This is a genomic window from Microbacterium sp. zg.B48 (assembly GCF_024623505.1).
In the GTDB taxonomy this organism is placed as follows: domain Bacteria; phylum Actinomycetota; class Actinomycetes; order Actinomycetales; family Microbacteriaceae; genus Microbacterium.
The window spans coordinates 1-56,959 of sequence record NZ_JANJFE010000012.1; the positions used below are offsets into that span (position 1 = coordinate 1).

Consider the following 56,959-nt stretch of genomic DNA (forward strand, 5'->3'; position numbering starts at 1 on the left):
TGCCGCGGTGAGTGCCGTGACAGCACAGCGCACCCACCGCACCGCGACGCTCGGCGTCGAGATCGACGCCGAGCTTCTGTCGCTGGCGCTGACCCACCGCTCATGGGCGTACGAACACGGTCAGGGCCCGCACAACGAGCGACTGGAGTTCCTCGGAGATTCCGTGCTCGGCCAGGCTGTGACAGTGCGACTGTTCACCTCCCACCCCGAGCTGGACGAGGGAGCGCTGGCCAAACGCCGCGCGAGCGTGGTGTCCACGGTCGCCCTGGCTGAGGTCGCTCGCGGCATCGGACTCGGCGAGTACGTCCAACTCGGTCGCGGCGAGGAGCAGACCGGTGGTCGCAACAAGGACTCCATCCTGGCCGACACCATGGAAGCCGTGATCGGCGCCACCTACCTGTCGGCCGGTCCGGATGCCGCGACCGCTCTGGTCCTGCGCCTGATCGACCCGCTGCTGGATGACCCCGGCCGCGACGGTGCGTCGGTCGACCCCAAGACCACGCTCCAGGAGCTCGCCTCCCACCTCGGCGCGCCGCCGCCCGTATACGAGGTCACCTCGACCGGTCCCGACCACAGTCGGGTCTTCGCTGCCACCGTCCGGGTCGCCGAACATTCGGCGGCCGGTACGGGATCCAGCAAGAAGCAGGCCGAGATGGCCGCCGCGCTGATGGCATGGCGCGAACTCAGCGCCCGGGCCTGACCGGGATCGGGCGGCATGCCTGAGCTGCCTGAGGTCGAGGTCGTGCGCGCGGGGCTGGACCCCGCCGTCAGCGGCGCCACCGTGCGGGGCGTCACCGTCGTGGACGAGCGCGCGCTCACCCGGTATTCCGGCTCCGGCGCGCAGTTCGAAGCCGCCCTGACCGGGGCCGTCCTGCGCAGTGCCGCCCGTCGTGGCAAGTTCCTCTGGATGCCTCTGGACTCCGGCGACGACGGTGTTCCTGCCGCTGAGGCGCTGGTGGCGCATCTCGGCATGAGCGGGCAGCTCCTCCTGCGAGCGCCGGGGGCGCGGGCCGAGCGGCACGAGCGGGTGCGGCTGGACATCCAGCATCCGGACCACGGTGAGCTGGTCGTCGTGTTCGCCGACCAGCGCACGTTCGGTTCATTGACGCTGGATCCGCTGGTCCCGACGCCGGATGGCGCACCGGGTGGCCTCGGAACGAGCGAGCCGACGGTGCCCAGCCAGGTGGCCCACATCGCTCGCGACCCGCTGGACCCCGCGTTCGGCGACCGGGAGTTCCGAGTGGCGCTGACGCGCAAGGACTCGGCGATCAAACGCGTGCTGCTGGATCAGACGGTCCTCAGCGGGGTGGGCAACATCTACGCCGACGAGGCACTGTGGCGCTCCCGCATCCACCCGGAGACTCCCGCCCGCGCGCTCTCCACCCGGGCGGTGAACCGGCTCCTTGCCGACGTGCGCACCGTGCTGGAGCGCGCGCTGGCTGAGGGCGGGACGAGCTTCGATGCGCAGTACGTGAACGTCAACGGTCAGGCGGGGTATTTCGCGCACTCCCTGAACGCGTACGGACGCACCGGGCAGCCGTGTCCGCGCTGCGGCAGGCCGATCGTTCGGGTGTCGTTCATGAACCGTTCCAGCCACTACTGCCCGCACTGCCAGAAACCCCCGCGCCCGCTCGTCCGGGTCAGCTGAGCACCTTCTGCCACGCACCGGCGTAGGAGGCCGGCACGAAGCCGATCGCCTCGTTGATGTCCAGCATGTGCCGGTTCTCCTCGGCGTTGAACGTCGAGACCCGCGGTGATTCGGGGACCAGCTCACGCCACCGCAGCAGGTTCGCGCATTTGACGACGGTGCCGAGCCGGCGTCCGCGGTGGCCTTTCACGACCAGGGTGCCGTACTGCTGGGTGGCCCCGGTGCGGTCCTCGGCGATCACCAGCTCGTTGTAGGCCGCGATCGTGCCGGTCGGCACATGCTGCGCCGCCGCGACGGACACCGTCAGCCCCTGAGCCTTCAGCCGGGCATCACGGCGCTGCACGCGGTCAGCGTCCCAGTGCTGCTCCTCGATGACCAGGCCGCCGGTGGGCGCATCCGTGGACATCCGCGAGATCGCATAGGCGAACCCGCCGAGGTGCTCGGGCGGCGTCGGTGAGGTCCACATCAGCAGCCGGTAATCGCTCCCCGCGGCTGACTGCGCAGCCGCGAGCATCTCCTCGACGAGGTCGAAGTCGCCGTGCAGGTCGAACACGCTGTTGCGCTCGACCTGCTCGAGCGTGAACCCGCCGGCACGCAGCAGCGTCACCTGCGGGTCGTCGGCCGGGATCGATCCGTACCCGGTGGGCGAGGCGATGCGGGGTCCCGCTGCGTCGGGGCGGTGCAGCGTCCAGGTCTGAACGGTCCGGATGCCGCGGGCACGGGCCCGGTCCTCCACGACCTCCAGCAGCACCTGCTCGGCGCCTTCGCCGCGATGCTCGGGATCGACCATCAGGTCGAATTCGGCCGAGGTCACCTCGTCCTGGTTGGCGATCATGATCTTGATCACGCCGAGGATCCGTCCCTCCCGCTCGGCGACGTAGCCGATCTGGGTCCAGTCGGTCTGGTCCTGCCAGAAGCCGAAGACCTCGTCCGGGTCCTCGCGCAGGTAGTCGTGCCCGGCATCGGCCAGGCAGACCGCGTTGCCGATCCGGACCATCTCCAGGAAGGGGTCGGCGTCGGGACCATCGAGGCTTTCCGGAACGAGCAGCCGCGAGACGGTCGGGCGCGTCCGCTGCGTCAGATCGGTCATTCCAGCACCTTCTTCCAGGCGCCGTCGTAGGAGATCGGCACGAAGCCGATCGCCTCGTTGATGTCCAGCATGGGGCGGTTCTCCTCCGCGTTGTAGGTGATGACCCGAGGGGAGTCCGGCGCGACATCGCGCCAGGCGAGCAGGCCGGCGCACTTGACCAGGGTGCCCAGCTTGTGACCGCGGTGCTCCTTCAGCACCAGCGTGTCCTCCTGACTGGATGCCTGGGTGCGGTCTTTGCCGATGACCAGCTCGTTGAAGGCGCACAGCTCGCCTGTCGCGATGTGCTGTGCGGCCGTCACCTGCAGCGTCCGCCCCGCCGCGGTGTAGAGCGAGTCGTGCCGCGCGACGCGTCCGGCATCCCAGATCTCCTCATCGAATTCCAGAGCGGCGGCCGGGGCGTCGGTGATCATGCGGGATTTCATCCACCCGTAGCCGTCCACGAACTCCGGGGGAGTGGGCGCGAACCACCGCACCAGCCGATAGCCGGTCGAGGCCGCGGTGGCGACCGCGAGGAGCTGCTCGACCTTCTGGAAGGATCCGCGCAGATCGAACGCGCTGCAGCGTTCCACCTGTTCCAGGGTGTAGCCGTGACGGATGAAGAACCGGGCGATGTGGTCGCGGGGGATCGAACCGGAGCCGGTGGGCGGCTGCAACCGCGGGCCCGGTCCTTCGGGGTGCTCGGCCCAGGACTGCAGGACGGTGCGTCCGAAGCCGCGCGCGAACCGCTCGACGTGTGCGTAGGCGGCCGTGCCGATGCCGCGGCCCCAGACCTCACGGATCAGCTCGATGAGCCAGGACGCGTTGCGCGACCCCGCTTCGAGTGGGAAGTCCACGCCGACACGGCCGACCGGACGGCCGTCCGCCTCGACCAACCAGCTGCGCCGCTCCTGGTAGGGATCGGGCTGGTAATGGGGGAGCAGTTCGTCGGCGGCGATGAAGTGGTCGTCGTGGCCGGCGATCTCGCGGTAGATGCGGTTGCGCAGGGCCACCATCGAGATGAAGTCGGCGGCATCCGGTGCGTCGATCGTCGTGGGAATCGTCAGTGGAAGAAGTGCCACGTCGACGGGTGCGGTGATCATGGTCGGTCCGATCGGTAGCGGGTGATCAGGGGGCCGCCGCGAGCGGCCCCCTGATCAGGTCAGGTCCGTACGCTGCTCAGAGCGTGCGAACGGAAGGTGTCGTGAAGACGGCCGTCGCGGGACCGGGCATTCACGAGCCGGCGCGTGTGGTCACCGTGATCACGTGCGCTGTCGAGGCGGCGGGAGCTGCGCAGCAGCAGCCACAGACCGAGCCGCAGCTCGAGTCGGTCGGCGAGCGCCAGGCGCGCACCGTCCGTCGCCGAGGTGGGAAGCTGCCTGTCCGAGCCGAGAGACCGGACGGGCGCCAGTGTGTCGTTCATGGTGGTCTCTTTCGAGTGGAAGGGAAGGGTGGAGTGCCCGAGCGGGCGGTCGCGGGCGCGCGACAGGGGGAACGCTCATCGAGGAGCTGCCGGAACGGACCGCTGATACGCGGGCCGGGCGGACGGAGACGTCCAGAGGGCAGAGTCCTCCCCGCGGCGGTCAGCCGGCGGTGGGAGCAGTGGCGCCGAACGACGAGGTCACCGGAGCGATTCCGCAGAACGGGGAACGGCGAACCGGGGCGGAGCCTGGGTTCATCATGTGCATCATCGGTGACCTCCTTTCGCGTGTGGGACGCGAAGAGAGACGATAGCGCGGGCCAGCGGCCACGTCAAGGCGAATTCGCAGATTCGGCGGACGACGGGCGTGTCGCGACAGCGCATCGAGCGCCGGCGCACGGCCCCGGCTCCCGGCTCGCCTGCGCGGAATCACAGTGGTCCTCGGGTAGCGTGAACCCGTGAATCGACCGGGCCGGAGGACGTTTCCATGCACCTGAAGAGCTTGACGCTCAAAGGGTTCAAGTCGTTCGCCCAGCCGACCACCTTCGCTTTCGAACAGGGCGTGACCTGCATCGTCGGGCCGAACGGCTCCGGCAAGTCGAACGTCGTCGACGCCCTCGCGTGGGTGATGGGCGAGCAGGGTGCCAAGACGCTCCGCGGCGGAAAGATGGAGGACGTCATCTTCGCCGGCACGGCGACGCGAGGGCCGCTCGGCAGGGCCGAGGTCCAGCTGACGATCGACAACGGCGACGGTGCACTGCCGATCGATTACTCCGAGGTCACGATCAGCCGCACTCTGTTCCGCAACGGAGCCAGTGAGTACGCCATCAACGGGGGCGTCTGCCGGCTGCTGGATGTCCAGGAGCTGCTGAGCGACTCGGGCCTGGGCCGGGAGATGCACGTCATCGTCGGACAGGGCCGCCTCGACAACGTGCTGCAGGCATCCCCGGAAGAACGTCGCGGCTTCCTCGAAGAGGCCGCCGGCATCCTCAAACACCGCCGCCGCAAAGAGAAGACCCTCCGCAAGCTCGAGGCGATGCAGGCGAACCTGACCCGGCTCAGCGACCTGGCCGGCGAGCTGCGCCGGCAACTGAAACCGCTCGGCCGGCAGGCGGAGATCGCTCGCGAGGCCGCGACGATCGCCGCGGTCGTCCGCGACGCGCGAGCGCGGCTGCTCGCCGACGAGCTCGCCGGGCTCCGGTCGGAGCTGTCCGCCCATGCGCGCAGCGAGCAGGAGCGGCACACCGAGCGGCTGGTCCTGCAGGATCAGGCGGAGAGCCTGCGCACGCGCATCGCGGCGCTCGAGGAGCAGCAGCGCTCCGAAGGGGTGGACGAGGCGCGCAGCGTCGCTCACAGTCTGGAGCGCGTCCAGGAGCGGCTGCGCAGCCTCTACGCCCTGACCGGGCAGCGGCTGGCGCTTCTCGGAGAGGCCGCGGACGATCAGGGCCTGGAGCTGACCACCGTCTCGCAGGCCATGATCGACGACGTCCGGGCAGAGATCGAGGACATCGCGGGCGGGCTGGGCGATGCCCAGGATGCCGCGGTACAGGCATCCCGCGAGGTGGTGCGCTCGCGCGGCGAACTGGACGCGCTGGACGCGGACATCGCGGCCCAGAGTGCCTTGGTCTCGGAGCACGACATGCGACTGACCAAGCTGCGCGGTTCCGCCGAGGCCGCCGCCTCGGCGCTGACCGCGGTGCGCGCCGGAGTGGAACGGCAGCAGCGAGCGCTGGATGCCGCTCTGGCCCGCCGTGCCGAGGCGGAAGCGGAACTGGCCGGCGTGGATCCCGACCTGGTGCCGGAAGGCTCCGCCGCGGAGTACGCCACCGCGTACGAGCGGGCCCAGCGCGAGGCGACCGACGCGGAGGCCGCCGTCGGCCTGCTGCGCGAGCGACTGCACGCCGCCGAGCGGGAGAGCGAATCCCTCGCTGCCCAGACCACGGCCCTGGGGCGCGCCCTGGACGTGCGCAACGCGGCGGCGGAGCTCGTCGCGCGCGGCGGCGCGGGGATCCGGGGACTGCTCGGCGACTCCGTCAAGGTCACGCCCGGCTACGAGACGGCGATCGCCGCGGCGCTGGGCCCGTTGGCGGAGGGCGTGCTCGTGGACACCCGCGAAGACGCGTTCACGATCGCCCGCACCGTCCGCGGCGCAGACCTCGGCGTGGTGGACATCGCCATCGCCGACGCGGACTCCCCGTCGCCGGTCTTCCCGGCGGTGGCCGGCGTCGTTCCGGCGCGGGATGTGGTGACGGCACCCGACGGGGTGCTCGGCATCCTGTCCCACGTCGTCGTCGCGGACGACCTGGAGGCTGCCGCCGCAGCCCGGGATGCCCTCGCCGCGACAGATCTGGGCGCACCGGTCACGGTCGTGACGCGGGCCGGTGAGGTCTACACCGAGTACACCCTGCGGGCAGGTTCGGGACAGGGCCGCTCACGGCTCGAGCTGGCGGCCGAGCGCGATGCCGCCGCCGAACGCCTCAGCGAGATGGTGGTCGTGGCGGACTCCCTGCGCGAGGCCCTCGCTGACGACGTGCGAGGGCTGGAGGATTCCCGGCGGCGCACCAAGTCTGCCCTGGCCTCGCTCCGGGCGCACGATGCCGCTCTGGCGGCGCACGCGGAGAAGGTCAACCGCGCCACCGTCCGGCACGAGGCTGCGATCGCTGACTGCGACCGCCTCGCCGCCGGCCTCGCGCAGGCCGCGGCCGCCGTCGAGGAGGCCGAGCGTGCAGCGGACGCGGCCGAGGAGCATCTGATGCGCGCCCGTGAGGCACCACGACCGATACTGGATGCCTCCGCCCGCGAAGGCATGCTCGCCGAGCTCGAGGCCGCCCGGAACACGGAGATGCGCGCCCGTCTGGACGTCGAGACGCTCAAGGAGCGGGTGCGTGCGGGCGAAGCGCGGGTCGTGCAGTTGGAACGGCAGCGCGAGCGCGAGCGGGCGGCTGCCGCGGAGGCCGCGCGGCGTGCGGTCCTACGGCGCGCGCAGCGCGAGGTCGCCGCCGGTGTGGCGGCACAGCTGCCCGCGGTGCTGGATTCGGTCGACCGCTCCGTCAGCCAGGCACGCGTCCAGCTCGCATCCGCCGAGTCGGCGCGCACCGCGGTCACCGCCGAACTGGCCGAGCTGCGGCGCCAGGAGACCACGGTCCGCGATCGGCTGGCCGCTCTGACCGAGAGCGTGCACGGTCTGGAGCTGCAGATCCACGAGAAGCGCCTGCACGTCTCGAGCCTGCTGGAGCGCGTGGCCTCCGAGCTCGGCTTGGACGAGAACATTCTTCTTTCGGAATATGGTCCGGATCAGCCGGTTCCCGCCGATGCGCGGGTGCCGCCCCGGGAGGAGGCCGCGACTGGGCCGGACCCGGCATCGGTTCCGTTCGATCGTGCTCAGCAGCGCCGCCGGCTGCAGGATGCCGAGCGCAAGCTCGCACAGCTGGGGCGGGTGAACCCGCTCGCGCTGGAGGAGTACGCCGCTCTGGAACAGCGCCACAAGTTCCTGGTCGAGCAATTGGCGGACCTCGCGCAGACCCGCTCGGATCTGCTCACGATCATCGACGAGCTGGACGAGCGGATGCAGACGATCTTCCTCGCGGCGTTCGAGGACACGCGGGCCGCGTTCGGCGAGGTGTTCCCCATCCTGTTCCCCGGTGGCACCGGCAGCATCAGCCTGACCGACCCGGAGCATCCGCTGACCACGGGCATCGAGGTCTCGGTGCGCCCGGCGGGCAAGAAGATCGAGCGGCTGTCGCTGCTGTCCGGCGGGGAGCGGTCGTTGGCCGCCGTCGCGCTGCTCGTCGCGATCTTCATGGCCCGCCCCAGCCCGTTCTACATCCTCGACGAGGTCGAGGCCGCGCTGGACGACGCGAACCTCGGCCGGCTGCTGGGCGTGTTCGAGCGACTGCGCGAGAGCAGCCAGCTCATCGTGATCACGCACCAGAAGCGCACGATGGAGATCGCCGACGCGCTGTACGGGGTCTCCATGCGTCAGGACGGGGTGTCGGCGGTCGTCGGACAGCGCGTCGGCGACCGCGCCGCGAGCTGAGCCGACGCCGCACGACCGGATCCTTGAGCGCACCCGCCTGACGCGTGTCACATCGGCACCGCCCGCCCGGTCATACCTGGTGAGCGCCGGAGGTCGGCGCCACCGAACGGAGGACGACGGACATGGCGAAGATCGTTGTGATCGGCGGGACCGGGCTCATCGGGTCGAAGGTGGTGGCCCAGCTGGCAGAGCAGGGCCACGAGGCGGTCGCGGCGTCACCCAACACGGGGGTCGACACCATCAGCGGCGAGGGGCTGGCCGAAGCGCTGACCGCGGCGGATGTGGTCGTGGACGTGTCCAACTCGCCGTCGTTCGAGGAGAACGCGGTCCTGCGGTTCTTCACCACCTCGACCGGCAACCTGCTGGCCGCCGAGCGCGCCGCCGGCGTCGGTCACCACGTCGCGCTGACCATCGTCGGCACCAACCGTCCGCACGTCATCCCGTATTTCCGCGCCAAGGTCGCACAGGAGAAGTTGATCCGGGAATCGGGGATGCCCTACTCGCTCGTGCACGCGACGCAGTTCTTCGAATTCCTCCAGAGCATCGCCGACGTCTCGACGGACGGCGATACGGTGCGTCTTCCGGGTGCCCTGATCCAGCCGATCGCGGCCGAGGATGTCGCCACCGCGGTCGCGCGCACGGCGGCGGCCGAGCCGCTGAACGCGGACATCGAGATCGCCGGTCCCGAGGTGTTCGGTCTGGACGAGTTCATCCGCCGCGGACTGACGTTCCGCGGGGACCCGCGCACCGTCGTGCGCGACGACGACGCACAGTACTACGGCGCGAAGATCGACGAGCGGACGCTGCTGCCGGTCGAGAGCGCGCAGCTGTTCCAGACGCGCCTGGCGGACTGGCTCCGGGCCGACCCGCCCCGGTCCCGGTGAGCCGGGCTGGCACGGTTCGCGCGCCGCGGTGGGCGAGGTCCCCGGACCACCGCGGCGTGCTCGTAGGCTGTTCGCATGGCAGAGAAGTGGTCCCTCGGGGGCGCATTGCGCGGCATGTTCGTCCGTCCGACGATCGATGAGACGACGTGGGAAGACCTTGAGACGGCGCTGCTGACCGCGGATTTCGGTCCCGACATCACCGAGCGCATCGTGGCGGAGCTGCGCGGGAAGGTCGAGCGCTACCGCACGACCGACCCGCGCGACCTGCAGCGGATGCTCAAGGAGACGCTCGAAGAGCACTTCGCGAAGTTCGACACCACCCTGCGTCTGACCGAACGACCCGCCGTCGTGCTCGTGGTGGGGGTGAACGGCGTCGGGAAGACCACGACGATCGGGAAGTTCGCGAAGTTCCTGCAGCGATACGGCCGCAGCGTCGTCGTCGGTGCGGCCGACACCTTCCGCGCCGCGGCCGTGGACCAGCTGGCCACGTGGGCCGAGCGCGGGGGAGCGGCGATCGTGCGTCCGCAGCACGAGGGCCAGGATCCGGCCTCCGTCGCCTTCCAGACCGTCGAGTACGCCAAGCGCACCGGAACCGAGATCGTGCTCGTGGACACCGCGGGCCGGCTGCACACCAAGGGCGGGCTGATGGACGAGCTCGGCAAGATCCGTCGCGTCATCGAGAAGCAGGCGCCGATCAGCGAGGTGCTCCTGGTGCTGGATGCGACCACCGGGCAGAACGGTGTCCTGCAGGCCCAGGCGTTCCTGGAGCACGCCGGCGTCACCGGGCTTGTCCTGACGAAGCTGGACGGGTCGGCGCGGGGCGGATTCGTGCTCGCGGTGCAGGAGCGCACCGGCATCCCGGTGAAGCTGCTCGGCCAGGGCGAGGGGATCGGCGATCTGACCGGATTCACGCCGCACGTGTTCGCCGCTGCCCTCGTGGACTGACCCGGACGCCCGATATCGGCCGCGAACCTCACGGCTCGCCGCGGCGGGATAGCGCCGATGCCCGCGTGCTGGTTTCATGGGGATATGGCGATTGAGCACGATTACTTCGGACTCCTGGAGTCCGGCCCGGACGGGTCGATCTTCTGGTCCGAGAACGTCGATCTCGGGGATCAGACGGTGACCGTCGATCTCACCGCGCCCGACCAGGACGACGTGTCCGAGGCCGCCCTGGACGTCGCGGCGAGCCTGATCTCATCGATAGAGTCCATCGACCACACGGCGCGCAACGCGATGGTGTCCGAGCTTGATGACCGCACCAGTGAGGTGATCGAGTACATCCTCCATCAGCAGGAGACCCTCGGCGACGACCTCGAAGAGCTGCTGGTGGACATCTCCGGCGACACCCAGGTCGATGTGATCCGCTCCCTGCAGCTGATGAGCATGACGATCCTCGCCGACGAGCACGGCGGTGCGGATCCGTTCGCGGTGCTCGAATACGCACTGGACCCGGATGCCACCGACGACGTCATCCTGGTCAACTTGGACTCGGACGGCGCCGTTCTGTCGGTCACCAGCGCCGACTGAGGCGGCCCCGCCGCTGCCGTGGCGCGCGGCCTCACACCGCCTGGGCGAACGTCAGCCCCTCATCGGCGATGTCCCGCGCCAGGTGCGCCAGCTCCTGCGGAATGTCCCGCCCCTTCGAGATCATCGACTGCGCCCACAGCCGCCCCGCCCGATACGACGAGCGCACCAGCGGGCCGGCCAGGACGCCGAGGAAGCCGATGCGCTCGGCCTCCTGCTTGAACTGGACGAACTCCTGGGGCTTGACCCACCGGTCCACCGGCAGGTGACGCGGCGACGGGCGCAGATACTGCGTGATGGTGATGATGTCCGTGCCCGCATCGTGCAGGTCCTGCAGCGCCTGCACCACCTCGGTGGGCTCCTCACCCATCCCGAGGATCAGGTTCGACTTGGTGATGAGGCCGAAATCGCGGGCCTGCGTGAGCACGTCCAGCGAGCGCTCGTAGCGGAACGCCGGGCGGATGCGCTTGAAGATGCGCGGGACCGTCTCGACGTTGTGCGCGAACACCTCGGGCCGTGACTCGAACACGACGCGCAGCAGCTCGGGATCGCCGGAGAAGTCCGTGGCGAGGATCTCGACGCCGGTGCCCGGATTGTCGGCGTGGATGCGGCGCACCGTCTCGGCGTGCAGCCAGGCGCCCTCATCCGCAAGATCATCGCGCGCCACGCCGGTCACCGTGGCGTAGCGCAGCTGCATCTTCTGCACGCTCTCGGCGACCCGCCGCGGCTCGTCCCTGTCGTAATCGGCGGGCTTGCCGGTGTCGATCTGGCAGAAGTCGCAGCGGCGCGTGCACTGCGACCCGCCGATCAGGAAGGTCGCCTCCCGGTCCTCCCAGCACTCGTAGATGTTGGGGCAGCCGGCCTCCTGGCACACGGTGTGCAGACCCTCGTCCTTGACCAGGGAGTGCAGCGCGGTGTACTCGGGGCCCATCTTGGCCCGGGTCTTGATCCACTCCGGCTTCCGCTCGATCGGCGTCTGCGCGTTGCGCACCTCCAGCCGCAGCAGCTTCCGGCCGCCCGGCGCGGAGGCGGGAGCGGCGGCGCCGGCGCCGCCCGTCGCGCACCCGCTCATGCGAGCACCCCCGAGTACTCGGCAGCGAAGACCGCCGCGATCGAGTCCGCGATATCGGCCGGCGCGACGTCGCCGCCGACCACCTCGCTGACGGTGGTGACCCCGGCATCGGTGATGCCGCACGGGATGATGCCGCGGAATCCGGCAAGGGTGTTGTCGCAGTTGACCGCGAAGCCGTGCATCGTGATGCCCTTCTCCACACGCACCCCGATCGCCGCGATCTTGTCCTCGGACAGCGGTCGGCCCACCCACACCCCGCTGCGGCCTTCGACGCGGTATCCCGCGACACCGTGCAGGCGCAGCGCATCGATCAGCAGCCGCTCCAGCCGCCGGACGTGGGCGACGACGTCGATGGGCTCGGGCAGCCGCACGATCGGGTATCCGACGAGCTGTCCGGGTCCGTGCCAGGTGATCTTGCCGCCGCGGTCCACGTCGATGACCGGGGTCCCGTCGGTCGGCCGTTCGTGCGCCTGCGTGCGCCGGCCGGCGGTGAAGACGGCCTCGTGCTCGAGCAGCAGCAGCGTGTCGGGTCGGTCGCCGGAGACCACCTCGGCGTGGACGCGCCGCTGCAGCCCCCAGCCCTCGTGGTAGGGCACGTAGTGGGGGGCCAGGCCGGCGGTGATGACATCGAGCATGCGGATCCCTTCGCAGAGCGTTGTTACACTCGGTACAAATACTACGCGCAGGTAAACCGTACAGTGGGATGATGAACGCCGATTCGCGTACCGGCCGGCCGCGCGCCTCTTCGCGCGAGACCCTCGCCGAAGCCGCCTGCGAGCTCTTCCTCGAGCAGGGGTACGACGCGACATCGATCGCGGACATCGCGCAGCGGGCAGGTGTCAGCAGATCCAGCTTCTTCAACTACTTCGCCTCCAAGGGCGACATCCTCTGGTCCGGTCTGGACGAGCGCGTCGCGCAGCTGCAGGTGCGCCTCGCGGAGGATCAGACCGCCGACGCCGCGGCCGATGCGCGCGCGGCCACGGCTGCGATCGCCGCGGATTTCGCGCCGGACAGTCTTGCGCTGGCACTGGTCAACGCCGATGCCATGGGACTGGCCGACGAGCTGGAGCGCGAGGCGTCGCTGCGCCGGTCACGGATCGCCCGGACCGTGTCGGACCGGCTGCGGCGCTCCGGCGCGGACCGCCTGCACGCCGAGGTGCTCGGCGCCGCGTTCGGCGGTGCCGTGCTGGCGGCGCTGCACGCGTGGGCGGACGACGGAGCCGGGCGCACGCCCCTGCCCCGCATCCTCGCCGCGGCCCTGGATGCCGTCCGCGGCGTGACCGCGGGCGCGCCCGGCACGGTGCGACAACTGCGCGTCGTCGTCGAGGCCGCCGATTACGATTCCGCCCTGCGGTTCTACCGCGACGAGGTGGGGATGCCCGAGCGGGAGGCGTACCAGGGTGACGGTGATGCCCGGGTCGTCATCCTGGGTGCCGGTGAGGCGACCCTCGAGCTGGCCAACGCCGCTCAGGTGTCCCTGATCGATCGGGTCGAGACCGACGGTGGTTCCAGCGACCGGGTTCGCCTCGCGCTCGAGGTCGAGGACACCGCCGCGACGGTCGAGCGGCTGGTGCGGGCCGGGGCCCGGGTGGAGGCCTCCGCGCGGGAGACCCCGTGGCGATCCGTCAACGCGCGTCTGCGGGGCCCGGCCGACCTGCAGATCACGATCTTCCAGGAGCTCGGCGAAGATCGAACCGCCGGTCGCCTCGCGTAAACTCGAGGGACTATGGCAACCTTCGGCACGCTCTCAGATCGCCTCACCGACACCTTCCGGAACCTCCGCACGAAGGGCAAGCTGAGCCCCGCGGACGTGGACGGAACGGTCCGGGAGATCCGCCGCGCCCTGCTGGATGCGGACGTGGCCCTGCCCGTGGTGAAGGACTTCACCGCCAAGGTGCGCGAGCGGGCGCTGGGCGACGAGGTCAGCAAGGCGCTGAACCCGGCCCAGCAGGTCGTGCAGATCGTCAACGAGGAGCTCGTCGGGATCCTCGGTGGACAGCAGCGCCGACTGCAGTTCGCCAAGACGCCGCCGACGGTCATCATGCTCGCCGGGCTGCAGGGCTCGGGCAAGACCACGTTCGCCGGCAAGCTCGCCAAGATGCTGGAGAAGGAAGGCCACACTCCGCTGCTGATCGCCGCGGACCTGCAGCGTCCGAACGCGGTGAACCAGCTGCAGGTCGTCGCCGGCCAGGCCGGCGCGGCGATCTACGCACCCGAGCCGGGCAACGGCGTCGGCGATCCGGTCAAGGTCGCTCGCGACGGCGTCGAGGTGGCGCGGCGCCAACAGCACGACGTCGTGATCATCGACACCGCCGGACGACTCGGTGTGGACGCGGAGATGATGAAGCAGGCCTCCGACATCCGCAAGGCGACCGACCCGGACGAGGTGCTGTTCGTCATCGACGCGCTGACCGGTCAGGATGCGGTCAACACGGCCAAGGCGTTCCAGGCGGGTGTGGACTTCACCGGCGTGGTGCTTTCCAAGCTGGACGGCGACTCGCGCGGTGGTGCGGCGCTGTCCGTGGCATCCGTCACCGGACGCCCGATCATCTACGCGTCCACCGGCGAGGGACTGGACGACCTGGAGCCGTTCCACCCGGACCGCATGGCCTCGCGGATCCTCGACCTCGGCGACATCCTGACCCTCATCGAGCAGGCGCAGCAGGCCTTCGACGAGGAAGAGGCCATGAAGATGGCCGAGAAGCTGGCCACGGACAGCTTCACCCTCGAGGACTTCCTCGACCAGATGCAGCAGCTCAAGAAGATGGGCTCGATGAAGAAGATGCTGGGGATGCTCCCCGGCATGGGCAACATGAAGCAGCAGCTCGATGAGTTCGACGAGAAGGACCTCGGCCGCACCGAAGCCATCATCCGCTCGATGACGCCCATCGAACGCCGCAACCCCAAGGTGCTCAACGGGTCGCGCCGGCTGCGCATCGCCCGCGGCTCGGGCATGACCGTGACCGATGTCAACGCGCTGGTGAACCGGTTCGAGCAGGCGGCCAAGATGATGAAGACCGTCGCACGCGGCGGCACCCCGAACATCCCGGGCATGGGCCCCATCCCCGGCACCCGCCCGGGCGCGTCGGCCAAGCGCGGCAAGCAGCAGAAGGCGAAGGGTTCCCGGTCCGGAAACCCGGCCAAGCGCGCCGCCGAGAACGCCGGCATCGCGGCATCCACCCCCGCCGAGCCCACGGGTTCGGGATTCGGGCTGGGCGGGGCCCAGGGCGCCCCGAGCGAAGCCGAGCTGGCCGAACTGCAGAAGCTCCTCGGCCGCGGGTAGTCAGTCGTACCAGCGCGCGCCTGCGCGTGCCCTCACCGAGCCGCGGGCTCAGCGGCGCAGCGAGGCCAGGTGCTCGCGCAGCGTGGGACCGGCGCGGAACTCGCGGATCAGATGCTGCACGACCTCCCGCAGGTCTCCGTCTGCGGCATCCGCCACCAGAGCCTGGCGCGCGTAGCTGGCGCCCTGCGTCATGATCGCCTCCAGGCCGGTGAACTCCCGTGCGCATTTGAGCTCGACGGCGATGTCCTCCAGCTCCGCCATCGTCTCGCGCAGATGGTCGCGGACCGGACGCTGCGTCCCCGCGCTGTCCACGATGATCCGCGCATCCAGGCCGTAGCGCGCGGCGCGCCACTTGTTCTCGCGCACGAACCACGGCTGGATCGACGGCAACGCGCGTCCTTCGTCCAGCTCGCGCGAGAAGTGCTCGACCAGCACCTGCACCAGCGAGGCCACCGCCGCCAGTTCCGGAAGGGTCGACATGCCGTCGCACGCGCGCACCTCGATCGTCCCCCAGCGGGGAGCCGGGCGGATGTCCCAGCGCACCTCGGTCGCATCGGCGATGACGCCGGTGGTGACCATGTCGTGCAGGTAGGCCTCGAACTGCGCCCAGTCCTGCAGCGGCCAGGGCAGTCCCGCGGTGGGAAGCTGCTGGAAGACCAGGGACCGGTTCGACGCGTAGCCGGTGCGCTCGCCGGCCCAGAACGGGCTGGACGCGGACAGCGCCTGGAGGTGCGGCAGGTACACCGCGAGGGCGTTGATGATCGGGAAGACCTTGTTCACGTCCTCCACGCCGACGTGGACGTGGATGCCCCAGATCATCATGTTCCGCCCCCACCACTGGGTGCGCTCGATGAGCTTGTGGTACCGCGTCTTGTCGGTGACCTGCTGGTCGTACCACTGCGCGAACGGGTGACTCCCCGCGCACAGGAGCTCGACCTCCATGGGATTGGTCACGGTGCGGATCGCGGCGATCGCATCCGCGATGTCGTCCACCGCCGCGGCGACCGTGCTTCCGATTCCGCTGGTCACCTCGACCGTGTTGGTCAGCAGCTCCCCGGTCACCGTGTAGCGCTCCAGCGCCGTGCTCTCCTCGAGCGCGGCGATCAGCTCCGGCGCGCGGGGGACCAGGTCGCCGCTCTCACCGTCGGCCAGCATCAGCTCCCACTCCAGGCCCACCGACGAGCGGGAGGAGGTCGCGAAGGGCACCGTCATCCGCACAGTTTGACATGGGGATGCCGCGATGCCACGCATTCGCGAGGGCGGACGCCCCTGTTCGCGGGCGGGCCCGGGATGTGGAAGAATGGAGGGTCGGATCACCCGCTCGACCCTCTATCCAGCGCGGAGATCCTCCTTTAGAGCTTCCGCCGGGTGTGCACCCCACGCTCCGGGCGATCAGTTCGTTTCCTCTTTCACACAGTTCTGGAGAATCGTGGCTGTCAAGATCCGTCTCAAGCGCCTGGGCAAGATCCGTGCGCCGTATTACCGCATCGTCGTCGCCGACTCGCGCACCAAGCGCGATGGTCGTGTCATCGAAGAGATCGGCAAGTACCACCCCACCGAGGAGCCCTCGTTCATCGAGGTCGACTCAGACCGTGCGCAGTACTGGCTCAGCGTCGGCGCGCAGCCGACCGAGCAGGTCGCCGCGCTGCTGAAGCTGACCGGTGACTGGGGCAGGTTCAAGGGCGACGAGAACGCTGTCTCGACCGTGAAGGTCGCCGCGCCCAAGGTCCCGTTCGAGGTCGACTCCTCGAAGAAGGTCGTCATCAAGCCCAAGGCTGACAAGACGCCCGCCGCCGAGGCAGTCGCCGACGCCGCGACCGACGCAGAGTAATCGTGGTGCTCGCCGCCGCGCTCGAGCACGTCGTCAAGGGGATCGTGGATCACCCGGACGACGTGGCCATCCGCTCCTCGACGTCCCCTCGCGGGGACGTCCTCGAGGTGCACGTGCACCCCGACGATCGGGGCCGCGTGATCGGGCGCGGCGGACGCACGGCGAAAGCCCTGCGCACGCTGATCACTGCACTCGCAGACGGCCGGCGCGTTCGCGTCGACGTCGCGGACGACTGACGTGGCCGACTCCGACGACTCCACTCAGGCCCGTCCGCCCAAGGCGGCCAAGACCCAGCTGCGGGTCGGGCGCCTGGTCAAGGCGCACGGGCTCAAGGGCGCACTCAAGCTCGAGCTCTACACCGACGATCCCGAAGGCCGCTTCACGCCCGGTGCGACGTTCACCCTCCAGGTGCCCGAGTCATCCCCCTGGCATGGCAAGGTGCTCACCGTGCGTGAGTTCCGGTGGATGAACAGCCATGCCATCGCCTTCTTCGAGGGCGTCGATGACCGCGCCGGTGCGGAGGAACTGGTTCGAGCGATCCTCTGGATCGATCAGGATCCCGCCGACATCCCCACCGAAGACGACGCGTGGTACGACCATCAGCTCATCGGACTGGATGTGGTCCGCGACGGCGAGGTCGTGGGCCGCGTCGTCCGCATCGATCACTTCCCCGCGCAGGACCTGCTGACCGTCCGCGTCCGCGGCGATCAGGAAGTGCTCGTGCCGTTCGTCAAGGCCATCGTCCCCGAGGTCGACATCGCGGGCGGCCGCGTCCTCGTGACGCCCCCGCCCGGGCTGTTCGAGGACCTTCCCGGCGATGACGACGACGCGACACCGGCCGTCGCTTCCGAGTCCGGCTCCGCAGCCGCGCCGGCGGACGAGGACGACTCCGCGGGGGCGTGACGTGCGCATAGACGTCGTCTCGATCTTCCCGGCCTTCTTCGACGTCCTGGAGGTGTCCCTGCTGGGCAGGGCGCGGGGCAACGGCCTCCTGGACGTGCGCGTCCACGATCTGCGCGACTGGACGCACGACCGGCATCGCACCGTGGACGACACGCCCTACGGCGGCGGAGCCGGCATGGTCATGAAGCCCGAGCCGTGGGGCGAAGCGCTGGACGCGATCGCGGCGGAGGCGGCCACCGCCGCGCCCGACTCCCGTCCGGTGTTCGTCTTCCCCTCGCCGGCGGGCGAACTGTTCACCCAGGCGACGGCCCGCGAACTGGCCGGCCGCCCGCACCTGGTCTTCGGCTGCGGCCGCTACGAGGGGATCGACGAGCGGGTCTTCGCACACGCGGCCTCCCTCGGCGAGGTGCGTCTGCTCAGCCTGGGCGACTACGTCCTGAACGGCGGAGAGGTCGCCGCGATGGCGATGATCGAGGCGGTCGGCCGGCTCATCCCGGGGGTCGTCGGAAATCCCGCGAGCCTGGTCGAGGAATCCCACGAGGACGGCCTGCTCGAGTACCCGTCGTACACGAAACCGGCCTCCTGGCGCGGCTTGGACGTCCCGCCGGTGCTGCTCAGCGGCAACCACGGCGCGATCGCCGAGTGGCGCCGCCAGCAGCAGCTGGCCCGCACGCGGGAGCGCCGACCGGACCTCCTCTCCGCCGGGGAGTGACGCTCCGCCGGCCCGCGCGCAAGCCCCCCGTGCCGAAAATTCTCGAGCACTAATGTGGGAGTCCCCGCCGGTGCCGGATCCGCCTGTGCCGCAGGACGACGGAGACGATGTGCAGACCTGGCCCGGTTCGAGCTATCCGCTCGGCGCGACTTTCGACGGCAACGGCACCAACTTCGCGCTTTTCAGCGAGAGCGCCCAACGGGTCGAGCTGTGCCTGTTCGGTGAGCGCGGCAAGGAGACCCGCGTCGAGATGGTCGATGTCGACGCGTACGTCTGGCACGCGTACCTGCCGCAGGTGCGCCCCGGACAGCGCTACGGATATCGCGTGCATGGGGATTACGACCCGTCGACCGGCGCACGGTTCAACCCGAACAAGCTGCTTCTGGACCCCTACGCGAAGGCGGTGGAAGGCCAGGTCCAGTGGGGCCAGGCGGTCTTCGGCTACGACTTCGGAGACCCCGACTCGCGCAATGACGAGGACTCCGCGGCATCCATGATGAAGGCCGTGGTGGTCAACCCGTTCTTCGACTGGGCCGGAGACCGACTGCCGAAGACACCGTACGCCGAGACCTTCATCTACGAAGCGCACGTGAAGGGCCTCACCGAGCGGCATCCGGCCATCCCCGAGGAGATCCGCGGCACCTACAGTGCGATCGCGCATCCGGCGATCATCGAGCATCTCAAAAAGCTCGGGGTGACCGCCATCGAGCTCATGCCCGTGCACCAGTTCGTGGACGATTCCACGCTGCAGGAGAAGGGACTGTCGAACTACTGGGGCTACAACACGATCGCGTTCCTGGCCCCGCAGAACACCTACGCCGCCACCGGCGAGCAGGGCCAGCAGGTCGAGGAGTTCAAGGGCATGGTCCGCGCGCTGCACGCCGCCGGCATCGAGGTCATCCTGGACGTGGTGTACAACCACACCGCCGAGGGCAACCATCTGGGTCCGATGCTGTCGATGCGCGGCATCGACAACGCCGCGTACTACCGCCTCGAAGACGACGACAAGCGGTACTACACCGACTACACCGGCACCGGCAACAGCCTGAACGTGGGCAACCCGCACGCGCTGCAGCTGATCATGGACTCCCTGCGCTACTGGGTGCTCGAGATGCACGTCGACGGGTTCCGCTTCGACCTGGCCTCCACCCTGGCGCGGGAGTTTTACGACGTCGACAAGCTGGCGACCTTCTTCGAGCTCGTGCAGCAGGATCCCGTGGTCTCCCAAGTCAAGCTGATCGCCGAACCGTGGGATGTCGGGCCGGGCGGCTACCAGGTCGGCAACTTCCCTCCGCAATGGACCGAGTGGAACGGCCAGTACCGGGACACCGTGCGCGACTTCTGGCGCGGTGAGCCGCAGGCACTCGGCGAGTTCGCCTCGCGCCTGACCGGCTCCGCCGACCTCTACGAGCATTCCGGCCGCCGTCCGGTGGCATCGATCAACTTCGTCACCGCGCACGACGGCTTCACACTGCGCGACCTGGTCAGCTACGAGCACAAGCACAACGACGCCAACGGCGAAGACGGCAAAGACGGCGCCGACGACAACCGCTCGATGAACTTCGGCGTGGAAGGTCCCACCGACGATCCCGAGGTGAACACGATGCGCGCACGTCAGCAGCGCAACTTCATCGCGACGCTGCTGCTCTCGCAGGGCGTGCCCATGCTGCTGCACGGCGACGAGCTGGGCCGCACGCAGCAGGGCAACAACAACGGCTATGCGCAGGACAACGAGCTGACCTGGGTCGACTGGGACAACGTCGATCAGCCGCTGGTGGAGTTCACCGCGGCGCTCGCGCGACTGCGACGCGACCATCCCACCTTCCGTCGCCGTCGGTTCTTCAACGGCCGCCCGGTCAAAATGGAGCTGGGACAGGGGGTCCCCGACATCGCATGGCTGCGGCCGGACGGCAGCGTCATGCAGCCGGAGGATTGGGACTCCGGCTTCGGCCGCGCGGTAGGTGTGTTCTTGAACGGGCGCGGCATCCGCGAGCGTGATCGCCGCGGCGAACCGATCGTCGACAAGCACTTCATCATCCTGTTCAACGCCGGCGATGACAGCGTGGACTTCGACATTCCGGACACCGCATTCAGTCCCCGGTGGGACATCCTGGTCGACACCGCAGGGCAGCAGGCGGACAGCGAGCCGCTGAGCCCCGGATCGTCCGTGCGGCTGCCGCCCAAGGCGCTGATTGTCCTCCGCGAGCACGAACTGCCCGAGGTCGAGATCGATCACTCGGTTGCGGCATCGCTCGCGGCGCAGACCGACAACGCCACGATGCCCGGACACTCGCCCAAGGCGGAGTTGGAGCGCTAGATCGTGGCGTCGCATCCGAACTCGACATACCGCTTGCAGATCCGCCGGGACTTCGACCTGGATGCCGCGGCGGGGGTGACCGCCTACCTGAACGACCTCGGCGTGTCGTGGGCGTACCTCTCGCCGCTGCTGCGGGCGACGGAGGGCTCCGACCACGGCTACGACGTCGTCGACCCCTCGACGATCGACCCTGCCCGAGGCGGCCCGGCCGGACTGGAGCGGTTCGCCGCGGCCGCCCGAGCGGCCGGCCTGGGGATCCTCGTCGACATCGTCCCCAACCACATGGGCATCTCACGACCCGAGCAGAACCCGTGGTGGTGGGACGTGCTGATCCGGGGCCGCGACTCCCGCTACGCCGAGGCGTTCGATATCGACTGGGAGTACGGCGCCGGCCGGATCCGCGTGCCGATCCTGGGCGCGAGCCTGGACGAGGTGATCGCCGCGGGGGAGGTGGCCATCGAGCCCGGCGACGCGGTGGGCGGCGCGCACGGCGTCGCGCGGTTCTACGGTCAGCATGTCCTTCCGCTCGCGCCCGACTCGATTCCGTTCCCGGTCGTCGGAGCCGGCAGCGCCAGGCTGGATGACCCCGACGTGATGCGCCGGGTCCTGGCCGGGCAGCACTGGGAGGCGATGTTCTGGCGGCGTGAAGCGGGGGAGCTGAACTACCGGCGCTTCTTCGCGGTTACGACCCTCGCCGGAGTGCGTGTGGAGATCCCCTGGGTGTTCGACGAGAGCCACGCCGAAATCCTGCGGTGGGTGCGCGAGGGGCTGGCCGACGGCCTGCGCGTGGATCATCCGGACGGACTGCTCGATCCGGGCGGGTACCTGGAACGGCTGGCCGCCGCCACCGGCCACGCCTACGTGCTGGTGGAGAAGATCCTCGAGCACGGCGAGGAGCTGCCCGCCTGGTGGGAGACGGACGGCACGACCGGGTACGACGCACTCGCGCAGATCGACCGCGTGCTGATCGACCCTCGCGGGGAAGGACCCCTCGACGCCCTTGATGCGCGGTTGCGCGGCGGCGACACGCAGCGCTACCCGGACCTCATCCACGAGACGAAGCGGACGATCGCGGACACGATCCAGCGCGCGGAAGTCGCGCGGCTCGTACGCGACCTGTCGGACGCGCCGAGCGACCGGCCGACAGATCCGGCCGAGGCCGCAGACGCGATCGCCGAGCTGCTCGCGTGCTTCCCGGTGTACCGCTCATACCTGCCGGCCGGCCGGGAGCACCTGGACCAGGCGGCCGCGGAAGCGCGGGCCCGCCGCCCCGACCTGGCAGAGGCGATCGCCCGACTGGTGCCCGTTCTCGCTGACCCCTCCTCCGACGTCGCCCGCCGCTTCCAGCAGACCACCGGGCCGGTGATGGCCAAGGGCGTGGAGGACACCGCCTTCTACCGGTACACCCGGCTCGGCTCGCTCACCGAGGTGGGAGCCGACCCGTCGGTCTTCTCGCTGACCGTCGCCGACTTCCACCGTGCGCAGACGGCACGGCAGGCGTCTTGGCCGGCCGCGATGACGACGCTGTCCACACACGACACCAAGCGCGGCGAAGACGTCCGTGCCCGCCTGGACGTGCTCGCCGAGCTGCCGCAGCGCTGGCAGGACGTGCTGGTCGACCTCAGCGAGCGCGCCTCGACCGGTGACCGGCCCTTCGACAGCCTGCTCTACCAGGCGATCATCGGCTCCTGGCCCGCCTCGAGGGAGCGGCTGCACGCGTACGCCGAGAAGGCGGCACGGGAAGCGGCCGAATCGACGGGCTGGTGGGATCCGGACGCCGAGTTCGAAGCGCGCATGCACGCGGTCGTGGACGCCGCGTTCGACGACGCCGCGGTGAACGCCCTCATCGGCGGCTTGGTGGCCGAGATCACCCGAGCCGGGTGGTGCAACGGCCTCTCGGCGAAGCTGCTGCAGCTGACCGCGCCGGGCGTGCCCGACGTCTATCAGGGCTCGGAACTGTGGGAGACCTCGCTCGTGGATCCCGACAACCGGCGGCCCGTCGACTTCGCCGAGCGGGCTCGGCTGCTGACGGCGCTGGACGACGGGTTCGCGCGCGGCGATCTGCCGCCGGTGGACGCATCCGGACTCGCGAAGCTGCTCGTGACCTCACGCGCCCTGCGCCTGCGGCGGGACCGATCGGAGCTGTTCACCCGGTATACCCCCATGACCGTCGTGGGCGAGGCGTCCGACCACGCCATCGCGTTCGACCGCGGGGGTGCGCTGACGGTCGCCACACGGCTGCCCGTGGGCCTGCAGCGCCGCGGGGGATGGGGGCAGACTCTCCTGCTGCGGCATCCCGGTCCGGCGGTCGACGCGCTCACCGGTCGCCGCCACGAGGGCTCCCGCCTGCGGATGGCCGATGTGCTGGCCACCTACCCGGTGGCTCTGCTGGTCCCGGAGGGAGTGTCATGACCGTCCAGGTGTGGGCACCCCGCGCCGACCGCGTGCGCCTGCGCCGCCCCGGCACCGCCGATGTGGAGCTGGTGCCCGGCGCCGACGGGTGGTGGGCCGCAGCATCCGTCGTCCTGGCCGACGGGGACGAATACGGCTTCGTACTGGGGGACGGGGATCAGCTGCGACCGGATCCGCGCTCCCGCCGCCAGCCGCGCGGCGTGCACCAGGCGTCCGCGTGGTTCAGCGCCGATGCGTACCGATGGCAGGACGGGGCGTGGACCGGACGCCAGCTGGCCGGCTCGGTGATCTACGAGCTCCACGTGGGCACCTTCACCGCCGAGGGCACCCTCGACGCCGCCATCGGCCGCCTCGACGATTTGGTCGAGCTGGGTATCGGCTTCGTGGAGCTGCTGCCGGTCAACGCCTTCAACGGAACCCACAACTGGGGCTACGACGGGGTGCTCTGGTACGCGGTGCACGAGGGGTACGGCGGCCCGGCCGCGTACCAGCGCTTCGTGGACGCCTGCCACCAGCGCGGCCTGGGTGTCATCCAGGACGTCGTCTACAACCACCTCGGACCCAGCGGCAACTACCTGCCCGAGTACGGCCCGTACCTGCGCGATGCCGAGCGCAACACGTGGGGCTCCTCGGTGGATCTGGACCAGCCCGCCGTCCGCGACTTCATCGTGCAGAACGCCCTGATGTGGATGCGCGACTACCACGTGGACGGACTGCGCCTGGACGCCGTGCACGCACTGCGGGACACCTCGGGACGGCACATCCTCCAGGAGCTCGCCGAGCACACCGACGCGCTCAGCGCGCACCTGAACCGCCCGCTCACGCTGATCGCCGAATCCGACCTGAATGACGCGACCCTCATCAGCGCGCGTGAGGCGGGCGGCTACGGACTGACTGCGCAGTGGAGCGACGACTACCACCACGCCCTCCACGTCGCCGTGACGGGGGAGACCGGCGGGTACTACGCCGACTTCGCCCCACTGGCGGCATTGGCCAAAGCCGCCACCGCGGGGTTCTTCCACGACGGCAGCTGGTCCAGCTTCCGCGGCCGCCCGCACGGGCATCCGATCGACCCGCGCATCCCGACGTCGCGGCTGGTGACCTTCGCCCAGGACCACGACCAGATCGGCAACCGTGCCGCCGGCGACCGGCTCTCGCAGGCCCTCGACGAGGGCGGCCTGGCGATCGCCGCCGTGCTGGGCGTGCTGTCCCCGTTCACCCCCATGCTCTTCATGGGCGAGGAGTGGGCGGCATCCACCCCCTGGCAGTTCTTCACCTCGCACCCGGAACCGGAGCTGGGGCGGGCGACCGCGGAGGGGCGTATCGCCGAGTTCGCCGCCATGGGCTGGGACGCCTCGGTCGTCCCGGATCCGCAGGACCCGGAGACCTTCCGTCGCTCCACGCTGCGCTGGGAGGAGCGCACCGAGGGCGTGCACGCGCGCATCCTCGCCCTCTACCGCGACCTCATCGCGCTGCGCCGCGACGTCGCGGATCTGACGGATCCCTCCTTCGGCGCCGTGCACGCCGACGCGGACGAGCACGCACGCGTGTTCCGGCTGCAGCGCGGACAGACCCTGATCCTGGTGAACTTCTCGCAGACTCCGGTCACGGTGCCGCTTCCGCAGACCGCGGCCGTGCTGCTCACCACGGACGCCGGCTGCGGGCTGGACCGGAACGGCGCCGGCCTGCCGCCACGCGCCGCCATGGTCCTGTCGACCGCTCAGCGCTGACGCGGATGTGCCGTTGCGGCTTGTAGCCTGAGCGCATGCCGAGTCGATCCAGGACGTGGACCGTCGGAGGCGTGGGGCTGATCGCCTGCGGCGTGCTCGGGGTGCTGCTCGGCAGCTTCCCGTACCCGCCCGTCGGCGCCGCGCTCGGCATCGCCGGGGAGCTGATCTACGCGGCCGCGGTGCTGCTGTTCGCCGTGGGTCTCGCCCGGGAGGCGAGCGTCGTGGCACGGCGGCCGCTGGGGGTGTGCTCCATGGCCGTGGTCGCGCTCTGGCCCCTCGCGGCGCGGCTGGTCGCGCAGCTGCTGGCCACCCAGGAGCCGGAGGGCGGTCCCGCGTCGATGACCTTCGGCTACATCGCGCTCGTGGTTCCGGTCGGCGCCGGCCTGATCGCGGCCGTGCAGATCGCGCGTGCCGGCGTCGTCCCGTCGCCGTGGCGGTGGGCGCCGATGTGGGCGTTGGCGGCGCACGTGGCGGCGTTCGTGCTCGCGCAACTGCTCTTCCTCGGGCTCGGCCCCGCCGAGGTGCAGCTGTTCGCCGGAGTGCTCTCGATGCTCGGGATGGTCGCGTTCCTGCTGGGGACGCTCGGCCTGGGTGTGATCGCGCTCGTGTGCGCGGCGCGGCTGCGTCCGGACAGCGTCGCGGTGTTCAGCTCCGCCGACCGGCACCCACGGCAGCGCGGTGAGGGCGCCGACGGCGCCCGAACGCGCTGACCGTCGCCGAACGGATCATGGCGCAGGGGCGTCCGTGGGGAGCATCGGTCGTGGCCCCGGCTCGGCCCCTAAGATTCGGTGATGCCCTTCGCCCTCGCATTGACCATCGTCCTCGTCGCCCTGGCGGGCTTGCAAGCCGCATTGGTGCTGGGGGCGCCGTGGGGGCGCTTCGCCTGGGGCGGGCAGCATCGCGTGCTGCCCACACGACTGCGCGTGGGCAGCGCGATCTCGATCATCGTGTACGCGGTCATCGTCCTGCTGGCGTGGACGAAGGTGGGCGTGGTGCCGGCCATTCCCGCGATCATCGGCGACGTGGGCATGTGGATCGTGTTCGGCTACTTCTGCCTAGGGATCGTGATGAACGCGATCTCGCGCAGCACATCCGAGCGCAACGTCATGGTGCCGGTGACGATCGTGCTCACCGTGCTGAGCCTGCTCATCGCGCTGGGCTACGGCGCGATGGCGATGGCGATCTGAACCGGACCGCCGGATGCGGCGCTCAGCTGACGCCGAGCCAGGAGCGGTCGGTCAGCACGAGAGGGCCGTCCTCGGTGATCGCGATCGTGTGCTCGGAGTGCGAGCCGCGGGAGCCGTCCGCGCTGCGGAGCGTCCACCCGTCCGGATCGGTGACCAGTTCGTCGGTGGTCTCCAGCAGCCACGGCTCCAGGGCGACGACCAGACCGGCCCGCAGCGGATAGCCGCGCTTGGGCTTGCCGTCATTGGGGATGTGCGGGTCCCCGTGCATGATGCGCCCCACCCCGTGACCGCCGAAGTCCGTGTTGATCGAGTACCCGCCTGCGTGTGCGACCTCTGCGATCGCGTGCGAGATGTCGCCGATCCGGTGCCCCACCGTCGCAGCCCGGATCGCGGCATCCAATGCGCGCTCGGTGGTCTCGATGATGGCCAGATCCTCGTCGCGCGGGGTGCCGACGACGAAGGAGACGGCGGAATCGGCGACCCAGCCGTCGACGGATGCGGCGAAGTCCAGTGAGACCAGATCCCCGTCCTGAATGGCGTAGTCGTGCGGCAGCCCGTGCAGCACCGCGTCGTTGACCGAGGTGCAGATGACCTTGCCGAACGGGCTCGCGCCGAACGAGGGGTGGTAGTCGATGTAGCACGACACCGCGCCGGCACGCCGGATCAGATCGTGTGCGCGGCGGTCGAGGGCCAGCAGGTTGGTGCCCACCTTCGTCTCGTCGCGCAGCGTCGCGAGCACCTCGGCCACGAACCGGCCGGCCGGTCGCATCGCCTCGATCTCGGCGGGCGTGCGCAATTCGATCATCGGCTTCCTTCCGTCGGAACCATTCTGTCAGCGCTGCGGCCCGGTCGCCCCGACATGCTGTGAGGATGCCTCGTTCTGCACGCTCGCACTCTCGCCGTGCGGATGACCGGCGTAGCATCGGCGTATGTGGGTTCGGCGCGCGTTCTACGGCTGGTTGATCCCGGCCGCGTTCCTTCTTCCCCTGTGGCTGCTGGTCGGCTGGGGCGTGTTCAACGCCGGGGGCTGGGCGTTCTTGTGGGTGCTCTTCCTGGCGATTCCGTCGGTGTTCGTGGGCCAGCTGCTGTTGACGCTCCTGGTTCGAGCACGCGGGACGGTGCGCGCCGAACGCGCGGTGTCGTGGTGGGACGTGCTGGGCTTCACTCTCTGGCACGGGCTGACGATCGCTCTGGGCTTTTTCAACCAGGCATGGTGGGCGCCGGTGATGGTCCTGACGATCGCCGTCGGACTGGCGCTGTTCTGGCTGGAGCTGGCGCAGCTGTGGCGTGAGGCGAAGCCGTCGAACATCCTGCTGCGCACGACCGAGGGCATCGGGTTCATCCCGGCACAGACGCCGCGGCCCGCGCCGTCCGAGCGCGACGTCATCGTGATCACCGAGAAGCCGCCGCCCGTCTGAGGGCCGTTTTGGCCGGCCGCGGCATCCGTGGCAGAATAGACCGTTGTGTCCTGACAGGTTCTGCCTCAGGGGGACCGGCCGTCCCGGCGTAGCTCGGAGGCCTCGGACACGCCTCATCCTTCCCACCAGTACCCGCGGTCGACCTGTGGCGGCCGCAGAGAGCAAAGTCATGCAGATCCTCGACTCCGTCGATGCAGCCTCGCTGCGATCCGACATTCCCGCCTTCGGCGCTGGCGACACCGTCCGGGTGCACGTCAACATCACCGAGGGCAACCGCTCTCGTGTGCAGGTCTTCCAGGGCGTCGTCATCGGCCGACAGGGCGACGGCGTGCGCGAGACCTTCACGGTCCGCAAGATCAGCTTCCAGGTCGGCGTGGAGCGCACGTTCCCCGTGCACAGCCCGGTCATCGATCACATCGAGATCGTGACCCGCGGCGACGTCCGCCGCGCGAAGCTGTACTACCTGCGCAACCTGCGCGGCAAGAAGGCCAAGATCAAGGAGAAGCGCGACAACTGACGCGCCGTTCCGCACAACGCCCTGGGCCGCGGCCCGGGGCGTTGTCGTTTTTTCCGGCGCTGGAAACGCCCCCACGTCGCTGCGCGTGCCGCGGAGTGTGCGACCCTTGATGCAGCGGCTCGCCGACGTGCGGCACGCCCGAAGAAGGACCCTTATGACCACCGAGCAGACGGCGGCCGCCACTCCGACGCCCACCTCCCGCGCCGCGCAGCCGCAGCCCCGCGACCGACGGCGAGGGTGGCTCTCGTTCCTGCGGGACGTGCTGATCATCGTGCTCGTGGCGGTGCTCGTCTCGTTCCTGGTCAAGACCTTCCTGGTCCGCTCGTTCTACATCCCCTCCGGCTCCATGGAATCCACGCTCATGGTGAACGACCGGATCCTCGTCGATGAGATCACTCCCCGTTTCGGCGGCTACGGACGCGGCGACATCGTCGTGTTCCGCGACCCCGGCGGCTGGCTGCCGCCGCGTGCGGAGACCGAGCGTTCGTTCCTGCTGGAGGGCGTGGACTGGACGCTCTCCCTGGTCGGCCTCGCCGCTCCGGACAGCGACGACCATCTGGTCAAGCGGATCATCGGCATGCCAGGGGACCACGTCGTGTGCTGCAACGCGATCGGACAGGTCACGGTCAACGGCGTCCCCATCGACGAGACCGACTACGTGCAGCGGCCCACCCCGGACAGTCCCGCCTCCGGCGAGCCGTTCGATGTGACCGTTCCGGAGAACCGGCTCTGGGTCCTCGGCGACAACCGCTACTCGTCCAAGGACTCGCGATACAACCAGGACCAGCCCGGCGAGGGCTTCGTCCCGGTCGAGAACGTGGTCGGCAGGGCCTTCTTGACGACCTGGCCGTTCGACCGGTTCGGGATGCTGGACTTCCACCGCGACGTGTTCGGGGGCGTCCCCGAGGCCTCGGACGAGCCGGTCGAAGACCCCACCGATGCCCCCACCGATGCCCCGCCCGAAGCTCCTGCCGAGAACCCGCTGCCGTGACATGAGCCCGGTCGAGCCCCGTCTGACCCTCGAGCGTCGTCTGCTGCGAGAGCACGCGATCGTGATCGCGTGCGACGAGGTGGGCCGCGGAGCGCTGGCCGGCCCGGTCGCCGTCGGAGCGGTGGTGATCGACGCGCCCCGCTCCCGGAAGCGGGTCCCGCAGGGACTTCGGGACTCGAAGCTCGTCCCCGAGCACCGGCGCCCGGAGGTGGCCGCGCGCGCGGCGACCTGGGTGGCGGCCAGCGCGGTGGGCTGGGCGAGCTCCGTCGAGATCGACGAGATCGGCATCATCCGCGCGCTGGGCCTGGCCACGATGAGAGCCCTTGCCGACCTGCGCGTTCACGGTGTCGTGCCGGAAGAGGCGATCGTCGTCCTGGACGGCAACCACGACTACATCACACCGGCCGGCGGCACCGGGTTGAACATCCGCCCGGTGATCAAGGCCGATCGCGACTGCGCGAGTGCGGCGGCGGCATCCGTCATCGCCAAGGTGGCGCGCGACGCGCTGATGACGGAGCTGCACGACGAGCTGCCGGCCTACAGCTGGGCGCGCAACAAGGGGTACGCCAGTCCCGAGCACCGCTCGGCGATCAGGGAGCACGGCATCAGCCACCACCACCGCGCCTCATGGGCGCTGCTGGAGGAGCCGACACTGTTCTGAGGGCGTGCCTCACGTGTCCAGCGAAAGCTCCTCGGGCAGGTGGAAGTCGCGCCGGGAGAGCTCCTCGACGTTGACGTCCTTGAACGTGAGCACCCGAACCGACTTCACGAACCGATCGGCGCGGTAGATGTCCCAGACCCAGACGTCGGTCATGGTGATCTCGAAGTAGAAGTCGTGCTCCGTGTCGCGGCGCACCACATTGACCTCGTTGGCGAGGTAGAACCGGCGCTCGGTCTCGATCACGTACTGGAACTGCGAAACGACGTCCCGGTACTCGCGATACAGAGCGAGCTCCAGTTCGCGGTCATAGTCTTCGAAGACTTCGTCATCCATGGTGCTTCCCATCCTAGAGTCGAGGCGGCTCGATGCGGGCGCAGGTGGCGGTCGGTCGGCTCTCGGATTCGCTCCGCTCCTCCTCCCCAGGCCGCTCCCGCGGGACGTTGTCCCGCACCGAGCCTCACCGAGGTCTGGCCGGTCGGCGCCCGCGTCACGCTGGGTACATGGCAGCAAAGGATGTTCTGGGGCGTGCCGGCGAGGCACGCGCAGCGCAGTACCTGGAGACGTGCGGCTACACCGTGCTGGAGCGCAACTGGCGGAGCGCGGACGGCGAGATCGACCTGGTCGTCGCGCGTCCGGGCGAACTGGTCGTCGTGGAGGTGAAGACCCGCAGCGGCGACGGCTACGGGCATCCGTTCGAGGCGGTCGACGGCCGCAAGCAGCATCGCCTCTGGCGGCTCGCGGTGGCGTGGATCGCCGCCCATCCGGATCACGCGCAGGGGCGGCGGCTGCGCCTGGATGCGATCGCCGTCACCGGATCCGATCCGTGGACCGGCAGGCTCGAGCATCTGCAGGACCTCCGGTGACGACTGCCCGCACCTGGGCGGTCGCCTTGACCGGACTCGACGGAGCACTGGTCGAGGTGGAGGCGGACCTGTCCAATCAGACACCGGACTTCCGCATCATCGGCCTGCCGGATAAGGCGCTCGGCGAAGCGGTGCGGCGCGTGCACAACGCCAGCGCGAACTGCGGACTCGCCCTGCCGCGCCGGCGTCTGACCGTCAACCTGTCGCCGGCGAGTCTGCCCAAACACGGGTCCGCCTTCGACGTGGCGATCGCGATCGCCTCGCTCGCCACCGAAGAACGCATGGATGCCGCCTCCGTTGCGCGCACCGTGCACATCGGCGAGCTGGGGCTGGACGGACGCCTCCGACCTGTTCCGGGGGTGCTGCCCGCCGTGCTGACCGCCGCCCGCGAGGGCATCCGGCGCGTGGTCGTGCCGCACGCGAACGCGCCGGAAGCCTCGCTCGTGGACGGCATCGAAGTCATCGGCGCCGTCTCCCTCGCCGACGTGGCACGCTGGCACGGCGCCGAGGTCGAAGACCGTCAGCTCGAGCCGGTCCCCGCCCCAGTCGCCGTAGGCGAGCCGCGCCGTGCAGCGGAGCTTGCCGAGGTCATCGGTCAGCGTGAGGCGGTCGAAGCGCTGATCGCGGCCGCGGCCGGCGGCCATCACATGCTGATGAGCGGTCCGCCCGGGGCGGGCAAGACGATGCTGGCCAGCCGGCTCCCCGGCATCCTCCCCCCGCTCGATGACGCGGCGGCGCTCGAAGCGGCCGCGATCCGGTCGCTGTCCGGCGACGTCGTGGGAACCCTCGTGCGGCGCCCCCCTTTCGAGGCGCCGCACCACAGTGCGAGCATCGCCGCGCTGGTGGGGGGCGGGTCGCGGGTGGTGCGGCCTGGCGCGATCGCGCGCGCCACCCATGGGGTGCTGTTCTTGGACGAGGCGGGCGAATTCGCCCCCAGCGCACTCGACGCGCTGCGCCAGCCGCTGGAGACCGGGACCATAACGATCCATCGCGCCGGGATCGCGGCATCCTTCCCCGCGTCCTTCCAGCTGATCCTCGCCACCAACCCGTGTCCCTGCGGGAACCACGGTGTGCGCGGGGCGAACTGCGTATGTGCCCCGATGGCCGTTCGCCGCTACCTGGGCAGGCTCTCCGGACCGCTGCTGGACCGGGTCGACATCGAGCTCGCGCTGACGCGCGTCTCGGTCGCGCACACGATCGCCCCCGCAGCCGACACCGTGACGACGGATGCCGCGGCCGCCCGTGTCGCCGAGGCGCGCGCCCGCGCCGCACACCGGCTGCGCGAGACCTCATGGCGCGTGAACGCGCGCGTGTCCGGTCCGTGGCTGCGCGACGGGCCGCTCGCGCTGGCTCCCGCGGTCCGGCGCCCGCTCGATGCGGCCTTGTCGCGCGGCTCGCTGACGCTGCGCGGCTACGACCGCGTGCTCCGCGTGGCCTGGACCCTCGCTGACCTGGCCGGCCGGCCCAGGCCGACGGTCCAGGACATCGGCCAGGCCCTGTTCATGAAGAAAGGCATCACGACATGATCGACTTCCTGCCCTCGCCGGCGGTGGCGAGGACGCTGCTGACCGGGCTGGTGGCGGGCGAACCGGACGATGAGGCGGCACGTCGGCTCTTCGCGCTGCACGCGTGGAGCTGCCTCGTCGAGCCGGGGGACGGCGTTGCGGGCAGGGTGGTCGCCGCCCTCGGCCCGGAAGCGGCGCTGGCCGCGGTGTCGTCCGAGAGTCCTCCGCACACCGTCCTCGAGACCACCGACCTCACCGCGGCCCAATGGCAGCGGGCGCGTGACAGGTGGCGGCCGCGTCTGGTCGCCCGGGAGGTGCGAAACGCGCTGGAGATCGCCCGCCACTCCGAGCTCGCGATGCTCGTCCCCGGAGATCGGCACTGGCCGGCGGCCCTGACGGACCTCGGCCAGCACGCACCGTTCCTGCTGTGGGTGCGGGGCGACCCCGGCGCCCTGGTCCACCTGACTCCGTCGGTGGCGCTGGTGGGTGCCCGAGCCGCGAGCGGGTACGGCGAGCACGTGGCGGCGGAGCTGTCCGCCGACCTCGCCGGCCGCGGTGTGACGGTCGTGTCCGGCGCGGCGTACGGGATCGACGGCGCTGCGCACCGGGCGGCGCTGGCTGCCGGCGGCCGCACAGTCGCACTGCTGGCCGGTGGCGCAGATCAGCCGTACCCCCGCGGGCATTCGGAGTTGATCCGGCAGATCGCCCAGTCGGGTGCCGTGCTCAGCGAAGTGCCGTGCGGGTCACCGCCGACCAAATGGCGGTTTCTGCAGCGGAACCGCCTGATCGCCGCACTGGCGGGTGCGACCGTCGTCGTCGAAGCGGGCTGGCGGAGCGGCTCGCTGAACACCGCGGCACACGCCGCCGCGCTCGGGCGTCCGCTCGGCGCCGTCCCCGGACCGGTCACGAGCGCGTCCTCGGCGGGCTGTCACCGGGTGCTTCGCGAGTTCGACGGACGATGCGTGACGAACGCCGCTGAGATCATCGAACTGCTCGGCGACCTGGAGCCGACGCTGTTCGATCTCCCGTCCCCGTCCGGCGGTGGTGGGCGCACCGACGACCGGACGCGGATCACCGACGCCATGAGCTTCCGGACGTGGCGGGAGACCACCGAGATCGCGCGTCGTTCCGGGCTCGCGCCGGCAGAGGTCACCGCTATCCTCGGGCTGCTGTCGCTGGAGGGCGCCGTCGTCAACGGCAACGGCGGGTGGCGGCGGACCCGTCCGGTTGCGCAGACCGGCTGAGTCCCGTGCGTCGTCGGGCGACCGTCGCCCGGCGAGGGCATGCTGGTGGCATGGAATTGGACACGGCGGCGGACGGGTACGCGGATCACCTTGCCCGCGTGCGTCGGCTTTCGCCCGCGACCGTTCGGGCGTACCGCGCGGATCTGCGGGATCTGTCCGGCACCGTGCCCGGCGTCGACCTCGCCGCCGTCGACCTGGAGTCGCTGCGGGAGTGGCTGTGGAAGGCGACGCAGCGCGGGGATGCGCGCTCCACGCTGGCGCGCCGCACCGCGGCGGCGCGCGGATTCTTCGGATGGGCGACCGAAGAGGGACTGATCGCGTCCGACCCGAGCCTGCGACTGGTCGCACCCAAGCGCGGACGCACCCTGCCGCGGGTCGCGACCGCCGACGGCGTGCGGGGCATGCTCGACGAACTCGCCGAGCGGGCGGCCCACGGCGTGCCCACCCAGCTGCGAGATCACGCGATGCTCGAGGTGCTGTACGGATCGGCGCTGCGCGTGTCGGAGCTGACCGGACTCGATGTCGACGACGTGGACCTGGAGCGGGCGACCGTGCGCGTGCTCGGGAAAGGCGCCAAGGAGCGGGTGGTCCCGTTCGGGGTGCCTGCGCGCAGGGCCGTGGAGGCCTACCTCGCCCGCGCACGCCCGGCGCTGGTGAACGCCGGCCGTGCAGCGGAGGCGGGGCCGGCGCTGTTCCGGGGCGTCCGCGGCGGACGGATCACGCCCCGTGCCGTCTACGACGTCGTCGCCCGCGAACTCGGCCGCGTCCTGGGGACCTCGACGGTCGGCCCCCACGCGCTGCGGCACTCCGCTGCCACTCATCTGCTGGACGGCGGCGCGGATCTGCGGGCGGTGCAGGAGATGCTCGGCCATGCCAGCCTCGGCACCACCCAGATCTACACGCACGTGTCCTCGGAACGGCTCGCCGCCACCTATCGCCTCGCGCATCCGCGTGCCTGAGCCTGGCGGGCAGCGAGCGGATGCGCCGCCGTCAGGCGCAGCAGGGGAGCAGTACCGCACGCGGCACCCCGCCCAGCAGCAGCAGCGGATTGATGTACTCGCCATCCAGCCTGACCCCGAAGTGCAGGGTACCCGGCGACGCGTGACCGCCCGCCGCGAGCATCGCCACCTCCTCGCCCCCGCGCACCGACGTACCGGGTGCGAGCGTCGACTCCACCGGCTCCAGGGTCGTCACCAGGCCCGCGCCGTGATCGATGGTCAGGATGCCGCGCCCGGCGACCGCGCCGGAGAACGCGACCACGCCGTCGGCCGGTGCGCGCACCACCCCGCCGCTCGCCGGATCCAGATCGATCCCACGGTGACCGGGAGCGTATTCGTGCGCGGGAGCGACGAACGGCCGCACCAGCCGGAACCGCTCTGACGGCCACACCCAGCCCAGCCCGGACAGATCCGCGGCGGGTGCGACCGGGGTCACCGCCGCATCCGCGGCCGGCGTGCTCACGACGACGGTCGCCGACAGGATCAGCGCCGCGCCGATTCCCCACGCCACGGTCGCTCGACCGGGGCCGCGAGCACCGGATGGGCGAGCGGGAGCCATTCATCCAGAGTGACGACCTGGGCGCGCTCGTGTGCCGGGGTGGGCGGGAAGGGGGGAGAGGGGCTGTTCCGACGCGGCTGGGGAGGAGGCCTGCCTGGTACACTGGACGGACACCTCGTTTGTCGGGGTGAATACGCGTGCCCACAGCGCGGCCGCGAACGCAAGTTCGTGGGAGCGCGGCAACCATTCCCACCGGTCTCATGGCGCGGCTCTCGACAGAGGGTCCGCGCAGGAGCGGGAGTGTGCCGGGCACCAGGCGCGCCGACCAGTCCGGTCCGGCGGAACACACAACCGCAAGCGGCGCTTTCCCCGCGTCGAGAACAGGAGAACGGCTATGGCCGTCGTAACAATCCGCCAGCTGCTGGACAGCGGCGTTCACTTCGGACACCAGACCCGCCGGTGGAACCCGAAAGTCAAGCGCTTCATCCTCACCGAGCGCAGCGGCATCCACATCATCGATCTGCAGCAGTCGCTGACCTACATCGACAAGGCCTACGAGTTCGTCAAGGAGACCGTCGCCCACGGCGGCACGGTCCTCTTCGTCGGAACCAAGAAGCAGGCCCAGGAGATCATCGCCGAGCAGGCGACCCGCGTCGGCCAGCCCTACGTGAACCAGCGCTGGCTCGGTGGCCTCCTCACCAACTTCCAGACGGTCTCCAAGCGTCTCGCGCGCATGAAGGAGCTCGAGGAGCTGGACTACGACAACCCTGCTGACAGCGGCTTCACCAAGAAGGAGCTGCTGCTGAAGAAGCGCGAGCTCACCAAGCTGCACAAGTCGCTCGGCGGCATCCGGAACATGTCCAAGACGCCGTCGGCCATCTGGGTCGTCGACGCCAAGCGCGAGCACCTCGCAGTCAACGAGGCCACGAAGCTCGGCATCCCGATCATCGGCATCCTGGACACGAACGCGGACCCGGACGAGCTCCAGTACCCGATCCCCGGCAACGACGACGCGATCCGCTCGGTGGGCCTGCTCACGCGCATCATCGCCGACGCCGCCGCCGAGGGTCTCATCCAGCGTCACCAGCCCTCCGACACCGCTGAGGCGGCCGAGCCGCTCACCGACTGGGAGCGCGAGCTGCTCGAGCAGGGCACGCCTGAGCAGTCCTCGGCCGAGACCGAGAAGGTTGCCGACGTCGCACTGGCCGAAGCCGAGGCATCCGAGCTGGTCGCCGACGAGCAGGCAGCCGTGATCGAGGCGACCACCGAGTCCGCCGATGACGTCGCCGGTGCCGAGGCTCACGACGAGGCCATCGCCGCCGCCGCAGGTGAGCCGGTCGCCGAGGTCGCCGAAGCCGAAGCCGAAGCCGCCAAGTAGGCGCTGACCCGTCAGCACTGCGCTGCAGGCCGGCGGTGAGCACACGCTCGCCCCGGTCTGCAGCACTCTCGGCGGACCTCGTTCGCACGGCCCGCCCACGCACTCACACGAACTCATCACAATCAAGGAGCCACTACCCATGGCAAACTTCACGATCGCCGACATCAAGGCGCTGCGCGAGCAGCTCGGGACCGGCATGGTCGACACCAAGAAGGCGCTCGAAGAGGCCGACGGCGACGTCGAGAAGGCCGTCGAGATCCTGCGTCTGAAGGGCGCGAAGGGCAACGCCAAGCGTGCGGACCGGTCCACCAGCGAAGGCCTCGTGGTCGCTCGCGAGCAGGACGGCAAGGTCACCCTCGTCGAACTGGCGTGCGAGACCGACTTCGTCGCCAAGAACGAGCGCTTCATCTCGCTCGCGGACAAGGTGGCGGATGCCGCGGCCGCTGTCGGCGCCGACTCCGTCGAGGCTGCTCTGGCAGCCCCCGCCGGCAACCAGACCGTCGAGCAGCTCATCGCCGACGAGGCCGCCATCATCGGCGAGAAGGTCGAACTCCGACGCGTCCGCACCCTCTCCGGCGACAAGTTCGAGGTGTACCTGCACAAGACCAGCAAGGACCTGCCCCCGCAGGTCGGTGTGGTGCTGGCGTACACCGGCGATGACGCCGAGACGGCTCGCAGCATCGCGCAGCACATCTCCTTCGCCAACCCGTCCTACCTTTCCCGCGACGAGGTCCCCGCGGCCGATGTCGAGAAGGAGCGTGAGATCGTCACCGAGATCTCCCGCAACGAGGGCAAGCCGGAGGCCGCCCTCCCGAAGATCGTCGAGGGCCGCGTGAACGCGTTCTTCAAGCAGGTCTCGCTCCTGGACCAGGACTACGCGAAGGACAACAAGCAGTCCGTCGCGCAGGTGGCCAAGGACGCCGGACTGACCCTGACGGGCTTCGCCCGCTTCAAGGTCGGGGCTTAGCACCGTGAAGAGGCCCGCATCACATCGATGCGGGCCTTTTTCATGCCGTGAGCGCGTCAGCGCCGCGGTGCCCGGTAGATGTGCAGCGACAGATGGTTGCAGGCGATGAGAGGATGACACGTGATCGATGAAGCGACCGGAACCCGGCGGGTCCTGCTGAAGCTCTCCGGCGAGGCATTCGGAGGCGGACAGCTGGGGGTGAACCCGGATGTCGTCAGTCAGATGGCCCGCGAGATCGCCGCCGCGGTGGACCGCGTGGAGATCGCCGTCGTCGTCGGCGGCGGGAACTTCTTCCGCGGCGCGGAACTGAGCCAACGCGGCATGGACCGCGGCCGCGCCGACTACATGGGCATGCTCGGGACGGTCATGAACGCGCTCGCGCTGCAGGACTTCCTCGAGCAGGCCGGTGCGGCCACCCGCGTGCAGTCCGCGATCTCGATGACCCAGGTCGCCGAGCCGTACATCCCGCGCCGGGCTGAGCGGCACATGGAGAAGGGCCGCGTGGTCATCTTCGGCGCCGGCGCCGGACTCCCGTATTTCTCCACGGACACCGTCGCCGCCCAGCGCGCCCTCGAGATCGGCGCATCCGAAGTGCTGGTCGCCAAGAACGGCGTGGACGGCGTCTACACCGCGGACCCGAACAAGGACCCGGACGCGACCCTGATCCAGCGCATCACGTACATGGACGCCCTGCAGCGCGGGCTCAAGGTGGTCGACTCGACCGCCTTCAGCCTGTGCATGGACAACCGCATGGACATGCGGGTCTTCGGCATGGAGCCGGCCGGCAACGTCACCCGGGCGCTGCTGGGCGAGCCGATCGGCACGCTCGTCACGGCGTGACCTGATCGCCGCCACTAGACTTAGCCCTCAGATCTACCGATAGGAGTCACTGTGATCGCCGACGTCTTGGCCGAGGCCGGCACGCGCATGGATCGCGCCGTTGAAGGTGCGAAGGAAGACTTCGCGACGATCCGGACCGGTCGTGCGAACCCGCAGCTGTTCCAGAAGATCCCCGTGGACTACTACGGAACGCCGACGCCGCTGGCTCAGCTCGCCTCCCTGAACAACCCCGAGGCGCGCACCATCCTGGTCACGCCGTACGACAAGTCCGCGCTCAAGGCGATCGAACAGGCCATCCGCGACACCCCGAACATCGGCGCCAACCCGACCAACGACGGCAACATCATCCGCGTCACGCTGCCGGAGCTGACCGAGGAGCGCCGCCGCGAGTTCGTCAAGATCGTGCGCGCGAAGGGCGAGGACGCCAAGGTGCACGTCCGCGGCATCCGGCGCAAGTCCAAGGATGACCTGGACGCGCTCAAGAGCGACATCGGCGAGGACGAGCTCGCGCGCGCCGAGAAGGAACTCGACGCGCTCACGCGCGCCCACGTCGACGCGATCGACGACGCGCTCAAGCGCAAAGAGACCGAGCTCCTCGAGATCTGAGTCCACCATGACCGACGCATCCCGCGAGCAGCCGGGTGACGAGCCGCCCACGGACGCGCCGCTGACCAGGCGGGAGGCCGCCCGCCAGCACCGCAGGTCCTCGCCCGGCGCCGTCAGCCCGGCGTTATCGCACGTGCGCGCGGCCCGTACCGAGTTCGAAAGTCAGGTTGCGCAGGCCCGCGCGGAGTTCGAGGAAGCTAACGAGCGGATCAAGCAGCGCACCGGCCGGGATCTCATCCTCGCAATCCTGATCGGCCTGGCGATCGGCGCGGCCCTGATCGCTTCGCTGATCTTCCTCAAGTGGGTCTTCGTGCTCTTCGCACTCGGGGCGGGACTGCTGGGCATGTTCGAGTTCGGCCGCGCCCTGATCGGGGCGGGGCGCAGAGTCGACCTGATCCCGCAGCTGGTGATCGGGACGCTGCTGATCCTCTCCGGCTATTTCGTGGACCTGTGGGTGCACTGGATAGCGGCGTTCGTCGCGGTCGCACTGGTGATCGTCTGGCGGCTGCTGGCCCAGATGTTCGCAAGGGACGGACGCACCTACGGCGCTGTTCTCAGCGATGTCCTCATCGCCGGGTTCCTGCAGTTGTACGTCGCGTTCCTGACCAGCCTGTGTCTCATCCTGCTCCGCCAAGAAGGCGGGGAGTGGTGGGTGCTGGCCTTCATCATCATCGCCGTCGCCTCCGACACCGGCGCGTACGCCGCGGGAATCGCGTTCGGCAAGCATCCGATGGCTCCCCGGATCAGTCCGAAGAAGACCTGGGAGGGCTTCGTGGGTGCCGCGCTGGCGGCCCTGATCGCCGGTGTCCTGCTGTCACTGTTCATGCTCGGGCTGCCGTGGTGGACCGGCCTGGTGATCGGCGCAGTGATCCTGGGGACCGCGACCGCCGGTGACCTCGGCGAATCCATGATCAAGCGCGATCTCGGTATCAAAGACATGAGCTCATGGCTTCCCGGTCACGGCGGCGTCTTGGACCGGCTGGATTCGATCCTGCCCTCGGCGGTCGGCGCCCTCGCGTTGTTCTACCTGCTCTCTCCGCTGGCGGCGTGATGACCACGTCCGAGACCGCGACGATCACATTCGCCGAGACCCACGGGTCGGTGAAGGGATATGAGAAGCGCGCCGTGGACGCGTTTCTCCTGCGCGCTCGGAACGCATTCGAGAGATACGGCGACGAGGCGGACCAGATGACCTCGGCGGACGTGCGGCGGGTCGCATTCCCGATCGTTCGGCACGGCTACGTGATCTCCGCGGTGGACGCCGCGCTCGGTCGGATCGAAGACGCGTTCGCGGCACGGGAGCGCGAGGCGGCGGTGGCCGACGGCGGCGTGCACGCATGGGTCGGACAGACCCGCGAAACCGCCCAGGTGGTGCTGGATCGCCTCTCGCGTCCGAAGGGGCGACGGTTCGATCGGGTCGGCGGCCTCCGCTACGGATATCGCATCGACGAGGTGGATCTGGTCGCCGACAAGCTCGCCCGCTATCTGGAAACCGGTGAGGCGCTGTCGGTGGAGCAGGTCCGCGGCGTGGCGTTCCGGATGCAGCGCGGGGGATATCGCGAAGCCCAGGTCGACGCCGTTCTGGATGCCGTGATCGAAGTCATCCTCGCCGTCGCGTGATGTCGCAAAAGCAACCCCGGATGGCACGCCCGCGCTCTGCTGGGTAGACTCGGGACACTGTGACTTCCGGCAACGAGATGATTCCCGCCCGAGGAATGCCCCGTCAGGATGCGGCGACCCTCGACACGGCGGCGGTAGCAGTGGCCTCCCACCGGCGGAGCCCCACCACTCCGCGCTGGTCGCGCCGCCGCGGCGTCGCCGGCGTGTTCGCCGCGTTCGCCGTCATCGGGTTCGCGGCCGCGTACATCGGACCCACCGGCGTCGCGCTCACCGAGGCGCGCGCGCAGGAGCCCATACCCGTCACGCTCTACTCCAGCACGCTGGATGACGCGCAGCGGCTGCTGCTCGCACGCGAGGCCGGCGAGCAGGCCGCGGCTGATCTGGACCGTGCCGGCTACACCGTGTACGTCACCCCCAAGCCGACGCCGACACCGGAGCCGGTCGTCGCCGCGAACGACGACGCGGAGGAGTCCTCCTCGTCGGGGTGGCGACCGCCGTTCGTCACACCGGATCCCGGTACCGCGCAGGGCATCGCCTACGAGATGGTGCTGGCGCGCGGATGGGGCGACGACCAGTTCGCCTGCCTCGTCGCACTGTGGAACCGCGAATCCGGCTGGCGGGTCAACGCGTACAACTCCGGCAGCGGCGCCTATGGCATCCCGCAGGCCCTCCCCGGCAACAAGATGGCCAGCGCGGGCGCGGACTGGGAGACCAACCCGGCCACGCAGATCTCGTGGGGCCTCGGCTACATCGGCGGTCGCTACGGATCGCCGTGCGGTGCGTGGGACCACTCCGAGCGCGTCGGCTGGTACTGACCGCCATGCCGCGGCCAAACCGTCGGCGCCCCGAGGACGACGGCGACGACGCCCTGGAGCGACTGATCACCGGCTGGAAGCGCACCGAGGTGCGACGGGGCGTGGAATGGACGGTGCAGCCGGTCACGGCCGCGCAGGCGGCGAAGAGCTATGTCTGCCCCGGCTGCGGTCGCTCGGTCCTCGGCGGCGTCGCCCACCTGGTGGTCTGGCGCGCTGACGGCGTGCTCGGCGATCAGGCCGATCTCGCCGGTCGCAGACACTGGCACACGCATTGCTGGAGGATCGCCTGACATGGACATCCGCGGACCCGTGCTCCTGCCTGCCCGGCGGGAGGACATCGAACTGCACACCCTGGACGACCTGACCCTGGTCGGGGAGCTGGCCGTCCCGGCGGATCGGGAACCGGTCGCCACCCTGGTGACCCTGCATCCGCTGCCCACAGCCGGTGGGTTCATGGACTCGCACATCCTCCGCAAGGCGGCGGCCCGTCTTCCCGCTCTGGCCGACCTCGCCGTCCTGCGATTCAACACGCGGGGGACCACGTCGCCGCGCGGCACCAGCGAGGGCGCGTTCGACGGCGGTCGCGCGGAGGCGTTCGACCTGGCTGCCGCGATGGATTTCGTGCGCACGCGCCGGCTGCCGCGCCCCTGGCTGGTGGGCTGGTCGTTCGGCACGGAGGTGGCGCTGAAGTACGGACTGGACCACGACATCGAGGGAGTGATCCTCCTCTCGCCGCCGCTGCACAGGACGACGCCCGAAGAGGTCGCAGCCTGGGCGGGCGGTTCTCGTCGCGTCGTCGTGGTCGTCCCCGAGCTGGACGACTATCTGCGCCCCGACGAGGCCGCGGAGAAGTTCGCGTCCCTTCCGGATGCGGTGCTCATCCCGGTCGAGGGCGGCAAGCACCTGTGGGTGGGGGAGAGCCAGACCCGACGGGTCCTCACCGAGATCGTGGCGGCCGTCAACCCGGACGCTTTGCCGCTCGCCACCGAATGGGACGGACCGCTCAGCCAGTGACAGGCGAGTGCGGCAGTCTTCTCAGCGCTCGTTCTGGCGCGGGATCACGACCTGCCGGTAGATGATCAGGATGCTGGCGGCGACCGGAATCGCGATCAGCGCTCCCAGCAGACCCAGCAGCGACCCGCCCGCGAGGGCGGCGATCACCACGACCGCGCCGGGGACCGACACCGCTCGGTTCATGACCCGCGGCGAGATGACGTACGCCTCGATCTGCATGTAGATCAGGTAATAGATCGCCGCGATCAGCGCCGTCGTCGGGGAGCCGAGGCCGAGGCACGTCAGAACGATGATCACCGAGCCGGTCAGTGTGCCCACCAGCGGGATCAGCGAGAAGAAGAAGGCCACGACGGCCAGCACCGCCGGGAAGGGGGCCCCGATGATGGAGAGGAGGATCGCGCTGAGCACGCCGTTGATGACGCCCATGGTGACCTGACCCATGACGAAGTAGCCGACGGATTTCGTGATCTGCTCGGCGATGTCGATGAACCGCGCGCGCTTGGATGCCGGCACGAGTTGGTAGACGGCGGCTTTCAGGTTGGGAGTGGATGCCGTGAAGTAGATGGTCAGGATCAGGACGATGAACGCTCCGGCCAGGCCGGCGAGCACGCCGGCGCCGACCGCCAGAACGCCTTCGCCGATCGACGCATAGTCGAGGTTCTCGATCCAGTCCTGGACGAAGACGAAGACCTCTTCGACATCGAGATTCGGGAAGACTCCGCCCAGCCATTCCTTGATGTCATCGAGGGTCGTCCCGCGCTCCACGAGTCGCGTGATCGCCGCGATCAGCTGGCTGACCTGGCTGGTGATGATGGGCACCAGCATCAGCACGATCCCGGCGAAGGCAGCCAGGACCGCCAGGATCGTGATGAGAACCGCCGCCCAGCGCCGCAGCTTGCGCCGCTCGAGGAAGGAGATCGCAGGCTCCAGACCGAGGCTCAGGAACAGCGCCGTGCCGACGTACAGCAGGATGGTCGACAGGGTCTGGATGCTCCCGATCAGGACCATCCCGAGTCCGACGCCCAGAGTCGCCACGAACGCGACGCGGAACGGGTTGTGCACCTTCATGTGGCGATCCAGCCTCTCTCGACGGGCCGTCGACCCTGTCACGTCAGGATAAGCACACGAGGGCGCTCATGCGGGGATTGGCGCCTCCCGGAGGACTTTCAGGTCGTTGTCGCTAGTCTGGAATGTCGAGTAGGTGGCCCGCTGCTCAGTCTTGCGGGCCCGGAAAGGTGTTCTGTGCGTTTCGTGTGGGCCGTAGCGGCGTTCGTCCTGGCTGCCGTGATGATCGGGGCAGGCATCGCCCAACGCACCGTCTTCCAAGGTCCCAAGACGGAAACGGCCGCCATCTCGGTCTCCGAGGATGCGCCGTACCTCCTGATCGACGGCGACGTGCTGAATATGGTGCCCGGTGCGCAGACGCTGCGCGCGCAGGGCGACGGCGAGATCTTCGCGGCGTACGGCCGCACCGCGGACATGAAGGCCTGGCTGGCCGACACGACCTACAACCAGGTCTCCCTCGACAAGAACGGCGAGATCGTCACGAAGGCGATCGAACCGACCGCGGTCGAGGACGAGACGGCTGCCGCTGCCGAGGCCGGGGCGACCGAGCCGGCGGCCCCGGCCCGCAGCCCGGTCGGATCGGACCTCTGGCTGGACGAGTTCCAGCAAGAGGATCTCCTGATCGCACCGCTGCAGCTTCCCGAGGAGATGAGCGTGCTCGTCGCCGCGGACGGCATCGAGGCCGCGCCATCGGAAGTGACCGTCTCATGGCCGATCGCCAGCGCCACCCCGCTGGCCGGTCCGCTCATCGTCGCCGGCGGCATCCTGATGGTGATCGGCGTGTTCCTCTACATCCTCGGGATCCGTCACGCCCGCCGTTCGCGCGGCCCTCGCCGCAAGGGCCTCCCGCTCGCCGCCACCCAGCCCATCGACCTTGCCGTCGAGGGGGCGGACAAGGGCGTCATCAGCGCCACCCCGACCCGCCGCTCCGTGACATCCGGCCGGCGCGCGTTCACGGTCATCCCGGCCGTCGCGGTCTCGGCGCTCCTGTTCGCCGGATGCTCGGCGGAGTCCTGGCCGCAGCTGGCCGGCAGCCCCACGCCGACGCCCACGGCGACCGTCATCGTGCCCGAGGGCCAGCAGGCACCTGCAGTCACCGAAGCGCAGGCCGAGCGGATCATCGCCCGGATCGCCGCGACCGCAGCCGACGCCGACGCGGCCCTGGACCCCACGCTTGCGGCGACGCGGTTGACCGGCGCCGTCTTGGCCGAGCGCACCACCAACTACACGCTGCGCGCCGCGATCGCCGACTACAAGGCGCCGACGGCGATCCCGGTGAAGCCTCTCGAAATCGTCCTCCCGCAGGCCTACGACGGGTGGCCGCGTTCGGTGATGGCCGTCGTGAACAGCGAGGCTGATAAGACGGCGAGCATCATGCTGATGACCCAGGCGGATGCGTGGGCGCCGTACAAGCTGACCTACTTGTCCAGCCTCGAAGCGGCCACGCAGATGCCCGACCTCGCCCCGGCGTACGTGGGCGCCGCCCAGGTGCCGCCGGACTCCTCGTTCCTGGTGATGCCGCCGGATCAGCTCGCCGCCGCCTACGCGGACATCATCAACAACGGCGAGGCCAGCGAGTTCTACGACCAGTTCGAAGCTGAGGGCGACCAGTTCCGCGTGAGCATCGCCGCCGACCGGGACCAGCGCCTTGCGGAGTTCAACACCACAGCGGCATCCACCGGGAGCCTCTCCTTCGAGTCCATGCCCGGCACCCACCCGCCGCTCGCGTTGGCCACACTCGAAAGCGGCGCTATCGTGGCCATCAACATGAACGAGGTCGACACCGTCCAGCCGACGAACGCCGACGCGGTCATCAAGCTGGACAGCAACCCGACGGTCAAGACGCTGGCCGGCGCGGAGCAGTCCGCAACCGGCTTCTCCACGACGTTCAGCGACCAGCTGTTCTTCTACGTACCGGGTCAGGGGTCTTCGGAGAAGATCCGCCTGCTCGGGTACGGATCCGAAATCCTCGATGCAAAGGTGATCAGTTGACGGACGTAACCCCCGGTGCCGCGTTGCGCGGCGCCGTCGACCTGTCTGCACTCCGCAACCGGCCCGCTCCCGCTCCGGCCGGCACGGAGCCTGCCGCTGCGGCGACCGGCTCGCTGGTGATGGACGTCACGGACGAGACGTTCCCGGAGGTTCTCGAGCTGTCCCGCACCGTCCCGGTCGTCATCGACCTGTGGGCCGAGTGGTGCGGTCCCTGCAAGCAGCTCAGCCCCATCCTGGAGCGCGTCGTCACCGAACTGGGCGGCCGCCTCGTCCTGGCCAAGGTCGACGTGGACGCCAATCCGCAGCTCGCCCAGGCGTTCCGCGCTCAGTCGATCCCGCTGGTGGTCGCCCTGGTCGCCGGTCAGCCTGTCCCGCTGTTCACCGGAGCCGTGCCGGAGCAGCAGGTCCGTGAGGTCTTCGCGCAGCTGCTGCAGCTGGCCGCCCAGAACGGCGTCACCGGGACGCTCGATGTCGACCCGGCCGAAGCCGATGGGGACGAGGACGCCGCAGCCGTCGAGCCTCCGCTGCCGCCATTGCACGCCGAAGCGTTCGACGCCATCGAAGCGGGCGACTACGACCGTGCGATCGCGGCCTACGAGAAGGCCCTCACCGAGAATCCCCGCGACGATGACGCGCGTGCCGGCCTCGGACAGGTGAAGCTCCTCAGCCGCGTGCAGGGCCTGGACCTGCAGACGGCACGTGCCGCTGCGGCCGCGGCGCCGACCGACGTGGACGCGCAGTTCGCCGTGGCCGACCTGGATGTCGCCGGCGGCCACGTCGAGGACGCGTTCGAGCGTCTGCTGGATCTGTTCGCCGCGTTGGCGCCGGACGAGCGCACGCCCGTGCGCGAGCGGCTGCTCGAGCTGTTCGCGCTGACCGGCGACGCCGACCCGCGTGTGATCCGCGCCCGCGGCCGCCTCGCCTCACTGCTGTTCTAGCCGGCGGCGACGCGCCTCAGCGCACGCGGATCAGCCGCGCGTCGGCGAGGGGATGTGGGCGTCCGGGTCGTGCCGCAGCCAGAGCACACCCAGGGGCGGGAGCACCATCGTGGCGCGCCCCGAGTCGTTCGCCTGCACGAGCCCCATGTTGCCGACGCCCGAGCCGCCGTAATCCTGCGCGTCGGTGTTGAGGATCTCGTGCCAGACGCCCGGCGCGGGCAGGTCCAGAGCGTAGGAGTGGACCGGCACGCCGGAGAAATTGCAGATGACGGCCACGGCGTTGCCGTGCCAATCGCGGCGTGTGAAGGCGATCACGTTGGGGTTCCAGCTCGGGCCGCCCAGCCTGGAGAAGGCGGTGCCGTCGTTGTCACGCGCCCACAGCGCCGAGTTGTCGCGGTACACGCGATTGAGCGTCGCCACGAAGCTCTGCAGGCCGGCGTGCGAGGGCTGATCGAGGATCCACCAGTCCAAGCCCCGTCCTTCGGCCCACTCGGAGGGCTGACCGAACTCCTGACCCATGAACAGCAGCTGCTTGCCGGGGTGACCCCACATGTAGGCCAGGAACGCGCGCATGTTCGCGAGCTTCTGCCAGTGATCCCCCGGCATCCGGGAGAACAGACTGCCCTTGCCGTGCACCACCTCGTCGTGACTGATCGGCAGCACGAAGTTCTCGGTGAAGGCGTAGACGAACGAGAACGACAGTTCGCCCTCGTGGTGCGAACGGTACATCGGGTCGCGTGAGATGTACTGCAGCGAGTCGTTCATCCAACCCATGTTCCACTTGAAGCCGAACCCGAGACCCGCCTGGCTGGTCGGTGCGGTGACCCCGGGAAAACTGGTGGACTCCTCCGCGATCATCGCGATGCCGGGATAGCGCTTGTAGGACGTGGCCGTGACCTCCTGCAGGAAATGGATCGCCTCCAGGTTCTCGCGCCCGCCGTGCACGTTGGGCGTCCATTCGCCGGCTTGGCGCGAGTAGTCCAGGTACAGCATCGATGCGACGGCATCGACGCGCAGCCCATCGACGTGGAACTCCTCGAACCAGTACAGCGCGTTGGCCACGAGGAAGTTGCGCACTTCGCTGCGGCCGTAGTCGAAGATGTACGTGCCCCACTCCCGGTGCTCACCGCGGCGCGGATCCGAGTGCTCGTACAGCGGCTCACCGTCGAACCGGGCCAGTGCGAACGCGTCCTTGGGGAAGTGCCCGGGAACCCAGTCCATGATCACGCCGATACCGGCCTGGTGCAGGCGGTCGATCAGATAACGCAGGTCGTCCGGCGTGCCGAAGCGGCTGGTCGGTGCGTAATAGCCGGTCACCTGGTAGCCCCAGGATCCGCCGAACGGGTGCTCGGCCAGCGGAAGGAACTCGATGTGCGTGAAGCCCTGGGCGGTCACGTATTCGATCAGCTGATCCGCACCGTCGCGGTAGGACAGCCCGGGACGCCAGGAGCCGAAGTGGACCTCGTAGATCGACATCGGCTGGGAGATGGGCTGACTCTTCGCCCGCTGCGCCATCCAGGCCGCATCCGACCAGGTGTATTCCGACTCGGTGATCACGGACGCAGTCGCCGGAGGCATCTCCGCGTATCGGGCCATCGGATCCGCTTTCAGGACCCACTCGCCGCTGCGCGAGAGCAGCTGGAACTTGTATGTGGCGCCCACGCCGATTTCCGGGACGAACAGCTCCCATACTCCGCTGCCGCCCATCGACCGCATCGCATGCGAGGCGCCGTCCCAGCCGTTGAAATCGCCCACGACGCGCACCGCCCGCGCGTTCGGGGCCCACACGGCGAAGGACGTGCCCACGGTGCCGTCCAGTTCGCGCACGTGGGCGCCGAGCACGCGCCAGAGCTGTTCGTGCCGGCCCTCGCGGATCAGGTGCAGGTCGAGCTCACCGATCGTCGGCGCGAAGCGGTACGGGTCCTCGGCGGTGTGGTCGGAGCCGTCCTCGTAGGTGGCCAGCAGCGTGTACCGGCCGTCTTCACCGGCGCGCTGACCCTCCCAGATCCCCCCGCGGACGTGCTCCAGCGGCACGCGAGTGCCGTCCGGGAACACGGCGGTCACACTGCGGGCCAGCGGACGCCGGGCGCGGATGGTCCATTCCACCGCACCCTCGGCGTTCGTCCCGCGGTGGATGCCGAGTACGGAATGCGGGTTGTGATGGGTGCCTTCGGCCACGGCGTCCAGCAGGTCATCGGTGGTGGTCTTCATCGCGACTCCTTCACGTGCAGGATGTGGACAGGCTCGTGGAAGGCGTCGAGCTTGACGAAGTTGTGATCGGCCCAGGTCCAGCGCTGGCCGGTCAGAAGCTCCTCGACCTCGAAGGGTTCACCGGGAGTGACGCCCCAGGCTCGGGTGTCCAGATGCACCATCGTCTGGCGCACCGAGTGGGGATCCACGTTCGCCACCACGATGACGGTGTCGGCCCGCCCGGTGGAGGACAGCTCGGCGCTGAGGGTCTTGGAGTACACCAGGATGGCGTCGTCGTCGCTCCAGTGCACTGTGAGGTTGCGCAGCTGCCCGAGCGCAGGATGGTCGCGGCGGATCTCGTTCAGGCGCCTCAGGTAGGGCGCCAACGAGTCTCCGCGTTCCTCGGCGGCGTCCCAGTCGCGGAGCTTGTACTCGTATTTCTCGTTGTCGATGTTCTCCTCGGAACCGGGACGCGCGACGTTCTCGTACAGCTCGTACCCGGCGTACACGCCGTACGACGGCGCACCCGTCGCCGCGATCGCGGCACGGATCTTGTAGGCCGGTCGGCCCCCGAACTGCAGATACTCGGTGAGGATGTCCGGCGTGTTGACGAACAGGTTCGGGCGGAGGAAGTCGGCGGTGTCATGGGCGAGGCCGGTGAGGAATTCCTCCAGCTCGCTCTTCGTGTTGCGCCAGGTGAAGTAGGTGTAGCTCTGCTGGAACCCCGCCAGGGCGAGGCCCTGCAGCGGAGCGGGTCGCGTGAACGCCTCGGCGAGGAACACGACGTCGGGGTTCTCGGCGGAGACCGTCGCGATCAGCCACTCCCAGAACTGCAGCGGCTTGGTGTGCGGGTTGTCCACCCGGAAGATCTTCACGCCCTGCGCGATCCAGTGGCGCAGGATGCGCAGCGCCTCCGCCCGGATCCCCTGGGGGTCGTTGTCGAAGTTGATCGGATAGATGTCCTGGTACTTCTTGGGCGGGTTCTCGGCGTAGGCGATCGAGCCGTCCGGGAGGGTCGTGAACCACTCCGGATGAGCGGAGACCCAGGGGTGGTCCGGTGCTGCCTGCAGCGCGAAGTCGAGGGCGACCTCCAGGCCCTGCTCGCGTGCGGCCCGCACGAACGCGCGGAAGTCCGCGAGCGTCCCCAGGTCGGGATGGACGGCGTCGTGCCCGCCCTCGTCGGAGCCGATGGCCCACGGCGATCCGGGATCGCCCGGCTGCGGGTCGAGGGTGTTGTTGCGGCCCTTGCGGTTCACCCGGCCGATGGGGTGGATCGGCGGCAGATAGAGCACGTCGAACCCCATCCCCGCGACCCCGGCGAGACGCCGCGTGGCGGAGCGGAACGTGCCGCTCTTGACGGTGCCGTCCTTCAGTGGCCGCGCGCCCTCAGACCGGGGGAAGAACTCGTACCACGCGCCCACGCCGGCGCGTTCTCGCTCCACGAGCAGCTCCAGGGTCGCCCCGACGGTCATCAGCGAGGTCACCGGCCGCACCGCGAAGAACGCGGCGATCGACGGGTCGCGCACCACATCCAGAGCCCGTCCGTCGTCCGTTGCGGGATCCCGCAGATCGCGGGCGGCGTTCTCCAGCCGACGCCGCTCGGGAAGCGGGCGGCTCTTGTCGGCGACGGCCCGGTCGAACAGGAGGGCGCCGAGTTCGCGCATGACCGCCGTGTCGACGCCGGCCGCGATCTTCACCTCGGCCGCGTGCTCCCAGGTGGCGAAGTCGTCGGCGAAAGCCTCGAAGCGGAAGCTCCAGACCCCCTCTTCGAGCGGCGCGATCGTGGTCTCCCACCGGTCGAACCCGTCCTCCAGTGCGGACAGCCGATGCAGCGACTCATCGCCGGAGGGGGAGAACAGCCTGACGTGCACGCCGATGCGGTCGTGGCCCTCGCGGAAGGCCGTGGCTCGGAACGGGACCGCTTCGCCGGAGAACGCGCTCGGGCGGAACTGCCCCCCGGGCACCGACGGCGAGGGCAGCACGATCGGGATGCGCGCAGTCACCGTCCCGGAGACCGCGGCGGCCCGCTCGGGCGGCGGGTCATCCACTGTCCGAAGGGGGATCGGCGAGGCGCTTCGCCAGGGGCGGGTGCGCACGGAGCGCGTCGTCGTGACCACCCCTCGAACCTACCGCGAGCCTCGGCGAGGGGACAGGCTCTGGCGCGCCGTCCGGCCCTCGCCTACCCTGTGCGAAACAGCCGCATCGAGGTTCCCGGCAGGGCAACGGTATCTCCCGGACGCAGCTGCGCATGCGTGTCGCTGGGCGTCTCGTCCGCGCTGGACCAGAGCGACACGAACGTGGCGACGCCGTCGATCCGAGGCAGCGTGACGTCGACGGGGTGCTCGTTTCCGTGCACCATCAGCAGGATCCGATTGAACTCCTCGTGTTCCGGCGTCGAAGCGGCGACGTACTGGAGCGTCCGGCTGGACGGGTCCGTCCACTGCTCGATCGACATGGTCCTGCCGTTCTGGTCGTACCACTGCATCACAGAGGCGGAGGGGGTGTGCTCGTTGAGTTTGGCGAATCGGCTCGGCCGGAGGGCGGGGTTCTCGCGGCGCAGCTCCAGCAGACGCCGCACGTGCGCGAACAGGTCGTCTTGCCATGGCGCGTGCTCCCACGAGATCCAGGTCAGCGGCGAGTCGTGGCAGTACGCGTTGTTGTTGCCGCGCTGGGTGCGCGCGAACTCGTCTCCGGCGGAGAGCATCGGCACGCCCGCCGACAGCAGCAGTGTGCCCAGCAGGTTGCGCATCGCCTTGCGGCGGGTGGCGAGGATCCCCTCATCGGAGGTGGGGCCCTCCGCGCCGTGATTGAAGGAACGGTTGGTGTCCGCCCCGTCCCGGTTCTGCTCGCCGTTGCCGAGGTTGTGCTTGACGTCGTACGAGACGAGGTCGTTGAGCGTGAACCCGTCGTGCGCGGTGACGAAGTTGACGCTCGCCAGCGGGCCGCGCTCCGCGCTGAACGTGTTCGAGGACCCGGAGAGGCGGGTGGCGAAGCCGCCGATGCCCACCGGGGCGGCGGAGGCGCGGCGTGCGTAGTCGACGTCGCTGAGCCAGAAGTTGCGGACGCGGTCGCGGTAGCGGTCGTTCCATTCCAGCCAGCCTTCGCCGAAATTGCCGGTCTGCCAGCCGCCCATTCCCACATCCCAGGGCTCGGCGATCTTCTTGACACCGGCCAGCGCCGGGTCTTCGACGATCGCGCGCAGCAGCGGGTGCTCCGGCGTGAACGTGTGCGCGGCATCTCGACCCAGCGTCACGGCCAGGTCCAGCCGGAACCCGTCGATCTGCATGTCGTTGGCCCAGTAGCGCAGGGAGTCCAGCACCAGGCGGGATGCGGCATCCGTCGAGGTGTCGACCGAGTTGCCGCAACCGGTGACGTCGATGTAGACGCCGTCCTGGTCCTGCCGGTAATACGAGCGGTTGTCGATGCCGCGCAGGCTGGTCCGGGGGCCTCCGATGCCCTCTTCGCTGGTGTGGTTGTAGACGACGTCGAGGATGACCTCCAGTCCGGCCTCATGCAGGAGGCGCACCATGCCCTTGAACTCCCGGAGGATCGCCTCCGGCCCCCCGCGGCGGCTCTCCTCCGTGGCGTACGCGCCGTGCGGGGTGAAGAAGTTCAGGGAGTTGTACCCCCAGTAGTTGGTCAGTCCATGCTGGAGCAGGCGCGGCTCGGTGGCGAACGCATGGACCGGCAGCAGTTCGATGCTGGTCACGCCGAGCGTGAGGAAGTGATCGATCATCGCCGGATGCGCGAGGCCGGCGTACGTGCCGTGCAGGGCGGGCGGCACGGCAGGATGCCGTTTCGAAAGCCCCTTGAGGTGGCCCTCGTAGATCACCGTCCGATCCATCGGGACCGCCGGCTTGGCCACACCGCCCCAGTCGAAGCCGCCCTCGATCACGACCGATCGCCAGTCCTCGAACCCGCCGCTGACCAGGCCCTTGGAATACGGCTCGACCAGGAGGGTCCCCGGGTTGAACATGTTGCCGGGCCCGTGCGGGCCGTCCACCCGGATGGCGTACCGCGCTCCGGGGCGAAGCCCGGGCGTCGTGACGCTCCACACGCCGCCACCGGCAGGCTGCAGCGGCATGGTGTCGGTGCTCCAGTCCAGGTCGCTGTCGTCGAACAGGACCAGTTCCACTTCGCCGGCATTGGCGGCCCAAACCCGCAGCGTGCCGCCGTCAGGTCCGAGGGTGACGCCGAGGTCGTCGAGCTCCGAACGGAGCAGGCCTGACCGCGGGGCGAGCGCGGCGAGGGATTCTGGCGAAAGCATGCGTTCTACAGTAGTAACGCGCACAGTCGCAGGTTGCTTCGAGCGGAGGGTCCATGGTCGTCTACGTCGACCACGCTGCCACGACGCCGTTGCGCGCGGAAGCGCGCGAGGCGTGGCTGGCCGCCACGGAGACGGTCGGAAACGCCTCCTCGATCCACTCCGCCGGTCAGTCCGCCCGTCGGCTGCTGGAGGAGTCGCGCGAGCGTCTGGCTGCGGCGCTGGACTGCGATCCGGTCGAGGTCGTCTTCACCTCCGGCGGCACCGAGTCGGTGAACCTCGGGATCACCGGTCTGTACCGCGCCCGTCGTGAGTCCACAGGCCGCAACGCGATCGTCGCGCCGCTCGCGGAGCACCACGCCACGCTGGACACGCTCGGCTGGCTGCACGCGCACGAGGTGGCCGACATCGAATGGGTGCCCGTCGACCGCGATGCGCGGGTGGATCTGGACGCGTGGGGCAGCGCGGTGGGCGGTGGCGATGCCGCGGCAGCGACGCTGCTGGCCGCCAACAACGAGGTCGGCAGCCTGCAGCCCCTCGTCGGGGCGGCCGCCGCCGCGGCCGAGGCGGATGTGCCGGTGCACGTAGACGCGGTCGGTGCGTTCGGACACGTTCCGCTGTCGTTCCGGGGCCTGCGCGCGCAGTCCGGATCGGGCAGCGCAGGACTGGTCGCGATGAGCGTCGCGGCGCACAAGCTCGGCGGACCGGTCGGTGTGGGTGCGCTGGTCGTGGCGCGCGAGGCGCGCGTCGAGCCCCTCCTGCACGGCGGCGGGCAGCAGCGCGGTCTTCGCGCCGGCACCCAGGATGCCGCCGGCGCAGCGGCCTTCGCTGTGGCGGCGGAGCTGGCCGTCGGCGAACTGGCCGCCGAGTCGACGCGCATCCGGTCCCTGCGCGACCGGCTCGAATCGGGGCTGCGGGCTCGGATTCCGCACGCGCGAGTCTCGGCCGCGGCGGTGGAGCGGCTGCCCGGGCACCTGCACGTGGTGTTCCCGGGAGCGCAGGGCGACTCGCTGCTGCTGCTGCTGGACACTGCGGGAATCGCCGTCTCGACGGGTTCGGCCTGTCAGGCCGGCGTGCCGGAGCCCTCGCACGTGGTGCGCGCGATGGGTCTCGGGGAGAGTGCGGCGCGCAGCGCCCTGCGGCTGACGCTGGGACGGACCACCACCGATGCGGACGTCGACGCCGTGCTGGATGCGCTTCCGGCCGCGTTCGAGCGGGCACGCGCGGCCGGGCTGTCCTCACGCCGCGTTCCGGGCTCCGCTCCCAGCTTCGGCGGAGCCCAGCGCTCGTAGACTCTTCACATGCGTGTTCTGGCGGCGATGAGCGGTGGGGTGGATTCCGCGGTGGCCGCCGCGCGCGCCGTCGACGCCGGGCACGATGTGGTCGGCGTTCACCTCGCGCTCTCGCGGGCGGGTGGCACACTCCGGTCAGGGAGCCGAGGCTGCTGCACGATCGAGGATGCGATGGACGCGCGACGTGCCGCCGATCGTCTCGGCATCCCGTTCTACGTCTGGGACTTCTCGGAGCGGTTCCGCGACGACGTGATCGAGGACTTCGTCGCCGAGTACAGTGCCGGCCGGACGCCGAATCCCTGCATGCGCTGCAACGAGCGGATCAAGTTCGCCGCGGTGCTCGAGAAGGCGCTGGACCTCGGCTTCGACGCCGTCTGCACCGGGCACTACGCGATCCTGCGCGAGAACGCGTCGGGGGAGCGCGAACTGCACCGCGCCAGCGACGCCGCCAAGGACCAGTCCTACGTCCTCGGGGTGCTCACCGCCGACCATCTCGCGCACACGCTGTTCCCGCTCGGCGAGACCCCGTCGAAGGCGCTGGTGCGCGCCGAGGCGCAGGCGCGCGGACTGACCGTCGCGAACAAGCCGGACAGCCATGACATCTGCTTCATCCCCGATGGCGACACCCGCGGCTGGCTGGCCGAGCGGGTAGGCGCGACGCGAGGCGACGTGGTCGATCGCTCCGGCGCCGTCGTCGGAACGCACGAGGGCGCGCACGCGTTCACGGTCGGTCAGCGCCGCGGGCTCGCCCTCGGCGTGCCCGCCTCGGACGGGAAGCCGCGCTTCGTGCTGGAGGTGCGGCCGGTCAGCAACACCGTGGTGGTCGGGCCGAAGGAGGCGCTGGCGACGGCGGAGATCGCCGGGGAGCGGTTCACGTGGACGGGTGCGGCACCGGCGGTCCCGGATTTCGCCTGCCACGTGCAGATCCGCGCCCACGCCGATCCGGTGCCGGCCCGGGCGCGACTGGCCGGCGGCGCGCTGACGGTCACCCCGGAGACGCCGCTGGACGGTGTGGCGCCGGGGCAGACCGCGGTGCTGTACGACGGGACCAGGGTGCTGGGTCAGTTCACGATCGATCGCACCGTCTCGGCCGTCCCCGTCGAAGCCTGACCGGCAGGGCCCGCGGGCTCATCTGTCGCAGGCGGCTTCTAGACTTACGGGCGTGACGGATGCCTCCACCCCTGCCAACGCCGACCACGGCACGGACATCGCGGGCCTGAGCCTGGATGAGGCCCGCACGCACGCGAGCGAGCTCACCGATCGCATCCTCGGCGCCCGTGAGGCCTATTACGGGCAGGATGCCGAGATCGTCGACGACGCGACCTATGACGCGTGGATGCACCGGCTCGAGGCCATCGAGCGCCTGCATCCCGAGCTGCAGGGCCAGGACTCGCCCACGCTCTCGGTCGGAGCCGCGTCGGGCACGCTGTTCGCTCCGGTCGAGCACGCCGAGCGGATGCTGAGCCTGGACAACGTCTTCAGCGACGAGGAGTTCCTCGCCTGGGCGACCCGGGTGGAGCGCGACGCGGGCAGGCGGGTGCATTACCTGTGCGAGTTGAAGATCGACGGTCTCGCCCTCTCGCTCCGGTACGAGCGCGGACGCCTGGTGTCGGCGGCGACCCGCGGTGACGGCCGGGTGGGCGAGGATGTCACCGAGAACGTGCGCCGGGTGCGCGGCATCCCGCAGCGGCTCGCCGGGACCGGGCATCCGCCGCTGGTGGAGGTGCGCGGCGAGGTGTTCTTCAACGTCGCCGACTTCGAGTCCCTGAACGCATACCAGGAGCGGATGGGCGACCGCCTGTTCGCGAACCCCCGCAACGCCGCCAGCGGCTCGCTGCGGCAGAAGACCGAGGGCAAGAACGACCGGCAGCTGGAGGCGATGCACCAGCGGCTGTCGCGGCTGCGCATGACCGTGCACGGCATCGGCGCGTGGCCGGACCCGCCGGTGTCGACGCAGAGCGAGATCTATGCGCTCCTGGCCACCTGGGGGCTGCCGACCAGCGCGTACTTCTCCGTCGCCGACTCCGCCGCCGCGGCGGACGAGTTCATCCGCCACTACGGTGCGCACCGGCACGACGTCGAGCATGAGATCGACGGAATCGTGGTGAAAGTCGACGAGCTGGCGCTGCACGACGAGCTGGGCGCGACCAGCCGCGCTCCGCGCTGGGCGATCGCCTACAAATACCCTCCCGAGCAGGTCAACACCAAGCTGCTGGACATCGTCGTCTCGGTCGGCCGCACCGGACGCGCCACCCCGTTCGCAGTGATGGAGCCGGCGCGGGTCGCCGGGAGCGTGGTGCGTCAGGCGACGCTGCACAACCAGGACGTGGTCAAGGCCAAGGGTGTGCTGATCGGCGACACCGTCGTGCTGCGCAAGGCCGGCGATGTGATCCCGGAGGTGCTCGGCCCCGTCGTCGAGCTGCGCGACGGGACCGAGCGGGCCTTCGTGATGCCCACCGTCTGCCCGGAGTGCGGACACCCGCTCGCCCCGGCGAAAGAGGGCGACATCGACCTGCGGTGCCCGAACGCGAGGTCGTGCCCCGCCCAGGTGCGCGGGCGGGTGGAGCACATCGGGTCGCGTGGTGCGCTGGACATCGAGGGGCTCGGCGAGGTGTCCGCGGCGGCGCTCACCCAGCCGGTCCGGCCGGAGATCCCCCCGCTGGTGACCGAGGCGGGGCTGTTCGACCTGCGCCCTGAGGACCTGTTCGGCATCGACGTCGTGGTCCGCGACGCCGAGACGGGCCTGCCCAGGCTGCTCGAGGACGGCAGCCCGGACACCCGATCGCCGTTCCGCCGCCAGCGCAAGAAGACCGACCCGCCCCTCGACACCGACGGACCGTTCGACGGAGACGCCGCACACATCCTGTCCTCCTCCGCGACCCAGCTGCTGGCCAACATCGAGCTGGCCAAGACGAAGGATCTGTGGCGCTTCCTCGTCGCGCTCAACATCCGTCACGTCGGGCCGGTCGCCGCGCGGGCGCTCGCGCAATGGTTCGGCTCGCTCGAAGCGATCCGTGCGGCGTCCCGTGACGAGCTGGCCGCGGTGGAAGGGGTCGGCGGGATCATCGCGGACTCGTTGATCGACTGGTTCGAGGTGGACTGGCACCGTGACATCGTCCAGCGCTGGACGGCGGCCGGGGCGCAGCTGCACACCCCCGGCCACCCCGGACCCGGTGCCGCTGCCGAGGCGGGCGGGGTCCTGGAGGGTGTGACCGTGGTGGCCACCGGCTCGCTGGAGGGATACAGCCGCGAAG

At 70.0% G+C, this 56,959-nt stretch carries 52 protein-coding genes (1 of these 52 cut by a window edge); 39 read left to right on the plus strand and 13 right to left on the minus strand.

Features of this window, described 5'->3' with window-relative positions:
* The first annotated feature begins 7 nt into the window (after positions 1-7).
* Complete coding sequence (gene rnc, locus NQ152_RS09045) at positions 8-700, plus strand: ribonuclease III (protein WP_257523884.1); 693 nt, start codon at positions 8-10, stop codon at positions 698-700.
* Positions 701-715: 15 nt separating this feature from the next.
* Positions 716-1,648, plus strand: coding sequence for a bifunctional DNA-formamidopyrimidine glycosylase/DNA-(apurinic or apyrimidinic site) lyase (mutM, locus tag NQ152_RS09050; protein WP_257523735.1), 933 nt, complete (start codon positions 716-718; stop codon positions 1,646-1,648).
* On the opposite strand, the gene NQ152_RS09055 is transcribed toward mutM, so the two are convergent.
* The 3 genes from NQ152_RS09055 to NQ152_RS09065 are packed head-to-tail and all read right to left on the minus strand — an operon-like array spanning position 1,641 to position 4,137.
* A complete protein-coding gene (locus NQ152_RS09055) occupies positions 1,641-2,738 on the minus strand; it encodes a GNAT family N-acetyltransferase (protein ID WP_257523736.1) in 1,098 nt (365 codons plus the stop codon). The two genes, mutM and NQ152_RS09055, sit on opposite strands and share 8 nt — an antisense overlap.
* Positions 2,735-3,817, minus strand: coding sequence for a GNAT family N-acetyltransferase (locus NQ152_RS09060; RefSeq protein WP_257523737.1), 1,083 nt, complete (start codon positions 3,815-3,817; stop codon positions 2,735-2,737). Before NQ152_RS09060 ends, NQ152_RS09055 begins: the two co-directional genes overlap by 4 nt.
* A gap of 59 nt (positions 3,818-3,876) precedes the next feature.
* Positions 3,877-4,137 carry a hypothetical protein gene (locus tag NQ152_RS09065; protein ID WP_257523738.1) on the minus strand — a complete coding sequence of 87 codons (261 nt, stop codon included), beginning with the start codon at positions 4,135-4,137 and terminating at the stop codon, positions 3,877-3,879.
* 484 nt (positions 4,138-4,621) lie between these two features.
* On the opposite strand from NQ152_RS09065, the gene smc reads away from it, so the two are divergent.
* The 4 genes from smc to NQ152_RS09085 all read left to right on the plus strand — a co-directional run bounded on the left by smc (position 4,622) and on the right by NQ152_RS09085 (position 10,584).
* Complete coding sequence (gene smc, locus NQ152_RS09070; RefSeq protein ID WP_257523739.1) at positions 4,622-8,170, plus strand: chromosome segregation protein SMC; 3,549 nt, start codon at positions 4,622-4,624, stop codon at positions 8,168-8,170.
* A 122-nt stretch (positions 8,171-8,292) separates the two neighbouring features.
* Positions 8,293-9,054: an SDR family oxidoreductase gene (locus NQ152_RS09075; protein WP_257523740.1), complete on the plus strand. Its 762-nt coding sequence runs from the start codon at positions 8,293-8,295 to the stop codon at positions 9,052-9,054.
* A 75-nt stretch (positions 9,055-9,129) separates the two neighbouring features.
* Positions 9,130-9,999, plus strand: a complete 870-nt coding sequence (gene ftsY / locus NQ152_RS09080; RefSeq protein WP_257502040.1) for a signal recognition particle-docking protein FtsY — start codon at positions 9,130-9,132, stop codon at positions 9,997-9,999.
* Between the two features lie 84 nt (positions 10,000-10,083).
* Positions 10,084-10,584 carry a DUF2004 domain-containing protein gene (locus NQ152_RS09085; RefSeq protein ID WP_257502041.1) on the plus strand — a complete coding sequence of 167 codons (501 nt, stop codon included), beginning with the start codon at positions 10,084-10,086 and terminating at the stop codon, positions 10,582-10,584.
* A 31-nt stretch (positions 10,585-10,615) separates the two neighbouring features.
* On the opposite strand, the gene lipA is transcribed toward NQ152_RS09085, so the two are convergent.
* Entirely contained in the window at positions 10,616-11,653 is a 1,038-nt protein-coding gene (gene lipA, locus NQ152_RS09090; RefSeq protein ID WP_257523741.1) for a lipoyl synthase, read from the minus strand.
* Positions 11,650-12,288 carry a lipoyl(octanoyl) transferase LipB gene (lipB, locus tag NQ152_RS09095; protein WP_257523742.1) on the minus strand — a complete coding sequence of 213 codons (639 nt, stop codon included), beginning with the start codon at positions 12,286-12,288 and terminating at the stop codon, positions 11,650-11,652. The genes lipA and lipB overlap by 4 nt, the downstream gene beginning before the upstream one ends.
* 71 nt (positions 12,289-12,359) lie before the next feature.
* Here lipB and NQ152_RS09100 point away from each other — a divergent pair, with 71 nt between their 5' ends.
* Together NQ152_RS09100 and ffh are read left to right on the plus strand one after the other, a co-directional pair.
* Positions 12,360-13,367: a TetR family transcriptional regulator gene (locus NQ152_RS09100; RefSeq protein WP_257523743.1), complete on the plus strand. Its 1,008-nt coding sequence runs from the start codon at positions 12,360-12,362 to the stop codon at positions 13,365-13,367.
* Between the two features lie 12 nt (positions 13,368-13,379).
* On the plus strand, positions 13,380-14,936 hold the full coding sequence (gene ffh / locus NQ152_RS09105; RefSeq protein WP_257523744.1) for a signal recognition particle protein: 1,557 nt from the start codon (positions 13,380-13,382) through the stop codon (positions 14,934-14,936).
* Positions 14,937-14,984: 48 nt separating this feature from the next.
* Here the strand turns inward: ffh and NQ152_RS09110 are convergent, their stop codons facing one another.
* Positions 14,985-16,148, minus strand: coding sequence for a glutamate--cysteine ligase (locus tag NQ152_RS09110; protein WP_257523745.1), 1,164 nt, complete (start codon positions 16,146-16,148; stop codon positions 14,985-14,987).
* A 217-nt stretch (positions 16,149-16,365) separates the two neighbouring features.
* Between NQ152_RS09110 and rpsP the strand changes: the two genes are divergently transcribed.
* The 9 genes from rpsP (at position 16,366) to NQ152_RS09155 (ending at position 26,028) form a co-directional block, all read left to right on the plus strand.
* Positions 16,366-16,767 (plus strand): 30S ribosomal protein S16, encoded by a 402-nt coding sequence (rpsP, locus tag NQ152_RS09115; protein ID WP_257502049.1) that lies wholly within the window; start codon positions 16,366-16,368, stop codon positions 16,765-16,767.
* A 5-nt stretch (positions 16,768-16,772) separates the two neighbouring features.
* Positions 16,773-17,003 (plus strand): RNA-binding protein, encoded by a 231-nt coding sequence (locus NQ152_RS09120; protein WP_257502050.1) that lies wholly within the window; start codon positions 16,773-16,775, stop codon positions 17,001-17,003.
* 1 nt (position 17,004) lies between these two features.
* Positions 17,005-17,670, plus strand: a complete 666-nt coding sequence (gene rimM, locus NQ152_RS09125; protein ID WP_257523746.1) for a ribosome maturation factor RimM — start codon at positions 17,005-17,007, stop codon at positions 17,668-17,670.
* A 1-nt stretch (position 17,671) separates the two neighbouring features.
* The gene (trmD, locus tag NQ152_RS09130) at positions 17,672-18,382 is read left to right on the plus strand and encodes a tRNA (guanosine(37)-N1)-methyltransferase TrmD (RefSeq protein ID WP_257502052.1); all 711 of its coding nucleotides are present in this window, start codon (positions 17,672-17,674) and stop codon (positions 18,380-18,382) included.
* 109 nt (positions 18,383-18,491) lie between these two features.
* Positions 18,492-20,699, plus strand: coding sequence for a glycogen debranching protein GlgX (glgX, locus tag NQ152_RS09135; protein ID WP_257502228.1), 2,208 nt, complete (start codon positions 18,492-18,494; stop codon positions 20,697-20,699).
* Between the two features lie 33 nt (positions 20,700-20,732).
* Entirely contained in the window at positions 20,733-23,111 is a 2,379-nt protein-coding gene (treY, locus tag NQ152_RS09140) for a malto-oligosyltrehalose synthase (protein ID WP_374113582.1), read from the plus strand.
* Entirely contained in the window at positions 23,108-24,841 is a 1,734-nt protein-coding gene (gene treZ, locus NQ152_RS09145; protein ID WP_257523748.1) for a malto-oligosyltrehalose trehalohydrolase, read from the plus strand. The genes treY and treZ overlap by 4 nt, the downstream gene beginning before the upstream one ends.
* A 35-nt stretch (positions 24,842-24,876) precedes the next feature.
* Positions 24,877-25,551, plus strand: coding sequence for a hypothetical protein (locus NQ152_RS09150; protein WP_257523749.1), 675 nt, complete (start codon positions 24,877-24,879; stop codon positions 25,549-25,551).
* A gap of 81 nt (positions 25,552-25,632) precedes the next feature.
* On the plus strand, positions 25,633-26,028 hold the full coding sequence (locus NQ152_RS09155; protein WP_257523750.1) for a hypothetical protein: 396 nt from the start codon (positions 25,633-25,635) through the stop codon (positions 26,026-26,028).
* 22 nt (positions 26,029-26,050) lie between these two features.
* Here NQ152_RS09155 and map read toward each other — a convergent pair whose 3' ends face one another.
* Positions 26,051-26,833: a type I methionyl aminopeptidase gene (gene map, locus NQ152_RS09160; RefSeq protein WP_257523751.1), complete on the minus strand. Its 783-nt coding sequence runs from the start codon at positions 26,831-26,833 to the stop codon at positions 26,051-26,053.
* Positions 26,834-26,957: 124 nt separating this feature from the next.
* Between map and NQ152_RS09165 the strand changes: the two genes are divergently transcribed.
* The 4 genes from NQ152_RS09165 to NQ152_RS09180 all read left to right on the plus strand — a co-directional run bounded on the left by NQ152_RS09165 (position 26,958) and on the right by NQ152_RS09180 (position 29,615).
* Positions 26,958-27,446, plus strand: coding sequence for an MFS transporter permease (locus NQ152_RS09165; protein WP_257502058.1), 489 nt, complete (start codon positions 26,958-26,960; stop codon positions 27,444-27,446).
* A gap of 169 nt (positions 27,447-27,615) precedes the next feature.
* Positions 27,616-27,963: a 50S ribosomal protein L19 gene (rplS, locus tag NQ152_RS09170; RefSeq protein ID WP_257502059.1), complete on the plus strand. Its 348-nt coding sequence runs from the start codon at positions 27,616-27,618 to the stop codon at positions 27,961-27,963.
* A 154-nt stretch (positions 27,964-28,117) separates the two neighbouring features.
* A complete protein-coding gene (gene lepB / locus NQ152_RS09175; protein ID WP_257523752.1) occupies positions 28,118-28,954 on the plus strand; it encodes a signal peptidase I in 837 nt (278 codons plus the stop codon).
* 1 nt (position 28,955) lies between these two features.
* Positions 28,956-29,615 carry a ribonuclease HII gene (locus NQ152_RS09180; protein WP_257523753.1) on the plus strand — a complete coding sequence of 220 codons (660 nt, stop codon included), beginning with the start codon at positions 28,956-28,958 and terminating at the stop codon, positions 29,613-29,615.
* 9 nt (positions 29,616-29,624) lie between these two features.
* On the opposite strand, the gene NQ152_RS09185 is transcribed toward NQ152_RS09180, so the two are convergent.
* Complete coding sequence (locus NQ152_RS09185) at positions 29,625-29,948, minus strand: DUF2469 domain-containing protein (protein WP_257502062.1); 324 nt, start codon at positions 29,946-29,948, stop codon at positions 29,625-29,627.
* Between the two features lie 167 nt (positions 29,949-30,115).
* Between NQ152_RS09185 and NQ152_RS09190 the strand changes: the two genes are divergently transcribed.
* The 4 genes from NQ152_RS09190 to NQ152_RS09205 are packed head-to-tail and all read left to right on the plus strand — an operon-like array spanning position 30,116 to position 34,186.
* Positions 30,116-30,478 carry a YraN family protein gene (locus NQ152_RS09190; RefSeq protein ID WP_257502063.1) on the plus strand — a complete coding sequence of 121 codons (363 nt, stop codon included), beginning with the start codon at positions 30,116-30,118 and terminating at the stop codon, positions 30,476-30,478.
* Complete coding sequence (locus NQ152_RS09195) at positions 30,475-32,004, plus strand: YifB family Mg chelatase-like AAA ATPase (RefSeq protein ID WP_257523754.1); 1,530 nt, start codon at positions 30,475-30,477, stop codon at positions 32,002-32,004. Before NQ152_RS09190 ends, NQ152_RS09195 begins: the two co-directional genes overlap by 4 nt.
* Positions 32,001-33,227, plus strand: coding sequence for a DNA-processing protein DprA (dprA, locus tag NQ152_RS09200; RefSeq protein ID WP_257523755.1), 1,227 nt, complete (start codon positions 32,001-32,003; stop codon positions 33,225-33,227). Before NQ152_RS09195 ends, dprA begins: the two co-directional genes overlap by 4 nt.
* 50 nt (positions 33,228-33,277) lie before the next feature.
* Positions 33,278-34,186 carry a tyrosine recombinase XerC gene (locus tag NQ152_RS09205; protein WP_257523756.1) on the plus strand — a complete coding sequence of 303 codons (909 nt, stop codon included), beginning with the start codon at positions 33,278-33,280 and terminating at the stop codon, positions 34,184-34,186.
* 31 nt (positions 34,187-34,217) lie between these two features.
* Here NQ152_RS09205 and NQ152_RS09210 read toward each other — a convergent pair whose 3' ends face one another.
* Positions 34,218-34,784, minus strand: coding sequence for a murein hydrolase activator EnvC (locus NQ152_RS09210; protein ID WP_257523757.1), 567 nt, complete (start codon positions 34,782-34,784; stop codon positions 34,218-34,220).
* A 334-nt stretch (positions 34,785-35,118) separates the two neighbouring features.
* Here NQ152_RS09210 and rpsB point away from each other — a divergent pair, with 334 nt between their 5' ends.
* The 9 genes from rpsB (at position 35,119) to NQ152_RS09255 (ending at position 41,964) form a co-directional block, all read left to right on the plus strand.
* On the plus strand, positions 35,119-36,102 hold the full coding sequence (rpsB, locus tag NQ152_RS09215; protein WP_257523758.1) for a 30S ribosomal protein S2: 984 nt from the start codon (positions 35,119-35,121) through the stop codon (positions 36,100-36,102).
* Between the two features lie 139 nt (positions 36,103-36,241).
* On the plus strand, positions 36,242-37,069 hold the full coding sequence (gene tsf / locus NQ152_RS09220) for a translation elongation factor Ts (RefSeq protein ID WP_257502069.1): 828 nt from the start codon (positions 36,242-36,244) through the stop codon (positions 37,067-37,069).
* A 120-nt stretch (positions 37,070-37,189) separates the two neighbouring features.
* On the plus strand, positions 37,190-37,909 hold the full coding sequence (gene pyrH / locus NQ152_RS09225) for a UMP kinase (protein ID WP_257502070.1): 720 nt from the start codon (positions 37,190-37,192) through the stop codon (positions 37,907-37,909).
* Positions 37,910-37,960: 51 nt separating this feature from the next.
* Positions 37,961-38,515, plus strand: coding sequence for a ribosome recycling factor (frr, locus tag NQ152_RS09230; RefSeq protein ID WP_257523759.1), 555 nt, complete (start codon positions 37,961-37,963; stop codon positions 38,513-38,515).
* Between the two features lie 7 nt (positions 38,516-38,522).
* A complete protein-coding gene (locus tag NQ152_RS09235) occupies positions 38,523-39,566 on the plus strand; it encodes a phosphatidate cytidylyltransferase (protein WP_257523760.1) in 1,044 nt (347 codons plus the stop codon).
* Positions 39,566-40,135 carry a DivIVA domain-containing protein gene (locus tag NQ152_RS09240; RefSeq protein ID WP_257523885.1) on the plus strand — a complete coding sequence of 190 codons (570 nt, stop codon included), beginning with the start codon at positions 39,566-39,568 and terminating at the stop codon, positions 40,133-40,135. Before NQ152_RS09235 ends, NQ152_RS09240 begins: the two co-directional genes overlap by 1 nt.
* Positions 40,136-40,194: 59 nt before the next feature.
* Positions 40,195-40,950 carry a lytic transglycosylase domain-containing protein gene (locus NQ152_RS09245; protein WP_257523761.1) on the plus strand — a complete coding sequence of 252 codons (756 nt, stop codon included), beginning with the start codon at positions 40,195-40,197 and terminating at the stop codon, positions 40,948-40,950.
* A gap of 5 nt (positions 40,951-40,955) precedes the next feature.
* Positions 40,956-41,240, plus strand: coding sequence for a hypothetical protein (locus NQ152_RS09250; RefSeq protein WP_257502076.1), 285 nt, complete (start codon positions 40,956-40,958; stop codon positions 41,238-41,240).
* A 1-nt stretch (position 41,241) separates the two neighbouring features.
* Positions 41,242-41,964 carry an alpha/beta hydrolase gene (locus NQ152_RS09255; RefSeq protein WP_257502077.1) on the plus strand — a complete coding sequence of 241 codons (723 nt, stop codon included), beginning with the start codon at positions 41,242-41,244 and terminating at the stop codon, positions 41,962-41,964.
* Positions 41,965-41,985: 21 nt separating this feature from the next.
* On the opposite strand, the gene NQ152_RS09260 is transcribed toward NQ152_RS09255, so the two are convergent.
* Positions 41,986-43,032, minus strand: coding sequence for an AI-2E family transporter (locus NQ152_RS09260; protein WP_257523762.1), 1,047 nt, complete (start codon positions 43,030-43,032; stop codon positions 41,986-41,988).
* 174 nt (positions 43,033-43,206) lie between these two features.
* On the opposite strand from NQ152_RS09260, the gene NQ152_RS09265 reads away from it, so the two are divergent.
* Positions 43,207-45,021: a glycosyl transferase gene (locus NQ152_RS09265; RefSeq protein ID WP_257523763.1), complete on the plus strand. Its 1,815-nt coding sequence runs from the start codon at positions 43,207-43,209 to the stop codon at positions 45,019-45,021.
* Positions 45,018-45,959 carry a tetratricopeptide repeat protein gene (locus NQ152_RS09270; protein ID WP_257523764.1) on the plus strand — a complete coding sequence of 314 codons (942 nt, stop codon included), beginning with the start codon at positions 45,018-45,020 and terminating at the stop codon, positions 45,957-45,959. Before NQ152_RS09265 ends, NQ152_RS09270 begins: the two co-directional genes overlap by 4 nt.
* 30 nt (positions 45,960-45,989) lie before the next feature.
* Here NQ152_RS09270 and glgB read toward each other — a convergent pair whose 3' ends face one another.
* The 3 genes from glgB to glgX (NQ152_RS09285) all read right to left on the minus strand — a co-directional run bounded on the left by glgB (position 45,990) and on the right by glgX (NQ152_RS09285) (position 52,416).
* The gene (glgB, locus tag NQ152_RS09275) at positions 45,990-48,170 is read right to left on the minus strand and encodes a 1,4-alpha-glucan branching protein GlgB (protein WP_257502081.1); all 2,181 of its coding nucleotides are present in this window, start codon (positions 48,168-48,170) and stop codon (positions 45,990-45,992) included.
* A complete protein-coding gene (locus NQ152_RS09280) occupies positions 48,167-50,266 on the minus strand; it encodes an alpha-1,4-glucan--maltose-1-phosphate maltosyltransferase (RefSeq protein ID WP_374113583.1) in 2,100 nt (699 codons plus the stop codon). The genes glgB and NQ152_RS09280 overlap by 4 nt, the downstream gene beginning before the upstream one ends.
* A 62-nt stretch (positions 50,267-50,328) precedes the next feature.
* Positions 50,329-52,416 carry a glycogen debranching protein GlgX gene (glgX, locus tag NQ152_RS09285; protein ID WP_257523765.1) on the minus strand — a complete coding sequence of 696 codons (2,088 nt, stop codon included), beginning with the start codon at positions 52,414-52,416 and terminating at the stop codon, positions 50,329-50,331.
* A gap of 53 nt (positions 52,417-52,469) precedes the next feature.
* On the opposite strand from glgX (NQ152_RS09285), the gene NQ152_RS09290 reads away from it, so the two are divergent.
* The 3 genes in view from NQ152_RS09290 to ligA are tightly spaced (at most 52 nt apart) and all read left to right on the plus strand, a layout consistent with a single transcriptional unit that may run on beyond the window.
* Positions 52,470-53,705, plus strand: a complete 1,236-nt coding sequence (locus NQ152_RS09290; protein WP_257523766.1) for a cysteine desulfurase family protein — start codon at positions 52,470-52,472, stop codon at positions 53,703-53,705.
* Positions 53,706-53,714: 9 nt separating this feature from the next.
* The gene (gene mnmA / locus NQ152_RS09295) at positions 53,715-54,815 is read left to right on the plus strand and encodes a tRNA 2-thiouridine(34) synthase MnmA (RefSeq protein ID WP_257523767.1); all 1,101 of its coding nucleotides are present in this window, start codon (positions 53,715-53,717) and stop codon (positions 54,813-54,815) included.
* 52 nt (positions 54,816-54,867) lie between these two features.
* Positions 54,868-56,959, plus strand: the 5' portion of a protein-coding gene (gene ligA, locus NQ152_RS09300) for an NAD-dependent DNA ligase LigA (RefSeq protein WP_374113584.1). It continues 236 nt past the right edge of the window; 2,092 of the gene's 2,328 nt are visible here — the first part of the coding sequence; it begins with the start codon at positions 54,868-54,870; its stop codon lies off the right edge, out of view.

Bases quoted from the DNA above. Each gene is read 5' to 3' on its own strand.
- lipA (WP_257523741.1), bottom strand. From the start codon at position 11,653: ATGAGCGGGTGCGCGACGGGCGGCGCCGGCGCCGCCGCTCCCGCCTCC.
- rpsB (WP_257523758.1), top strand. From the start codon at position 35,119: ATGGCCGTCGTAACAATCCGCCAGCTGCTGGACAGCGGCGTTCACTTC.
- NQ152_RS09180 (WP_257523753.1), top strand. From the start codon at position 28,956: ATGAGCCCGGTCGAGCCCCGTCTGACCCTCGAGCGTCGTCTGCTGCGA.
- NQ152_RS09110 (WP_257523745.1), bottom strand. From the start codon at position 16,148: ATGACGGTGCCCTTCGCGACCTCCTCCCGCTCGTCGGTGGGCCTGGAG.
- NQ152_RS09290 (WP_257523766.1), top strand. From the start codon at position 52,470: ATGGTCGTCTACGTCGACCACGCTGCCACGACGCCGTTGCGCGCGGAA.
- NQ152_RS09075 (WP_257523740.1), top strand. From the start codon at position 8,293: ATGGCGAAGATCGTTGTGATCGGCGGGACCGGGCTCATCGGGTCGAAG.
- NQ152_RS09185 (WP_257502062.1), bottom strand. From the start codon at position 29,948: ATGGATGACGAAGTCTTCGAAGACTATGACCGCGAACTGGAGCTCGCT.
- NQ152_RS09155 (WP_257523750.1), top strand. From the start codon at position 25,633: ATGCCCTTCGCCCTCGCATTGACCATCGTCCTCGTCGCCCTGGCGGGC.
- NQ152_RS09210 (WP_257523757.1), bottom strand. From the start codon at position 34,784: ATGGCTCCCGCTCGCCCATCCGGTGCTCGCGGCCCCGGTCGAGCGACC.
- NQ152_RS09150 (WP_257523749.1), top strand. From the start codon at position 24,877: ATGCCGAGTCGATCCAGGACGTGGACCGTCGGAGGCGTGGGGCTGATC.
- glgX (WP_257523765.1), bottom strand. From the start codon at position 52,416: ATGCTTTCGCCAGAATCCCTCGCCGCGCTCGCCCCGCGGTCAGGCCTG.
- NQ152_RS09190 (WP_257502063.1), top strand. From the start codon at position 30,116: ATGGCAGCAAAGGATGTTCTGGGGCGTGCCGGCGAGGCACGCGCAGCG.
- NQ152_RS09065 (WP_257523738.1), bottom strand. From the start codon at position 4,137: ATGAACGACACACTGGCGCCCGTCCGGTCTCTCGGCTCGGACAGGCAG.
- NQ152_RS09060 (WP_257523737.1), bottom strand. From the start codon at position 3,817: ATGATCACCGCACCCGTCGACGTGGCACTTCTTCCACTGACGATTCCC.
- map (WP_257523751.1), bottom strand. From the start codon at position 26,833: ATGATCGAATTGCGCACGCCCGCCGAGATCGAGGCGATGCGACCGGCC.
- NQ152_RS09250 (WP_257502076.1), top strand. From the start codon at position 40,956: ATGCCGCGGCCAAACCGTCGGCGCCCCGAGGACGACGGCGACGACGCC.
- glgB (WP_257502081.1), bottom strand. From the start codon at position 48,170: ATGAAGACCACCACCGATGACCTGCTGGACGCCGTGGCCGAAGGCACC.
- lipB (WP_257523742.1), bottom strand. From the start codon at position 12,288: ATGCTCGATGTCATCACCGCCGGCCTGGCCCCCCACTACGTGCCCTAC.
- lepB (WP_257523752.1), top strand. From the start codon at position 28,118: ATGACCACCGAGCAGACGGCGGCCGCCACTCCGACGCCCACCTCCCGC.
- rplS (WP_257502059.1), top strand. From the start codon at position 27,616: ATGCAGATCCTCGACTCCGTCGATGCAGCCTCGCTGCGATCCGACATT.
- NQ152_RS09260 (WP_257523762.1), bottom strand. From the start codon at position 43,032: ATGAAGGTGCACAACCCGTTCCGCGTCGCGTTCGTGGCGACTCTGGGC.
- NQ152_RS09100 (WP_257523743.1), top strand. From the start codon at position 12,360: ATGAACGCCGATTCGCGTACCGGCCGGCCGCGCGCCTCTTCGCGCGAG.
- NQ152_RS09240 (WP_257523885.1), top strand. From the start codon at position 39,566: ATGACCACGTCCGAGACCGCGACGATCACATTCGCCGAGACCCACGGG.
- mnmA (WP_257523767.1), top strand. From the start codon at position 53,715: ATGCGTGTTCTGGCGGCGATGAGCGGTGGGGTGGATTCCGCGGTGGCC.
- treZ (WP_257523748.1), top strand. From the start codon at position 23,108: ATGACCGTCCAGGTGTGGGCACCCCGCGCCGACCGCGTGCGCCTGCGC.
- dprA (WP_257523755.1), top strand. From the start codon at position 32,001: ATGATCGACTTCCTGCCCTCGCCGGCGGTGGCGAGGACGCTGCTGACC.
- NQ152_RS09235 (WP_257523760.1), top strand. From the start codon at position 38,523: ATGACCGACGCATCCCGCGAGCAGCCGGGTGACGAGCCGCCCACGGAC.
- mutM (WP_257523735.1), top strand. From the start codon at position 716: ATGCCTGAGCTGCCTGAGGTCGAGGTCGTGCGCGCGGGGCTGGACCCC.
- tsf (WP_257502069.1), top strand. From the start codon at position 36,242: ATGGCAAACTTCACGATCGCCGACATCAAGGCGCTGCGCGAGCAGCTC.
- NQ152_RS09085 (WP_257502041.1), top strand. From the start codon at position 10,084: ATGGCGATTGAGCACGATTACTTCGGACTCCTGGAGTCCGGCCCGGAC.
- smc (WP_257523739.1), top strand. From the start codon at position 4,622: ATGCACCTGAAGAGCTTGACGCTCAAAGGGTTCAAGTCGTTCGCCCAG.
- ffh (WP_257523744.1), top strand. From the start codon at position 13,380: ATGGCAACCTTCGGCACGCTCTCAGATCGCCTCACCGACACCTTCCGG.
- NQ152_RS09165 (WP_257502058.1), top strand. From the start codon at position 26,958: ATGTGGGTTCGGCGCGCGTTCTACGGCTGGTTGATCCCGGCCGCGTTC.
- ftsY (WP_257502040.1), top strand. From the start codon at position 9,130: ATGGCAGAGAAGTGGTCCCTCGGGGGCGCATTGCGCGGCATGTTCGTC.
- NQ152_RS09255 (WP_257502077.1), top strand. From the start codon at position 41,242: ATGGACATCCGCGGACCCGTGCTCCTGCCTGCCCGGCGGGAGGACATC.
- NQ152_RS09055 (WP_257523736.1), bottom strand. From the start codon at position 2,738: ATGACCGATCTGACGCAGCGGACGCGCCCGACCGTCTCGCGGCTGCTC.
- NQ152_RS09205 (WP_257523756.1), top strand. From the start codon at position 33,278: ATGGAATTGGACACGGCGGCGGACGGGTACGCGGATCACCTTGCCCGC.